The sequence below is a fragment of the Paenibacillus radicis (ex Gao et al. 2016) genome (assembly GCF_014641555.1).
GTDB classification, from domain to species: Bacteria; Bacillota; Bacilli; order Paenibacillales; family Paenibacillaceae; genus Pristimantibacillus; species Pristimantibacillus radicis.
Genome location: NZ_BMHY01000005.1, coordinates 2,011 through 59,681 on the forward strand (window position 1 = coordinate 2,011; position 57,671 = coordinate 59,681).

General features: G+C 48.5%; 54 protein-coding genes and 1 tRNA gene (1 of these 55 running past the window's edge). 39 read left to right on the forward strand and 16 right to left on the reverse strand.

Annotated elements, in window-relative coordinates:
- Positions 1-410: 410 nt before the first annotated feature.
- Together IEX98_RS14120 and gyrA are read right to left on the reverse strand one after the other, a co-directional pair.
- Positions 411-1,481 (reverse strand): HD-GYP domain-containing protein, encoded by a 1,071-nt coding sequence (locus IEX98_RS14120; RefSeq protein WP_188889869.1) that lies wholly within the window; start codon positions 1,479-1,481, stop codon positions 411-413.
- 42 nt (positions 1,482-1,523) lie between these two features.
- Positions 1,524-4,064: a DNA gyrase subunit A gene (gene gyrA, locus IEX98_RS14125; protein WP_188889870.1), complete on the reverse strand. Its 2,541-nt coding sequence runs from the start codon at positions 4,062-4,064 to the stop codon at positions 1,524-1,526.
- Positions 4,065-4,432: 368 nt separating this feature from the next.
- Between gyrA and IEX98_RS14130 the strand changes: the two genes are divergently transcribed.
- Entirely contained in the window at positions 4,433-5,209 is a 777-nt protein-coding gene (locus tag IEX98_RS14130; protein WP_188889871.1) for a YheC/YheD family protein, read from the forward strand.
- Between the two features lie 78 nt (positions 5,210-5,287).
- On the opposite strand, the gene gyrB is transcribed toward IEX98_RS14130, so the two are convergent.
- The 6 genes from gyrB to dnaA all read right to left on the reverse strand — a co-directional run bounded on the left by gyrB (position 5,288) and on the right by dnaA (position 11,867).
- Positions 5,288-7,204, reverse strand: a complete 1,917-nt coding sequence (gene gyrB / locus IEX98_RS14135) for a DNA topoisomerase (ATP-hydrolyzing) subunit B (protein WP_188889872.1) — start codon at positions 7,202-7,204, stop codon at positions 5,288-5,290.
- A 102-nt stretch (positions 7,205-7,306) separates the two neighbouring features.
- On the reverse strand, positions 7,307-7,558 hold the full coding sequence (gene remB / locus IEX98_RS14140) for an extracellular matrix regulator RemB (protein WP_042169874.1): 252 nt from the start codon (positions 7,556-7,558) through the stop codon (positions 7,307-7,309).
- Between the two features lie 26 nt (positions 7,559-7,584).
- Positions 7,585-8,697 carry a DNA replication/repair protein RecF gene (gene recF, locus IEX98_RS14145; RefSeq protein WP_188889873.1) on the reverse strand — a complete coding sequence of 371 codons (1,113 nt, stop codon included), beginning with the start codon at positions 8,695-8,697 and terminating at the stop codon, positions 7,585-7,587.
- A gap of 30 nt (positions 8,698-8,727) precedes the next feature.
- Positions 8,728-8,943: a S4 domain-containing protein YaaA gene (gene yaaA / locus IEX98_RS14150; RefSeq protein WP_042169866.1), complete on the reverse strand. Its 216-nt coding sequence runs from the start codon at positions 8,941-8,943 to the stop codon at positions 8,728-8,730.
- 50 nt (positions 8,944-8,993) lie between these two features.
- Positions 8,994-10,136, reverse strand: coding sequence for a DNA polymerase III subunit beta (dnaN, locus tag IEX98_RS14155; protein ID WP_188889874.1), 1,143 nt, complete (start codon positions 10,134-10,136; stop codon positions 8,994-8,996).
- Between the two features lie 378 nt (positions 10,137-10,514).
- A complete protein-coding gene (dnaA, locus tag IEX98_RS14160; RefSeq protein ID WP_188889875.1) occupies positions 10,515-11,867 on the reverse strand; it encodes a chromosomal replication initiator protein DnaA in 1,353 nt (450 codons plus the stop codon).
- Positions 11,868-12,436: 569 nt separating this feature from the next.
- Between dnaA and rpmH the strand changes: the two genes are divergently transcribed.
- The 12 genes from rpmH to IEX98_RS14220 all read left to right on the forward strand — a co-directional run bounded on the left by rpmH (position 12,437) and on the right by IEX98_RS14220 (position 23,710).
- Positions 12,437-12,571, forward strand: coding sequence for a 50S ribosomal protein L34 (gene rpmH / locus IEX98_RS14165; protein ID WP_081735485.1), 135 nt, complete (start codon positions 12,437-12,439; stop codon positions 12,569-12,571).
- A gap of 148 nt (positions 12,572-12,719) precedes the next feature.
- Positions 12,720-13,076 (forward strand): ribonuclease P protein component, encoded by a 357-nt coding sequence (gene rnpA, locus IEX98_RS14170; RefSeq protein ID WP_042169855.1) that lies wholly within the window; start codon positions 12,720-12,722, stop codon positions 13,074-13,076.
- A 138-nt stretch (positions 13,077-13,214) separates the two neighbouring features.
- Positions 13,215-13,994: a YidC/Oxa1 family membrane protein insertase gene (locus tag IEX98_RS14175; protein WP_188889876.1), complete on the forward strand. Its 780-nt coding sequence runs from the start codon at positions 13,215-13,217 to the stop codon at positions 13,992-13,994.
- Positions 13,991-14,638: an RNA-binding cell elongation regulator Jag/EloR gene (gene jag, locus IEX98_RS14180; protein ID WP_188889877.1), complete on the forward strand. Its 648-nt coding sequence runs from the start codon at positions 13,991-13,993 to the stop codon at positions 14,636-14,638. The genes IEX98_RS14175 and jag overlap by 4 nt, the downstream gene beginning before the upstream one ends.
- A gap of 65 nt (positions 14,639-14,703) precedes the next feature.
- Positions 14,704-16,083, forward strand: a complete 1,380-nt coding sequence (mnmE, locus tag IEX98_RS14185; protein WP_188889878.1) for a tRNA uridine-5-carboxymethylaminomethyl(34) synthesis GTPase MnmE — start codon at positions 14,704-14,706, stop codon at positions 16,081-16,083.
- 26 nt (positions 16,084-16,109) lie between these two features.
- Entirely contained in the window at positions 16,110-17,996 is a 1,887-nt protein-coding gene (gene mnmG, locus IEX98_RS14190; RefSeq protein WP_188889879.1) for a tRNA uridine-5-carboxymethylaminomethyl(34) synthesis enzyme MnmG, read from the forward strand.
- Positions 17,997-18,005: 9 nt separating this feature from the next.
- A complete protein-coding gene (gene rsmG, locus IEX98_RS14195) occupies positions 18,006-18,728 on the forward strand; it encodes a 16S rRNA (guanine(527)-N(7))-methyltransferase RsmG (RefSeq protein WP_188889880.1) in 723 nt (240 codons plus the stop codon).
- 498 nt (positions 18,729-19,226) lie between these two features.
- Positions 19,227-20,048, forward strand: a complete 822-nt coding sequence (gene noc / locus IEX98_RS14200) for a nucleoid occlusion protein (protein WP_188889881.1) — start codon at positions 19,227-19,229, stop codon at positions 20,046-20,048.
- A gap of 182 nt (positions 20,049-20,230) precedes the next feature.
- The gene (locus IEX98_RS14205; RefSeq protein ID WP_188889882.1) at positions 20,231-21,004 is read left to right on the forward strand and encodes a ParA family protein; all 774 of its coding nucleotides are present in this window, start codon (positions 20,231-20,233) and stop codon (positions 21,002-21,004) included.
- Positions 20,985-21,842 (forward strand): ParB/RepB/Spo0J family partition protein, encoded by an 858-nt coding sequence (locus tag IEX98_RS14210; RefSeq protein WP_188889883.1) that lies wholly within the window; start codon positions 20,985-20,987, stop codon positions 21,840-21,842. Before IEX98_RS14205 ends, IEX98_RS14210 begins: the two co-directional genes overlap by 20 nt.
- A 165-nt stretch (positions 21,843-22,007) precedes the next feature.
- Positions 22,008-23,186, forward strand: a complete 1,179-nt coding sequence (locus tag IEX98_RS14215; protein WP_188889884.1) for an aminotransferase class V-fold PLP-dependent enzyme — start codon at positions 22,008-22,010, stop codon at positions 23,184-23,186.
- Between the two features lie 41 nt (positions 23,187-23,227).
- Positions 23,228-23,710, forward strand: coding sequence for a DUF4446 family protein (locus tag IEX98_RS14220; RefSeq protein ID WP_188889885.1), 483 nt, complete (start codon positions 23,228-23,230; stop codon positions 23,708-23,710).
- Positions 23,711-23,717: 7 nt separating this feature from the next.
- Here IEX98_RS14220 and yyaC read toward each other — a convergent pair whose 3' ends face one another.
- On the reverse strand, positions 23,718-24,344 hold the full coding sequence (gene yyaC, locus IEX98_RS14225; RefSeq protein ID WP_188889886.1) for a spore protease YyaC: 627 nt from the start codon (positions 24,342-24,344) through the stop codon (positions 23,718-23,720).
- Positions 24,345-24,488: 144 nt separating this feature from the next.
- Between yyaC and IEX98_RS14230 the strand changes: the two genes are divergently transcribed.
- The 3 genes from IEX98_RS14230 to IEX98_RS14240 all read left to right on the forward strand — a co-directional run bounded on the left by IEX98_RS14230 (position 24,489) and on the right by IEX98_RS14240 (position 25,922).
- Positions 24,489-24,734 (forward strand): DUF3343 domain-containing protein, encoded by a 246-nt coding sequence (locus IEX98_RS14230; protein ID WP_188889887.1) that lies wholly within the window; start codon positions 24,489-24,491, stop codon positions 24,732-24,734.
- Positions 24,735-24,829: 95 nt separating this feature from the next.
- A complete protein-coding gene (locus tag IEX98_RS14235) occupies positions 24,830-25,696 on the forward strand; it encodes a mechanosensitive ion channel family protein (protein WP_229692187.1) in 867 nt (288 codons plus the stop codon).
- Position 25,697: 1 nt separating this feature from the next.
- A complete protein-coding gene (locus tag IEX98_RS14240; RefSeq protein WP_188889888.1) occupies positions 25,698-25,922 on the forward strand; it encodes a DUF951 domain-containing protein in 225 nt (74 codons plus the stop codon).
- 80 nt (positions 25,923-26,002) lie between these two features.
- Here the strand turns inward: IEX98_RS14240 and IEX98_RS14245 are convergent, their stop codons facing one another.
- The 3 genes from IEX98_RS14245 to IEX98_RS14255 are packed head-to-tail and all read right to left on the reverse strand — an operon-like array spanning position 26,003 to position 28,918.
- The gene (locus IEX98_RS14245) at positions 26,003-26,872 is read right to left on the reverse strand and encodes a glycine betaine ABC transporter substrate-binding protein (protein WP_188889889.1); all 870 of its coding nucleotides are present in this window, start codon (positions 26,870-26,872) and stop codon (positions 26,003-26,005) included.
- A gap of 13 nt (positions 26,873-26,885) precedes the next feature.
- Complete coding sequence (locus IEX98_RS14250; RefSeq protein WP_188889890.1) at positions 26,886-27,722, reverse strand: ABC transporter permease; 837 nt, start codon at positions 27,720-27,722, stop codon at positions 26,886-26,888.
- Entirely contained in the window at positions 27,719-28,918 is a 1,200-nt protein-coding gene (locus tag IEX98_RS14255) for a quaternary amine ABC transporter ATP-binding protein (protein WP_188889891.1), read from the reverse strand. Before IEX98_RS14255 ends, IEX98_RS14250 begins: the two co-directional genes overlap by 4 nt.
- 242 nt (positions 28,919-29,160) lie before the next feature.
- On the opposite strand from IEX98_RS14255, the gene IEX98_RS14260 reads away from it, so the two are divergent.
- On the forward strand, positions 29,161-29,718 hold the full coding sequence (locus IEX98_RS14260) for a GbsR/MarR family transcriptional regulator (RefSeq protein WP_188889892.1): 558 nt from the start codon (positions 29,161-29,163) through the stop codon (positions 29,716-29,718).
- Between the two features lie 66 nt (positions 29,719-29,784).
- On the opposite strand, the gene IEX98_RS14265 is transcribed toward IEX98_RS14260, so the two are convergent.
- Entirely contained in the window at positions 29,785-31,002 is a 1,218-nt protein-coding gene (locus tag IEX98_RS14265) for a DUF418 domain-containing protein (RefSeq protein WP_188889893.1), read from the reverse strand.
- Positions 31,003-31,141: 139 nt separating this feature from the next.
- On the opposite strand from IEX98_RS14265, the gene IEX98_RS14270 reads away from it, so the two are divergent.
- The 5 genes from IEX98_RS14270 (at position 31,142) to pgsA (ending at position 37,723) form a co-directional block, all read left to right on the forward strand.
- Positions 31,142-31,858 (forward strand): response regulator transcription factor, encoded by a 717-nt coding sequence (locus IEX98_RS14270; protein ID WP_188890253.1) that lies wholly within the window; start codon positions 31,142-31,144, stop codon positions 31,856-31,858.
- Positions 31,855-33,597 (forward strand): sensor histidine kinase, encoded by a 1,743-nt coding sequence (locus tag IEX98_RS14275; protein ID WP_188889894.1) that lies wholly within the window; start codon positions 31,855-31,857, stop codon positions 33,595-33,597. Before IEX98_RS14270 ends, IEX98_RS14275 begins: the two co-directional genes overlap by 4 nt.
- A 69-nt stretch (positions 33,598-33,666) precedes the next feature.
- Positions 33,667-33,757: transfer RNA gene (locus IEX98_RS14280), tRNA-Ser, on the forward strand.
- Between the two features lie 394 nt (positions 33,758-34,151).
- Positions 34,152-36,911 (forward strand): S-layer homology domain-containing protein, encoded by a 2,760-nt coding sequence (locus IEX98_RS14285; RefSeq protein ID WP_188889895.1) that lies wholly within the window; start codon positions 34,152-34,154, stop codon positions 36,909-36,911.
- A gap of 224 nt (positions 36,912-37,135) precedes the next feature.
- On the forward strand, positions 37,136-37,723 hold the full coding sequence (gene pgsA / locus IEX98_RS14290) for a CDP-diacylglycerol--glycerol-3-phosphate 3-phosphatidyltransferase (protein WP_188889896.1): 588 nt from the start codon (positions 37,136-37,138) through the stop codon (positions 37,721-37,723).
- A 403-nt stretch (positions 37,724-38,126) separates the two neighbouring features.
- Here the strand turns inward: pgsA and IEX98_RS14295 are convergent, their stop codons facing one another.
- Entirely contained in the window at positions 38,127-38,309 is a 183-nt protein-coding gene (locus tag IEX98_RS14295) for a YjzC family protein (RefSeq protein ID WP_188890254.1), read from the reverse strand.
- A 199-nt stretch (positions 38,310-38,508) separates the two neighbouring features.
- Here IEX98_RS14295 and rpsF point away from each other — a divergent pair, with 199 nt between their 5' ends.
- The 7 genes from rpsF (at position 38,509) to IEX98_RS14330 (ending at position 44,297) form a co-directional block, all read left to right on the forward strand.
- A complete protein-coding gene (gene rpsF, locus IEX98_RS14300; RefSeq protein WP_042169770.1) occupies positions 38,509-38,793 on the forward strand; it encodes a 30S ribosomal protein S6 in 285 nt (94 codons plus the stop codon).
- Between the two features lie 37 nt (positions 38,794-38,830).
- Complete coding sequence (gene ssb, locus IEX98_RS14305; protein WP_188889897.1) at positions 38,831-39,385, forward strand: single-stranded DNA-binding protein; 555 nt, start codon at positions 38,831-38,833, stop codon at positions 39,383-39,385.
- An 18-nt stretch (positions 39,386-39,403) separates the two neighbouring features.
- On the forward strand, positions 39,404-39,688 hold the full coding sequence (gene rpsR, locus IEX98_RS14310; protein ID WP_042169765.1) for a 30S ribosomal protein S18: 285 nt from the start codon (positions 39,404-39,406) through the stop codon (positions 39,686-39,688).
- A 255-nt stretch (positions 39,689-39,943) separates the two neighbouring features.
- Positions 39,944-40,381 carry a DUF1641 domain-containing protein gene (locus IEX98_RS14315; protein WP_188889898.1) on the forward strand — a complete coding sequence of 146 codons (438 nt, stop codon included), beginning with the start codon at positions 39,944-39,946 and terminating at the stop codon, positions 40,379-40,381.
- A gap of 23 nt (positions 40,382-40,404) precedes the next feature.
- Positions 40,405-41,583, forward strand: a complete 1,179-nt coding sequence (locus IEX98_RS14320; protein WP_188889899.1) for an NAD(P)/FAD-dependent oxidoreductase — start codon at positions 40,405-40,407, stop codon at positions 41,581-41,583.
- Positions 41,584-41,782: 199 nt separating this feature from the next.
- Positions 41,783-42,958, forward strand: coding sequence for an AI-2E family transporter (locus IEX98_RS14325; RefSeq protein ID WP_374705348.1), 1,176 nt, complete (start codon positions 41,783-41,785; stop codon positions 42,956-42,958).
- A gap of 184 nt (positions 42,959-43,142) precedes the next feature.
- Positions 43,143-44,297, forward strand: a complete 1,155-nt coding sequence (locus tag IEX98_RS14330; RefSeq protein WP_188889900.1) for a cation:proton antiporter — start codon at positions 43,143-43,145, stop codon at positions 44,295-44,297.
- Between the two features lie 71 nt (positions 44,298-44,368).
- Here the strand turns inward: IEX98_RS14330 and IEX98_RS14335 are convergent, their stop codons facing one another.
- Positions 44,369-45,700, reverse strand: a complete 1,332-nt coding sequence (locus IEX98_RS14335) for a hemolysin family protein (RefSeq protein WP_188889901.1) — start codon at positions 45,698-45,700, stop codon at positions 44,369-44,371.
- Positions 45,701-45,965: 265 nt separating this feature from the next.
- On the opposite strand from IEX98_RS14335, the gene IEX98_RS14340 reads away from it, so the two are divergent.
- Positions 45,966-46,691, forward strand: coding sequence for a DUF1836 domain-containing protein (locus IEX98_RS14340; RefSeq protein WP_188889902.1), 726 nt, complete (start codon positions 45,966-45,968; stop codon positions 46,689-46,691).
- 8 nt (positions 46,692-46,699) lie between these two features.
- Positions 46,700-47,065 carry an MmcQ/YjbR family DNA-binding protein gene (locus tag IEX98_RS14345; RefSeq protein WP_188889903.1) on the forward strand — a complete coding sequence of 122 codons (366 nt, stop codon included), beginning with the start codon at positions 46,700-46,702 and terminating at the stop codon, positions 47,063-47,065.
- Positions 47,066-47,116: 51 nt separating this feature from the next.
- On the opposite strand, the gene IEX98_RS14350 is transcribed toward IEX98_RS14345, so the two are convergent.
- Positions 47,117-47,470, reverse strand: a complete 354-nt coding sequence (locus IEX98_RS14350) for a DUF4870 domain-containing protein (protein WP_188889904.1) — start codon at positions 47,468-47,470, stop codon at positions 47,117-47,119.
- A 239-nt stretch (positions 47,471-47,709) separates the two neighbouring features.
- Between IEX98_RS14350 and IEX98_RS14355 the strand changes: the two genes are divergently transcribed.
- The 8 genes from IEX98_RS14355 to IEX98_RS14390 all read left to right on the forward strand — a co-directional run.
- Positions 47,710-48,777 (forward strand): LCP family protein, encoded by a 1,068-nt coding sequence (locus tag IEX98_RS14355; RefSeq protein ID WP_229692189.1) that lies wholly within the window; start codon positions 47,710-47,712, stop codon positions 48,775-48,777.
- Positions 48,778-48,811: 34 nt separating this feature from the next.
- A complete protein-coding gene (locus tag IEX98_RS14360; protein WP_188889905.1) occupies positions 48,812-49,234 on the forward strand; it encodes a CBS domain-containing protein in 423 nt (140 codons plus the stop codon).
- 94 nt (positions 49,235-49,328) lie between these two features.
- Positions 49,329-51,263, forward strand: a complete 1,935-nt coding sequence (locus tag IEX98_RS14365; RefSeq protein WP_188889906.1) for an amidohydrolase family protein — start codon at positions 49,329-49,331, stop codon at positions 51,261-51,263.
- A 268-nt stretch (positions 51,264-51,531) separates the two neighbouring features.
- Positions 51,532-52,449, forward strand: coding sequence for a DUF2232 domain-containing protein (locus IEX98_RS14370; protein WP_188890257.1), 918 nt, complete (start codon positions 51,532-51,534; stop codon positions 52,447-52,449).
- Positions 52,450-52,467: 18 nt separating this feature from the next.
- On the forward strand, positions 52,468-54,429 hold the full coding sequence (locus tag IEX98_RS14375; protein ID WP_188889907.1) for a DHH family phosphoesterase: 1,962 nt from the start codon (positions 52,468-52,470) through the stop codon (positions 54,427-54,429).
- Positions 54,426-54,872, forward strand: coding sequence for a 50S ribosomal protein L9 (rplI, locus tag IEX98_RS14380; protein WP_188889908.1), 447 nt, complete (start codon positions 54,426-54,428; stop codon positions 54,870-54,872). The genes IEX98_RS14375 and rplI overlap by 4 nt, the downstream gene beginning before the upstream one ends.
- A gap of 200 nt (positions 54,873-55,072) precedes the next feature.
- Entirely contained in the window at positions 55,073-56,437 is a 1,365-nt protein-coding gene (dnaB, locus tag IEX98_RS14385) for a replicative DNA helicase (RefSeq protein WP_188889909.1), read from the forward strand.
- A 199-nt stretch (positions 56,438-56,636) separates the two neighbouring features.
- Positions 56,637-57,671, forward strand: the 5' portion of a protein-coding gene (locus IEX98_RS14390) for an adenylosuccinate synthase (RefSeq protein ID WP_188889910.1). 255 nt of this gene lie beyond the right edge of the window; 1,035 of the gene's 1,290 nt are visible here — the first part of the coding sequence; its start codon is at positions 56,637-56,639; its stop codon lies off the right edge, out of view.

The window sequence follows — 57,671 nt, forward strand, 5'->3', positions numbered from 1 at the left end:
CATTCTTTTTTAATTCTTCTATATACACTCTCTATACTATGGAAGATCGGCCTTTCCGTCCTGTTAAAAACATAGCATTTATATGGCTTCACTCAACCATCGCTCATCTCCCAACATAGCTTCATAAAGCCCACTATACATGGCTAGCACCTTACTCGCTCCTATTCCTATTTACCCGAACCCTCTATTCATAAAACATCAGTAATCAATGGCCGCCGCAAGACTCAGGTTACCCTCCATACCAGAAAGCTCCGGATGTACAGAAGAAACGGACGGCAGCCACTGCAACATAGGACCAGCGCAGCCATTGCCAATCGGAACTCTCTCCTCATTACTCAGCTTTATATACCATAGAAGAGATGCCTTAAATAAAAAACCCGCCAGAATGAATTCTGACGGGTTGCAAGGCTCTATCGAACGACCTCTGTAATATGCAGTTGCCGTTCAATGGATAGATTAATGATTTCACCATTGATGTTAACCCATGGCCGGGTCGGATGCATCGCATCTGAAAAAACGATCTCGCCGACCCTATCATCACTTAGGCGAACGAGTGTACCATTATGGAACTGCGTAACCTTCTCAATAAATATCCGCACATAGGACGGCTCCAGCTTACCGAAGGAATCGCTTTGTATCTGCTCGAGAACAACATACGGCGAAGCTCCCTTACGGTAAGACTTGTTAAGCGTCATTGCGTGGAAGATATCTGCAATTGCAACAACCTTCGCATAGGGATGGATTAAGGAAGAATCGAGCCCCAGCGGATAGCCGCTGCCATCGACACGTTCATGATGCTGCAGAGCGGACAGCTTAACCCCATCGTTAAGCGCCGCGATATTTTTGAGAAGCTGGTTGCCTAACAACGGATGCCGCTGAATTTCTTCTTGCTCTTCCGCTGTCAGCTTGGTAGGCTTCATCAGTATCGAACGATCGATACGAATATTCCCGATATCATGCAGCAAACCGGCAAGCGCAACCTGCATCCAATCCTTTTGCGGCAGCTTCACCCATTGGGCGATTAAATACGAAGTCATCGCGCACGCGACGCTGTTATGAAGCCAGTAATCCTCCTCATTAAAGCTGCGTGGCGCAAAGGTCAGTACGTTGTAACTAGGCAATTGCTGAAGCAGCTTCTCAAGCTGTGTCCGAATATCCAAAATCGGAAAAGGAAACCCGGGGTTGAATTGGCTAAATGCCCGCTTCAACAGTACAAAAGTCTTCTCGTATTCATCCTGCAACGGCGATGATACTGCCTGTTTCGATTGATTCGACTCCGGCTGCGACTCACCCTTAGGTTTGACTGCAGCGGCTATAGGTGAATCAACGATAACTGCTGAGACAAGAAATGCCTGCATAATATCAAGCTCGCGAGACGTTACGATCTTCCCTTTATGAAACAATACTCCGCCATGCGGGGTGAGGACATCTTCGCCAAGCTTATCGCCTAACTTCACCTGTGATAATGGTACGTTCATCATACCGGTCCCCTCCCCGTAATCAATCTGTCGCTATTGGACCGTCTATTCGGCGGAATCGTTATCCGCGTCGGTAATCGTTTCAGTTCCGCCCTCAATCGAAGCTTGCTCTTGCTGTTCAGCACCTTCGATTTCGTCGATTTCCTCATCTGTCTCTTCGCTGCGGGCAACGCGAGTTACCGTCGCTACAGTATCATCCTCGCGGGTATTAATCAGCTTCACGCCTTGCGTGTTACGGCCCATCGTGGAGATACCTTCCATGCTCGTACGAATCATTGTGCCGAATGCAGTCATAATCATCAAGTCTTCATCGTTCAATACAACCTTCAGACTGACGATTGGCCCGTTCTTGTCGGTAACATTGAGCGTCTTGATCCCTTTACCACCACGATTCTGGATCCGGTATTCGCTCATCGGCGTCCGTTTGCCATAGCCTTTGGACGTAACGATCAGCACATCGTTGTCGTTCACGACAACATCCATATCGATTACAACATCGTCGTCGTCGAGCTGGATGCCCTTCACGCCAGTTGCCGAACGTCCCATCGAACGAACGTCATGCTCGGAGAAGCGGATCGACATCCCTTGCGCCGTACCCATCACGATTTCCTGATTGCCGTCGGTCAACTTCACGCCGATCAGATCATCATCCTCACGAAGCGAAATCGCGATCAAGCCAACTTTGCGAATATTTATATAATCATCGAGCGGTGTTTTCTTCACGACGCCTTGGCGGGTAGCGAAGAACAGGTAATGCTCGGCATCAAACTCCTGTACCGGAATAACGGCATTGACCGTCTCACCCTGCTCGATCTGAATCAAATTGATAATCGGCGTGCCGCGTGCGGTCCGGCTCAGATCCGGAATCTCGTACGCTTTCAGCTTGTACACCTTGCCTTTGTTCGTAAAGAACAGCAAGTAGTGATGCGTATTGGATACAAAAAGATGCTCGACGAAGTCGTTCTCCTTCGTATCCATGCCCACTACGCCTTTGCCGCCCCGTTTCTGGCTGCGGTAAGTCGTAACCGGCAGACGCTTGATGTAGCCGCTGTGCGTAACCGAAATAATAACATCCTCACGCGGTATGAGATCTTCATCCATGATCTCTTCTTCGCTAATCGTAATTTCGGTGCGGCGCTCGTCGCCGAAACGTTCTTTCAGCTCGGCAAGCTCCTCGCTAATGATGTTGAGCACGAGCTGCTCATCAGCAAGAATCGCTTTGTATTCGGCGATTTTCTTCTGAAGCTCTGCGTACTCCGCTTCGATCTTGTCGCGTTCCAAGCCTGTCAGACGTTGCAGACGCATGTCGAGAATCGCTTGCGCCTGGTCGTAGCTCAGCGCGAAACGCTCGATGAGTCCTTCGCGTGCGATATCCGCTGTTTGCGACGCCCGAATAAGCGCGATAACTTCATCCAAATGATCGAGCGCGATGCGCAAGCCTTCCAGAATGTGAGCGCGGGCTTCTGCTTTTTTCAATTCGAATTCCGTACGGCGACGGATAACTTCGATTTGATGCTGCAAATAGTGATACAGCATTTCACGCAAGTTCAGTGTTTTCGGCTCGCCGTTTACAAGCGCCAGCATGTTGATGCCGAAATTGGCCTGCATTTGCGTTTGCTTGTAAAGGTTGTTCAATACGACACTAGGCGTCACATCGCGGCGAAGCTCGATAACAACCCGCATGCCGTTGCGATCGGATTCATCACGGAGATCAGTGATCCCGTCGATCTTCTTCTCGCGCACAAGCTCAGCAATCTTCTCTACTAGACGAGCTTTATTGACTTGATAAGGCAACTCGTACACGATAATGCGCGCCTTGTTGTTGCCGTTCTCCTCAATCGTCGCCCTTGCCCGCATCGTAACAGTGCCACGGCCGGTCAAGTAAGCTTGACGAAGGCCATGACGTCCCATGACGAAACCAGCAGTCGGGAAGTCAGGTCCTTTTACATATTCAATCAGTTCAAGGGGTGTAATGTCGGGATTCTCAATCAGCGCTTGAACGCCGTCAATGACTTCTCCCAAGTTATGAGGCGGAATATTCGTCGCCATACCGACTGCTATGCCTGTTACGCCGTTTACCATCAGGTTCGGGAACCGGGCTGGCAGGACGGCAGGCTCTTTCTCTTCACCGTCGTAGTTCGGTATGAAATCAACTGTTTCTTTGTTCAGGTCACGAAGCATTTCCATCGCGATTTTGGACAGACGCGCTTCCGTGTACCGCATTGCTGCAGCCATGTCGCCGTCTACCGAACCGAAGTTGCCATGCCCGTCAACGAGCATGTACCGCATCGAGAAATCTTGCGCCATCCGTACCATTGCCTCATAAACAGAGGAATCGCCGTGCGGATGGTACTTACCGATAACTTCGCCTACGATCCTTGCCGATTTCTTAAACGGCTTGTCCGCGGCCATGCCGAGATCCGACATTGCGTACAAAATACGGCGATGCACGGGCTTCAAACCATCCCTTACATCGGGCAGAGCGCGGCTCACGATGATACTCATCGCGTAGCTCATAAAGGAATCACGCATCTCTGTTCCGATTTCACGGTCTTTTATTTGCGAACGTTGTTGTTCTTCCGCCATGTTTTACCTCCCTGACGTCATCTATCTTCCATCCTTAAATCACGATAACCATTATATTACTTTCACAAACTGGGTACTGTTAAACCCTCGCACGCCATATTTCGCATTGCGAAGCGGTCTAGCTCTCTATCAAAAACGGCCTAACTTACTAAAACCTATACTTTTTTATGAAAAAAATAGGTATATCACAGTTTTCGATAGCTTAATGCTGCCATAAAATAAACAGACCCAACTTCCATTATACCACTCAATCCAAAGTCTGTCTCTGCCTGATTCGCAATAACGTCGCATAAAACGGCCATTTGCCGTCCTCTGGCAACGTTTCGCAGTTTGCAGATCTACAGGTAATTACGAGAGGAGAAAGCCGCTTGTCCATCCAACGCGTCACTAGCAAATGGGCGAAGACGAATGCGCTGTTGAAGCTCGAACAGATGCAAGAATATATTCCAGAGACGCAGCACTATAGTCGAGAAACTCTATTCGTTATGCTGGAGCATTACCAGATGATTTATGTGAAGCCTAACAACGGCACTTACGGCAAAGGCGTCATCCGTGTGGAAAAGCTTCCCCCGCCGGAAACCGGCTACAAGTATCAACTGAATACGACGATTCGGAGCTTCTCAAATTTCGACCAGCTTTTCTGGAGCCTCAAAAGGCATACGGCTAAAAAACGTTATATCGTTCAGCGCGGCATTCATCTGCTGAAGCATCAGGAACGCCGCTTCGACATCCGGGTTATGGTACAGAAGAACTTGAGCCGCAATTGGGAAGTAACCGGCATCATCGGACGTCTCTCCCATCCAGCCAAAATCGTCACGAACTATCACAGCGGCGGGACACCCATGTCTTTTGAGAAACTGATGTCGACGCATATGGATGCAAACGAGCAGCAGCAATATAGAGAACGTCTGAATACGCTAGGCTTGACTATCGTTCGAGCGTTGCAGCAAACCTATCCTCGTATAAAAGAAATCGGCATCGACATCGCTATTGATACCGACTTCCACCCTTGGATCCTTGAGGTCAACACTTGCCCGGATCCGTTCATCTTCCGCAAGCTGGCGGATAAAACGATCTTTCGCCGCATTTATCGATATGCGGTCGGCTATGGCCGATACCGCCGTAAAAGCACCCGTAAAAAATAGCCGCCCGCTGCCAGCGGACGGCTCTGTCAGAAAGGCTGCGCATCTCTTTCGAGAATGGCGGGGCCTTTTCGGTTTGTTTTAAACATCCAGATCTTTAACGTTTTTAGCGAACTCCTGAATGAAATCGCGGCGCGGTTCAACGTTGTCGCCCATCAGCGTGTCGAAGATGACGTCTGCTTCAATCGCGTCTTCGATCGTAACCTGGAGCATCGTGCGGCTCTCCGGATCCATCGTCGTCTCCCACAGCTGGGACGCGTTCATCTCTCCAAGACCTTTATACCGTTGAATATTGATTTTCGTGCCTTCGCCGAATTCCGCCATAATATCATCGCGTTCCTTCTCGGATTGTGCGTAGCGAATCACTTTGTTGCGCTCAATCTTGAAGAGCGGCGGCTGTGCGATATAGATAAAGCCGGCCTCGATGATTTTACGCATGTAGCGGAAGAAGAAAGTCAACATAAGCGTCCGAATATGTGCGCCGTCGACGTCAGCATCGGTCATAATAATGATTTTATGGTAACGCGCCTTGGACAGATCGAAATCGTCGCCAATACCGGTGCCAAGCGCCGTAATAATCGCGCGAATCTCAGCATTGCCCAGGATGCGGTCCAGTCTGGCCCGCTCTACGTTCAATATTTTGCCTCGCAGCGGCAAGATCGCTTGGAAATGACGATCCCGGCCTTGCTTAGCCGAACCGCCGGCGGAGTCACCTTCGACAATATACAGCTCGCTGATCGCCGCATCCTTGGAGGAGCAATCGGCAAGCTTGCCTGGCAATGAGCTGACTTCAAGCGCACTCTTGCGTCTTGTCAGTTCGCGCGCTTTCCGTGCCGCTTCACGAGCTCGGGCTGCTTGCAGGCCTTTCTCCACGATTTTCCGAGATACGCCAGGATTCTCATCAAGAAATTCCTGCAGCTTCTCAGCCAAAAGCGATTCGACAATACCGCGAACCTCGCTGTTGCCGAGCTTCGTCTTCGTCTGGCCTTCGAACTGCGGCTCAGGAATTTTGACCGAGATAATCGCAGTCAAACCCTCGCGCACGTCATCGCCGGAGAAGTTGTTATCATTTTCTTTGATCAGATTCGTCTTGCGCGCATATTCGTTAATAACACGCGTCAAGGCGCTCTTAAAGCCGGATTCATGCGTACCGCCTTCATGAGTGTTGATATTATTTGCAAAGGAATGGAGGTTCTCGCTATAGCCATCGTTGTACTGGAGTGCGACCTCAACCTGTATATAGTCCTTCGCGCCTTCCACGAAGATCGGATCCTCATGCAAAGCTTCCTTGTTGCGGTTCAAATACTTAACGAACTCAATGATGCCGCCTTCGTATTTGAACGTGTTGCTGACGCCGGTACGCTCATCCGTCAGGACGAGCTCGATGCCTTTATTCAGAAATGCAAGCTCGCGGACGCGAGTCTGCAGCGTTTCATATTCGTAAATCGTCGTATCGGTAAAAATCTCAGGATCCGGCTTAAAGCGTGTTGTCGTTCCGGTGTCCGTCGCATCACCAATCACTTTCACATCGTATTGCGGCGCGCCGCGGCGGTACTCCTGCTGGTACATATGGCCGTCACGCTTGATGGTAACGGTAACATGCTCCGACAAAGCATTCACTACGGATACGCCAACACCGTGCAACCCGCCGGATACTTTGTAGCCTTCGCCGCCGAATTTGCCGCCTGCGTGCAAGACGGTCATGACAACTTCAAGCGTCGATTTCTTCAGCTTGGCGTTCTCGCCGACCGGAATGCCGCGTCCGTTATCAATAACGGTAATGCTGTTGTCATCATGTATGAAAATTTGAATTTTGTCGCAGTAACCGGCCAGTGCTTCGTCAATACTGTTATCGACGACCTCCCAGACCAGATGGTGAAGACCTTTGCCGCTTGTGGAGCCGATGTACATACCTGGACGTTTCCGTACCGCCTCTAAACCTTCCAGTACCTGTATCTGACTCTCATCGTACGAATTTTGCTGCTGATTTACTGACATTCGTGCTCTACTCTCCTCTCAACTGCTCTTCCTGTTCGCCAAGCTTACACGCGCATGCCTGCTTGAATAGCGGCAATTCCGTTCAGCGTTATTCGATAAGCGTCAGCCATTCGCCGCAAAATGATGGGCTCGTTTCTTCAATGTCGAGGATGATATCGGCGAATAATAGATTTTATTCTTCGTAACGACGATTGATTTCGGTTCTTCCTCGCCAATCGTCTCTACGTCTTTTCGTTTGCGGGCTCCGGCAACGAATTGCTTGGATAGCTTGGAGGATTGCTCTATAGATATATCGAAAATAGCTACCAGCTCGGCAGCCCTGATGATTTTCTCGCCGCCCAAATGGATGTACATATCCTCCGCCTCCCCCATGTATGCGCCTAAGTGCGCGTGGCATGACCTGCCCGCACATCATAGATGCCGGCATCCTTCAGCTTGCTAATATTGACGCTCTCCAGTCCCGTCGTTGTGATGAACGTCTGCACCTTGCTTTGAAACGTCTCAATCAACTGCGTCTGGCGATGCTGATCCAGTTCGGACAGCACATCATCCAGAAGAAGCAGCGGATATTCCCCGATTTCCTCGCAAATCAGCTCGATTTCGGCCAATTTCAACGAAAGGGCGGTTGTGCGCTGCTGTCCTTGCGAACCGTATACGGACGCTTCTTTGCCGTTGATGAAGAAGGCCAGGTCGTCCCGATGCGGTCCGACAAGGGACATGCCTCTCCGAATCTCCTGATCTTTCACTTGTGATAACTTTAACATAAATTGTTCAAATAAAACAGTTTCATCTTCCGATCCGCCGCCGTCAAAGGACGGGCGGTACTCGATAGTGAGGCGCTCGCCGCCCGCCGTAATGCCGGAATGAATCTGCTCGGCCCAACGCTGCAATTTATGAATAAAGTGTTTCCTTTTTTTCATAATTTTAACACTATGCTCAGCAAGCTGTGCATTCCACACTTCCAGCATCGTCTGCTGCTGCCCGCCAGGGGATGCGGTTTTCAAGAAATTGTTGCGCTGCACGAGCACTTTGTTGAATTGCTGCAGCGTATGCAAATAGCCGGGCTGCACTTGGCCGATTTCCATATCGAGAAACCGTCTCCGTACCCCCGGCGTTCCTTTTACAATCTCCAGATCTTCCGGTGCGAACATGACGACATTCAACGATCCGATAAAGTCGCTGAGCTTCCGCTGTTCCAATCCGTTAATCTTAGCTTTCTTCCCTTGCGCGGAATACATCAAATCCAGCTTGACGGTTCCATACCGTTTCTCGACCTCACCATGAATGCGGGCTGAATCGGCTTCCCAGCCGATCAGCTCCTTATCCTTGGAAGTCCGATGCGATTTGGTTAACGCGAGGGCGAAGATCGCCTCCAGCAAATTCGTTTTTCCTTGTGCGTTTGGCCCGACGAATAAATTGACCTGATTGTCCGTCCGAAGCTCCAACTGTCCATAATTGCGGTAATTTTGAAGCTGAATGCTGTTTAGAAACAATTTCGCTCGTCCTCCCGGTTCACTGCTGGCTTACGCTCCAATAACCGTAAAGACGCCACAGCCTTCGACTTCAACACGGTCGCCTACGTACAGCTTTCTGCCGCGCCGATTGTCGGCCTCACCGTTAATATGAACCTCGTTCTCCTGCAAAAAAAACTTTGCATGTCCGCCTGTTGCTATGCAATCCGCCAGCTTCAAAAACTGGCCGAGCGTAATATATTCCGTCCGAATGGCGACTTCCTTCATGGCCTGTCACCTTCCTTTCTGTCTCTTTCCCTGGCCTTGCCGGTAAACAATTAACCTGTCGTACGGTAAGGAAGAATCACGTACGTGTTATAAGCATGATCCGTTGGCTTGATCACGATGGGACTCATCGCCCCGTTGAAGCCAAGCGAAATATTTTCGCTGTCGATGACTTTAAGCACGTCCAGCATATATTTGGAGTTGAACGCGATGCGCAGCGGATCTCCCGTAAATTGCGAAGGCTCGAGCTGCTCCGTTACACGGCCGAGCTCTGTGGAGCTCGAAGAAATTTCGATCGTTCCATCTTCAAGCGTCGTGAGACGAACGATATTCGTTTTTTCTTCCCGTGACATCAAATACGCACGGTCAATTGCATCGGTTACTTTTTTCGTATCCAGGACGAGTTCTGTTTTGAACTGCTGCGGAATAATCTTAGAAGTATCCGGATAAGTTCCGTCCAGCATACGTGTGTAGAACAATACGTTGCCGATTTTGAACAACACTTGGTTGTCGGCTACGACGATATCAACAAGTCCGTTCTGCTCCGGAATGAGCTTGGACAATTCATTCAGCGTTTTGGCTGCAATAACGACATTGTTGAAACGATAGTCCATTGCCGTCTCGGCGTGAGCGGTACGGCTCGCCAAGCGGTGGCGGTCGGTCGCCACGAATTTTAGCTGCTGTTCATGCAATCCCCAAAGAACACCGGTCAATATTGGCGTTTGCTCATTGGTAGAAGCGGCAAGGACGGTCTGACGAATCATCGATTTCAACAAATCACCTGGCATTTGGAAAAGTTCATTCGCCTCAATGGAAGGCAGAACTGGAAATTCCTCAGGATCAAGGCCAACCATTTGAATATCGGTTGATCCAGAACGTATCGATGTTTGGAAGTGGGCGCCAACCTCAATCTCCACATTGTCGGAAGGAAGCTTCTTAACGATTTCCACAAAGAACTTAGCGGGAAGAACGACGTTTCCGGGCTTATCCACATGTGCGTTAACGATGTCATCGCGTTCTACCGGAATAAAGCTTTGGATCGAAATATCCGTATCGCTTGCTGTTAGCGTTACGCCTTGATGGGTAACTTCGATTTTGATGCCTCCGAGAATCGGAATGGTCGGTCTTGAGGACGCTGCTTTCGATACTTGTTGAATCGCTTCGTTCAGTTCATGTTTGGAAATCATTAATTTCATGTCTTCACTCCTAAATCAGGGGATAGGTTGGGCCGATCGCCGTAGGCTTCTTCTAAAAGCACAGCTTCACTGCAACGTTTGGTCCATGCTGCCATTCTTGATTTCATTTTTTGATCTCTTTCAGATCATAGTTATGGATAAAATCTGCGAAAAGTCATCCTGAACTCAAACGTTTCCGTTGTACTGTTTTTTAAGGCGAAGCCTAAGGGCGTTTTCGCCCCTTATTGATGTTCTTTTTATTAAAAAAAATAGTAGTAGAAGTAGTAGGCGGCCTGAATATGTGGATAACCGCCTGGAACACGGATAAAGCAAGCCTATCCACATGTGCATATCGTGTGCATAGGCTTGCTTGGTTTTCCCTATAGGCGTGCATAACTTTTACGTATGATTTTTGATCTTCTCCGTAAGGTTCTGCAGTATTTTGTAAAGATCCTGGTCAATCTTCAATTGCTGGGTGATTTTCTCATGTGCATGAATAACTGTCGTATGGTCCCGCCCGCCGAATGCTTCGCCGATTTTCGGAAGTGAATAGTCGGTTAGTTCACGGGAGAGATACATCGCGATTTGCCTCGGATACGCAACGGCTTTTGTCCGCTTGCGCGCTTTGAAGTCTTCCATACGCAGCCCGTAGAACTCTCCAACCTTTTGCTGGATGTCGTTCATCGTAATCATTTTCGGCCGGCTTGAGGGAATAATATCTTTAAGCGCTTCCGCGGCCAAATGCGAAGAAATATCCTGGTTGATCAGAGACGAATAGGCGACAACGCGAATGAGCGCGCCCTCCAGCTCACGGATGTTCGTATCAATCTGATTGGCAATGTAGACCATCGCTTCATTCGGAATGTCGAGGTTTTCCGCTTTCGCTTTTTTGCGCAAAATAGCGATCCGTGTCTCCAGGTCAGGCGCCTGAATATCGGTGATAAGTCCCCATTCGAAGCGGGAACGCAGCCGTTCTTCCAAGGTCGGAATTTCTTTCGGCGTCCGGTCGCTGGAGATGACGATTTGCTTTCGTTCCTCATGCAGGGCGTTGAACGTGTGGAAAAACTCTTCCTGCGTTCCGTCCTTTCCGGCCAGAAATTGAATATCATCGATGAGCAGCACGTCGATATTGCGGTATTTGTTTCGGAAGCTTTCCCCGCGGTTGTCGCGAATCGCGTTAATGAACTCGTTGGTGAATTTCTCGGACGAAATATACATGATTTTGGTGCTCGGATTATGATCCATAATATAATGTCCGATCGCGTGCATCAGATGCGTTTTGCCAAGTCCAACGCCGCCGTATAAAAACAGCGGATTGTAGGCTTTTGCCGGCGCTTCGGCGACGGCAAGCGACGCAGCGTGCGCAAAACGGTTGTTTGCGCCGATGACGAACGTATCGAACGTATATTTGGGATTGAGCATATGGGAATGGCCTTCTTCATGTACAACAGGTGATTCAACGATTTTCGGAAAAATAGGGGCTGCCGCCTCCGGACTTCTCGCTTCTTCAATAGAGAAACGGACATCGACCTGCCGGCCTAAAAATTCGAAAAGCGTCGTGCGGATTAATTTTGTGTAACGGCCTTCCAGCCATTCCGCGGCAAAGGTTGTCGGTGCCGTAACTTCCAGCAGAGAGTCATCAACAAAAGAAGCTTTAGTCGCTTTGAACCAAGTATCAAAACTTGGCTTGCTAAGCTTCGTCTGGATGATTGACAACACTTGTTGCCATAAATCATAGGTATGGCTGTCCACAGACGTCACTCCTTATCAAAAATCGCCCAGGCGGGCGCAGTTAAGCCAAAACATGTCGAAATAACCTTTATTAGAACGAATACATCCACAATATGCAGGATCATGAATGGAAGAGTTATAAATAGGGGATTGTTTTGTTCACAATCTTATCCACAGGTTGTTGATAAAAATGGGGATGGAATGATCATATCCACATCGAAAACATATTAATCATAGCAAAAGATGCCTTATATTTCAACGAATTGCGGGATTTTATCCACATATTCAATAGCTTGTGTATAGAAGTTATGTACAACACTAGATATTGTTTATATCTTGTTACCATTTCGACAAGGTTCGCCTAAATACCTAAAAAATTATGCACATGTTATTAATTTGATAAGAATTCAGACCTATGCCTATTTTTATCCACAATATTTGGCTGGGAAGCATCGGATTGACTTTTTCCCCTTCGCGTGGTTTAATAAAAAAAGCGTATTTTGTGCGAACGGTGATGTTTTCGGACTTGGACGAGGGCTGAATGCCGATCGTGATATACAGGGAATATGTTGTACGGGAGGTGCAGAATAATGAGACCTACATTTAGACCGAATGTTAGCAAACGCAGCAAAGTTCATGGCTTCCGCAAACGGATGGCTTCGAAAAACGGACGTAAAGTTTTGGCGGCGCGTCGTCAAAGAGGAAGAAAAGTTCTTAGCGCATAAGCAGAAGACCACGTCAGGTGGTCTTTTTTTTTGCCCTGATGGCGATACTGCAGAGGATTGGGACAGAAAATCGGCATTTCAAGGATAAATAATAGCGAGCAAATGGATAGGCAAGTGAACCATGCAGGCAGGCGGAGGATTGGGAGTCGTGCAAAGAAAACTGCGTCTTAAAAACAGGGCGGACTTTAACCGGATCTATCGCTGGGGCAAGTCGTTTGCGAACGGCCAATTCGTCGTTTACTGGTCCAGGCAGCCGGTGGCAGAACCGTTTCGGCTTGGGGTATCAGCCAGCAAGAAAATCGGCAATGCCGTCGTGCGCAATCGGATGCGCCGCGTTATTAAGGAAATCGTACGGTTGAATGGCGATAAAATCGTCCCTCATATCGATTTCATACTAATAGTAAGAAAACCAGCAGTGGACATGGAAACGAAGCAGCTTGAAAAGAGCATTTTGCATGTGCTGAAAAAGGCAGGTTTATTGCGTAAGGAAGAGCGGTTTCATTGAAGCCGGACAAGGAAAGAGCACTGTTTCTTTGTCCTATAAATTATGGTATAGTTTAAAAGATCAGAAAGTGTAGGCTTGGGCAAGTTGTGAGCCTGCAATTTTTTTGGTGAACGCATTGGCCTTCAGAGAGGAGATTTCATGTTGGTTCGGAAAGTTAACCGCAAATGGCTAATAGTTCTCGGCCTCGTGCTTATGGTTGTACTGCTCGCTGGATGCGGCGGTCAAATTAACCAGACGACAAGCACGGAAGATTTGCAGAACGGGAACTTCTGGCAAAAGAATGTTGTGTACTATTTTGCGCTGACCCTTGATACGTTCGCGGATTGGTTCCATGGCTCATACGGCCTGGCTATTCTGTTGATTACGATAATTGTAAGGACAGCCATCTTGCCACTAACGCTGAAGCAGTATCGCAGCTCCAAAGCGATGCAGGCCCTGCAGCCGCAAATGGCCGAAATTAAGAAAAAGTACAAGGATAATCCGCAGAAGCAGCAGGAAGAAACCATGAAGCTGTTCCAACAGCACAAGGTGAATCCGATGGCAGGCTGTTTGCCGCTTATCGTGCAGATGCCGGTGTTCATCGCGCTGTATAATGCAATTTATATGAACCAAGAGGTTCGCACGCATGAATTTTTGGGCTTGGAGCTCGGGGAGCCGGGACCATGGTACATACTTCCGCTGATTGCGGCGGCAACGACCTTTATCCAATCCAAAATGATGCAAAAACAACAAACGCAGACGATGCCAGGTATGGGTATGATGCTGGCGATATTCCCAGTGCTGATTTTTGTAATGGCACTGAATTTCCCGTCGGCGTTGCCGTTGTACTGGATTTTCTCTAACATCTACACAATTGTTCAAAACTACTTCCTGTACGTTCGTTCATCTGACAAGGGTAAGGAGGCCCTCGCGAAATGAAGAAAATCGTAGTATCAGGGAAAACGATTGAAGATGCGGTACGTAGCGGTTTGGCGCAATGGAATGTAACCGAGGAACGTGTGAAGGTATCGGTCCTGGAGCAGCCGGCAAGAGGGTTGTTCGGGTTAGGGCTGATTGGCGTGAAAGAAGCGAAAGTCGAACTGGAGCTTATACCTGATCCAACGAATGAAGCCGAACAGTTTCTTCTTGAAGTGGCAAGTGCGATGGGACTATCGGTCACCGTTGAACGGAAACAAACGAGAGAAGGAACGCAGCTGTCCATTTCGGGCGGGGGCGATCTCGGCATGCTGATTGGACGCCGCGGGCAAACGCTCGATGCGTTGCAGTACTTGGTTAATATTGTTGCAAATCGTTACTCCGATTCCCATCTGAGAATCGTACTTGATGCTGAAGATTTTCGCGAGCGGCGCCGCAAGACGCTGGAGGAATTATCGGAGAGGCTGGCCGGCAGAGTCATCCGCACGAGGAAAGAGGTCGTGCTGGAGCCGATGTCGCCGCATGAGCGGAAGGTTATCCATTCGCAATTGCAAAACCATCCGAGGGTGAAAACCTACAGCAAGGGCGATGAGCCAAACCGGCGCGTCGTCATTGCCTTGAAGGAAAAGAGCAGTATAGCTGAATGACATCGATTCGCAGCAATGGCTACTATGGTCATTGCTGTTTTTCCATTTGAGAGGTGCTGAAACACGTGATATATGATACGATAGCCGCAATTTCGACGGCAGTTGGAGAAGGCGGCATAGCCATAATACGGATTAGCGGACCGGATGCGATCGAGGCGACAGCACGAATATTCCGTTCGCGAATCGATTTGCGTGAGGCCGAATCGCATACGCTGCATTACGGGCATATAGCAGATCCAAAAACGGGGGAGCAGGTCGAGGAAGTTATTGTAACCTTGATGCGCGGTCCAAGATCGTTTACGGCAGAGGATGTTGTAGAGATCAATGCCCATGGCGGTGTCGTTGCGGTGAAGAAGGTGCTGGACGTCGTTCTGCTGCAGGATGGGCTGCGGCTTGCTGAGCCTGGGGAATTCACCAAACGGGCGTTTCTGAACGGCAGAATCGACCTCATGCAGGCTGAGGCTGTTATTGACTTAATCCGTTCCAAATCGGACCGCGCTTTTTCAGTGGCCCGCAAGCAAGCTGAAGGAACATTGTCTAAGCGGATTAAGGCGCTTCGGCAGACCGTTATTGAATTGCTGGCGCATATTGAAGTAAACATTGATTATCCTGAGCATGATGTTGAGGATTTAACAAGTGCTTATATTCGTGAGCAAAGCGATAAAGCGCTGGATGAGATCGGCAAGCTGTTAAAAACGGCAAACGAAGGCAAAATATTAAGAGAAGGTATTATGACGGCGATTGTAGGGCGGCCGAATGTGGGCAAGTCTTCGCTGCTGAACATGCTGGCACAAGAAAATAAGGCGATCGTAACCGACATTCCGGGGACGACGCGTGATGTTATAGAGGAATATGTAACGCTTGGTCCGATTCCATTGCGACTGCTTGATACGGCAGGCATTCGTGAAACGAATGATGTAGTGGAGAAGATTGGTGTTGAACGTTCCCACACGGCGCTAGAGGAAGCCGACCTGATTCTGTTCGTTCTGAATTATAATGAAGAAATGCATGAGGATGACCGGTTGCTGCTGGAGAAGATGGCGGATCGTCCGGTTATCATCATTATTAATAAAATGGATTTGAGCGGCAAGCTGGATATGGATGAAGTCGAGCGGCTGTGCAAGCCGGAATCGATCGTTCGTATGTCTGTGCTGGAGGAAGAGGGTCTCGATCTGCTGGAGAAAACGATCAGCACGATGTTTTTCGAAGGTCAGCTTGATTCAGGCGATTTGACATATGTCAGCAATGTTCGGCATATTTCTTTGCTGAAGCGGGCGCAGCAGTCGCTTGGGGATGCGATTGAAGCGACCCATTCCGGAATTCCAATCGATCTGATCCAGATTGATGTGCGATCCGCGTGGGAGTCATTGGGTGAAATTCTGGGGGATGAGGTAGGCGATTCGCTAATCGACCAAATCTTCTCGCAGTTTTGTTTGGGCAAGTAAGGCAGCTAGGAAGTGGAGGGATAGAGATGAATTACGAAGCTGGACAATATGATGTTATCGTCGTGGGCGCGGGGCATGCCGGAAGTGAAGCAGCACTAGCTGCTGCGCGAATGGGCTGTGAAACGCTGCTGCTCACGATTAATCTGGATATGGTCGCATTCATGCCGTGCAATCCTTCGATTGGCGGACCTGCAAAAGGGCATGTCGTACGTGAGGTTGATGCGCTTGGCGGTGAAATGGGACGGAACATCGATAAGACATTTATTCAAATGCGGATGCTGAATACAGGCAAAGGACCTGCGGTACATGCTCTTCGGGCGCAAGCCGATAAATTCGCCTATCAGCATGAAATGAAGAAGACGATTGAGGAAACTGACCATCTGACGCTTCGTCAGGGTATGGCGGAGGAACTCATTGTGGAAGACGGCAAGGTTGTCGGTATCGTGACGAGCACAGGCGCGATTTACCGTGCCAAAGCCGTAGTTATTACGACGGGCACTTACTTGCGCGGCAAGATCATTATGGGCGAACTGATGTACCAGAGCGGCCCGAACAATCAGCAGCCGTCCCTTAAGCTGTCGGCAAGCTTGAAGGAGCAAGGGTTCGACTTGGTCCGATTCAAGACGGGAACGCCGCCGCGCGTGCATAAGGATTCGATTGACTTTTCTAAGACGGAAATTCAACCGGGCGACGACAATCCGAAGTTTTTCTCGTATGAGACCGTTTCTTCCGATAATGAGCAGCTGCCTTGCTGGTTGACGTACACGTCGGAGAAAACGCATCAAATTATTAACGATAATTTGCACCGGGCGCCGATGTTCTCAGGAGCAATTGAGGGAACAGGTCCTCGTTATTGCCCATCCATTGAAGATAAAATCGTACGCTTTGCCGATAAACCGAAACATCAGATTTTTCTAGAGCCGGAAGGCAAAAATACGTCTGAATATTATGTACAAGGCTTATCCACAAGCATGCCGGAAGATGTACAGCTTGGGATTTTACGTTCTATCCCAGGATTGGAAAAAGTTGAGATGATGCGTAACGGTTATGCCATCGAGTATGATGCCGTGAAGCCGACGCAGCTTTGGCCATCCCTGGAGACAAAGCTCGTTGACGGGTTATTCACAGCTGGACAAATCAACGGCACCTCTGGTTATGAGGAAGCTGCTGGACAAGGTGTTATTGCCGGTATCAATGCTGCACGTAAAGTGCAAGGGAAAGAGCCTGTTATTATCGAGCGTTCCCAAGGCTATATTGGTGTGATGATCGATGATCTGGTGACAAAAGGAACTAGTGATCCATATCGCCTGCTGACATCGCGCGCTGAATACCGCTTGCTGCTTCGTCACGATAATGCAGACTTGCGTCTTACGCCAATGGGTTATGAAATTGGTCTGATTTCGAAAGAACGTTATCAAGCTTTCTTAAATAAGAAGGAGCTTGTTGCCCAAGAAGTGGAGCGGCTGCGGACGACAAAAATCCGTCCCGATGCTGCGGAAGCAATGCTGGTGGCTGCAAACTCAGCGATTACGAATAATAGCATTGATGCGATGACCTTGCTTCGCCGTCCTGAAATTACGTATGGCATGCTGGAGAAGCTGTCGCCTTCGGAATTGCCATTGACGGATGAGATGAAGGAGCAAGTCGAAATTCAAATCAAGTACGCGGGTTATATTGAGAAGCAATTGATTCAGGTAGAGCGTTTGAACAAAATGGAGAAGAAAAAGATACCGGACGACATCGACTATTCCGATGTTCATGGTCTTGCTTCTGAAGCGAAACAAAAGCTGGCATCTATTCGTCCGTTGTCGATTGGCCAGGCTTCGCGTATCGCAGGAGTAACGCCAGCGGATATCTCCATTCTGATTGTCTACTTGGAGCATTATAATCGCGTTATCGCGGCGAGAGGATAACGATAACGAATGGAAGAGACGCATAAATGGTTTACGCAGCTGATGGAGGAGAAGGGGATAACGGTATCGCCTCGTCAGCTGGAGCAATTCGATACGTATCACCGGTTACTGGCCGAGTGGAATGAACGAATGAATTTGACTGGCATTACGGAGAGAGACGCAGTATATGAGAAGCATTTCTATGATTCGATATCACTCTCCTTTTTCGTCAATATCAATGAAGCGGGCAGCTTGGCAGATATCGGATCGGGTGCAGGGTTCCCAAGCATTCCGTTGAAAATCTGTTTTCCACATTTGAAAGTGGTCATCGTAGACTCCTTGAATAAACGCATTCAGTTTTTGAGCCATCTGGTTGAACAGTTAGGGTTAACCGACGTGGAATGCGTTCATGGAAGAGCAGAGGATTTGGCTAGATTGCCGAAGCACCGCGATCAATATGATATCGTTACAGCAAGAGCTGTTGCGCGGTTGAATGTGCTGAATGAGTTTTGCCTGCCTTTTGTGCGCAAGCATGGAACGTTTGCTGCGATGAAAGGCGCGCAGAGCGGAGAAGAAGTTCGGGAGGCTGCAGTTAGTCTTCGTGAATTGAAGGGGAAGATTCGTGCAGAGCATGACTTCAAGCTTCCTTTCGAACAATCCGAACGTCATATCGTTCTGATTGAGAAGCTAGATTCGACGCCAAAGAAATATCCGCGTAAGGCGGGTACGCCCATTAAACAGCCTATTATTTAATAGATAAAAGAAGTAGAGAGAAGAGAGCGATGTTTCACGTGGAACATCGCTCTCTTTATTTTTTATAATTTGCATTATTTTCTTTAGGTGAATGATGCAGTGTGATTTCTGACTAGTTATTTGGTATGATTTCGGCGATAAATCCAGTTGTTATAGGATGTCAAGCAGGAAATGAGTGGATACAGGTCGAATTTTTAAAGAGCAGGCATGAACGGTGTTGCCGTCTACCGTAGGCGGAGTTGAGTTTACGTTGGAAATAGAAGCGAATGCATAATCGGGATTCGAAGAAACTCCCAAACACCGTCAGTTAGCTTTGTTTCTGTAAACAGGTTCTGTACATAGTTGCTGTTAGTGGGTTTTGGTCTCAGCAGTATTGATTGGATACTCTTATACGTATAAAATAGGATAAGAGCTCATTCCATTGTTGGGGCGGTATAACATCTTTGAAACGATAATCTCGAAGGGGATTCGTTTCGTGATCGGGTGATAGTAGATACGATGAAAGAACAACTTTCCCGTTTGTTTGGTCTGAATGACCAGCGCAATGGACAAGAAGAAGTTAGGCAAATTCCAGTTAATGAAATTGATACGAGTCCGTTTCAGCCAAGAACGGTTTTTGATGATGACCGTATTGAGGAATTATGTCAAACGATTAAGACACATGGCGTTATTCAACCTATAGTCGTTCGTCTTCGCAATAACCGTTATGAGATTATTGCCGGCGAGCGTCGTTGGCGTGCGGTTACGAAGCTGGGTCACGAAACAATTCCGGCTATTATTCGGGAGTTTAACGATTCACAGACCGCTTCCATTGCTTTAATCGAGAATTTGCAACGTGAGAACTTGACGGCGATTGAGGAAGCGATTGCTTATCAGAAGCTGATTGAGCTTCATCAATTGACGCAAGAGAGTCTGGCACAGCGTCTTGGCAAGAGTCAGTCGACGATTGCGAATAAACTGCGTTTGTTGGCGCTTAGCGATACGATTAAAGGTGCTTTAATGGAAAGAAAGATTACCGAGAGACATGCTAGAGCGCTGCTTTCTTTGGATACCGAACAATTGCAGCATCAGGTGCTGGAGGAAATCATTGCTAAGGACTTAAACGTCAAACAAACCGAAGTACGCATTGCTTTTTTGAAGGAATCATCTAAAATGAAGAAAGCGAAACGTATTTCCTTTACAAAGGATGTGCGTTTGGCTGTAAATACAATTCGTCAATCGATTGAAATGGTCGTTGGATCGGGATTGCCGATTAAGACGAATGAAAAAGATCATGGCGATCATTATGAAATCGTCATTCAAATTCCGAAGCGACAATAAAGAGGTTTCTCTTATATTAGCGTTGGAAAACGCTCCAAAAAGCCGTCCTCAACTAGAGGGCGGCGAATCCATTTGTACAACAATAGGTTGATAGATTGCCTGGCAGCATGGGTAATAGGCAGGCAGGGACAGCAGGGCTTCACACATCTAATAAAGTTTGCTAGGGGCAGAGGTGAAAACGCTTGACTAAGATCATTGCAATAGCCAATCAGAAGGGCGGCGTCGGCAAGACGACGACGACAGTCAACCTTGGCGCCTGCCTTGCTTCGCTCGGCAGAAGAGTGCTGCTTGTCGATATTGACCCGCAGGGCAATACAACAAGTGGAATTGGGATCAACAAAGCGGATGTCGAGAATTGCATTTATGATATTCTAATTAATGAAGTACACCCAAGTGAAGCAATGGCGGATACGGAAATTCCTGGATTGAAAATTATTCCAGCTACGATTCAACTGGCCGGCGCTGAAATTGAATTGGTTCAGCGAATTTCACGCGAGGTTCGTTTAAAGCAGATGCTGCATATGATCAAGGATCAGTTCGACTACATACTGATTGATTGTCCGCCATCGTTAGGACTGCTGACAATCAACTCTTTGACAGCGGCAGACTCGGTTATCATTCCGATTCAATGTGAATATTACGCGCTGGAGGGTCTCAGCCAGCTGCTTAATACGGTACGTCTCGTTCAGAAGCATCTGAACACGTCTCTTCAGATTGAAGGGGTATTGCTGACGATGCTGGATGCTAGAACGAATCTAGGTATCCAAGTTATCGAGGAAGTGAAGAAATACTTCCAGCAGAAAGTATATCAAACCATTATTCCGCGCAATGTACGTTTAAGCGAAGCGCCTTCCCATGGACAGGCAATTATCACCTATGACCCGCGTTCCAAAGGTGCGGAAGTGTATCTTGAACTCGCGAAGGAAGTGATTTCGTATGAGCAAGCGGCTAGGTAGAGGGCTTGATGCGCTCATTCCATCGCTGTCGGTAAATGATGATGACAAGGTCATTGAGATTAATCTTAGTCAACTAAGACCAAACCCATATCAACCGCGTAAAACGTTCGATGAGGATTCGATTCGTGAGCTCGCAGAATCCATCAAACAGCATGGTGTCATCCAGCCGATTATCGTTCGGACAGTACTTAAAGGGTATGAAATTATTGCAGGTGAACGTCGCTTTCGGGCTTCTCAGCTTTGCGGCAACACAACTGTTCCGGCTGTTGTTCGATCTTTTACAGATCAGCAAGTCATGGAAATTGCACTCATCGAAAACCTGCAGCGTGAGGATCTTAATGCAATAGAGGTTGCGATCGCGTATCAAGGGTTAATGGATAAGTTCAAGCTAACCCAAGAAGAGCTTTCGATGAAGGTGGGCAAGTCCAGATCGCATATTGCAAACTTCATTCGTCTGCTTGCGCTGCCGAGCGAAATTAAGGACAATGTTTCACGTGGAACAATTTCGATGGGACATGCTCGTGCACTGGCAGGGATTAAACAAACGGCCGTGCAGAAAGAGCTGGCGGACATGATCATTACGCATGGCTGGAGCGTACGGCAGTTAGAAGAGGCTGTACAGAAGCTAGAGGCGAAAGAGTCAGTTGATGAAACGCCTGCTAAAGCAAAATCCAAAAATCGTGATCCTTATATCGAAAGCTTGGAAGAGTCCTTGCGAGAGAAATTCAAGACGACAGTTAAGATTAAGCATCAAAAAGATAAAGGGAAAATTGAGCTGCAGTACTACAGCAAACAGGATCTGGAGAGATTGCTGGAGCTTCTGCAATCGATGGCCTAATAGAGGATAAATAGAGTAGCATACCTATGTTGTAATCTTTGATTCGAAAGATTAAACTAAGGTATGCTATTGTTATGTTTACAGGAGAAACAAGCTGTAAGTTGAGCGTTGATTATAGGTTTATAATGCGTATGAGATATCTGTATTTGAAAGAGAAGAATTCCGATGAAGGAGGTTGAAGGAGTGAGCGAGGAAACGTTTATCTATTTGGATCATGCGGCTACTTCTTGGCCGAAGCCATTGACGGTCGTGGAGGCGGTGCAGCATGCTATGCTGCATGACGCAGCCAATCCTGGCCGCGGCAGCCATCGGATGGCTGTTCGAGCAAGTCGCGTATTGTTCGATACAAGGAAGCGATTGAGCAAGCTGTTCCATATTAAAAACCCGAATGACATTGCCTTCATGCCGAATACAACGGCTGGCTTGAATCTCGCAATCAAAGGGTTGCTTAAGCCAGGGGATCATGTGATAGCTACCTCGGTCGAGCATAATTCAGTCAGGCGGCCGCTTGAATACTTGAAACATGCAGGCGATGTAGACGTAACGTATGTAGATACGGATGAAGAAGGTATCTTAAATATTGATCATGTTGCAGAAGCCATAACAAGCCAGACCAAATTGATTGTCGTTAATCATAGTTCCAATCTATTAGGCTCGATTCTTCCGATTGATAGAATTGGAGAGCTGGCAAGGGCAAAAGGGATTAAACTTCTGGTGGATGCGGCTCAAAGCGCAGGTATTCTAGAGCTGAATGTCGAGTCTATGGGTATTGATCTGCTGGCCTTTCCCGGACATAAAGGTTTGCTTGGTCCACAGGGCACAGGAGGGCTTTACATCCATCCGGATGTCGATCTGGTGCCGCAGTTGCACGGAGGCACTGGGAGTCAATCTGAGGCGCCTGAGCAGCCTAACGTCCGTCCCGATAAGTATGAAGCAGGGACGCAAAATACGCCTGGCTTGGCGGGGTTAAAAGCCGGCGTTGAATTTGTACTGAATGAGACGGTGCAGAAAATCCATACTAAGGAATGGTTGTTGACACAGCGGATGATGGAGGGTTTGCTTGCCGTTGAAGGTATCAAGCTGCTTGGTCCAAAGCTTGGTCAAGAGCGGACAGGCATGGTGTCATTTGTAGCGGAGGGGATCGATCCTTCCGAGATGTCCTACATCTTGGACCAGCATTATGGGATAGCTGTAAGGGCAGGGTTCCATTGTACGCCATTGGCTCATGGACGGGCCGGTACTTTGGGGACAGGGGCTGTAAGAGCCAGTGTAGGCTGTTTTACGACCGAGTCGGAGGCGGATGCGCTTGTGGAGGCCGTGAAGGAGATTAGAAAGCAATATTAAGCAGCGATGCTTGAAAGAACATCTGGGGGCGGAATGGAATAATGGATGAGTGGATGAACAACCCGATGAACGGGGTTACGGTCGTTTTAGCTATTATTGTGATTATCATCGGTATACGCATTATGGTAGTGGGGAGCCGCTTGAAGAAGCTGAGAAAGCAGTATGTCGAAGTGATGGGCAATACAGGGGTGACGGATCTGGAAAGTGTCATCGTCGATTTGAAGCAGACGATCGCTGCGCAAGCCGAGCATACCCAGCACATCCAGTCGCAAATGGAAATTATGCAGCGCGTGCAGATGCAAGGGAAGGGCCGGGTAGGCATTATCCGCTACAATGCGTTTGCCGATCAAGGCAGCGATCTCAGCTTCTCTATTGCGGTTGTAAATGGGGCAGACGACGGTATGGTGATCTCCGGCATTCATAGCCGCGAGAATACGTATGTGTACGCTAAGCCGTTAGATAAAGGCGAGTCCAGTTATCCGCTCACGCCCGAAGAACGTAAAGCGATCGAGCAGGCGAAGTAGAGTCAGCTTATTGTGGGAAACGTCCTCTCGCGTTCTCAAGCGAGGCAGCGTGCTCCCGTGTTCTTGAATGAATGGGAGTACTGTTCACAACGGCAGAGAATAGGCTGCAGGAGATAATATCAGCCATCTTCATCACGAGGTGCAGACGAGTGTTTTGCAGAACGAAGTATTCCATGAAACCGCCGACGTTGACGATACCGGTAATGTGGATATCCCCGACAGGGGGAAGTTCCTTATTAACGCCTGCACCAGGCCGGACAGGTCCCATGCCGACTTGGATCGAACCGATGCTCGATACTTGTCCAAGGCAAGCGTCGATGCCGATAACGAACGGCTTGTGAAAGTTGCGGTTAATATGTAGGAGGGTATCTTCCAGATTCATGGCATGGACGGGCTCTTCAAGCGTGCCGTAAATGGAAAAATGGGGACTTTGATATTTGGCAAGTGATGTGCCTATAATAGGTCCAAGCGAATCGCCGGTGGAGCGGTCGGTCCCAATGCATACGATGACGATGGGCCGATCTCCGGACATTTCATCGAGAATGGCAGATAGCCGATTCACCAATATGCCAACTACATTCAATTCGGTGTAGGGTACTTTGAGCGGTATATCCTTCGTAAAAGATAGTTTCATAGAATCCCCTCCGTAAATGCCTCGCTATATGCGCATTCCCAGCGCGGATAGCGAAATATAATACTAGTATATGGATAAGAGAGCCATTTTATACGTCAGAAACGGCGTAACTTCGTTTTGCAAACTGAGGGAGAGAGAAAATTTATGCTTATTGCCTTCGATTCCACGCAGCAAGCGCTCCGTGCGGAGATGCTGCTTGAATATGCCGAGGTAGATATTGATATTCGTCCCACACCGAAAGAAATTACGGCAGGCTGTGCATTGTCGATTGAATTTCCGGAGGATGCTTTACATACAGTTAAGGAAGTCATTGTTCAGGAAAACGTGGAAGTCCGCGGAGTGTTCAGGCTGCTCGAGGCAGGCGGCGGTTACGAGCAAGTAGACCTGTAGGCCTGAATTTGCAGGGTGGATACGAATGCTCTAATGGTCTAAGACATGAAGAGCAGCAACCTGTGCAGCGGTTCAAAATAGGGTAGGTGGTAAGTGTGGCGGGAGATGGACTTGCACTGTATGAAAGCGTAACAGCCTGGTTGTCTATCGATGGCATATGGGGACAAATCGGGGAATCCGTGCTGCGAATTGTCGCGATACTCATTGCAGGGCCGATCGTAATCTGGATTGCCAATAAAATGATTGATCGCGTCATCTTAAACCAAGCTGCCAAAAGGATGCCGAATCAGAGCCGGAGAATGACGACGGTAGGCAAGCTGATCAAAAATGTGTTTTCCTACGTCGGATACTTCATCACATTGATGATTATTTTATCCGAATTCGGCATTGAGCTTGCCCCGCTGCTTGCCGGAGCAGGCGTCATTGGCTTGGCGATCGGTTTTGGCGCACAAAGCCTGGTGAAGGACATTATTGCAGGATTCTTTATTATTCTGGAAGATCAGTTTGCCGTTGATGATATTATTCAGACGGGGCAGTTCAAAGGCAAGGTTGAAGTTGTTGGGCTGCGGACGACACGAATACTGAGCTGGACTGGTGAGGTGCATATCATCCCAAATGGGATGATCAATGAAGTAACGAATTTCTCAGTCAATAACTCTGTCGCAGTAGTCGATGTAGCGATCAGCTATGAGGAGGATGTCGAACGGGCAACTTCTATCATTCGTGATGCGATGGGAAGGCTGGAGGATCCGAATCTCGTCAAGGAGCCGGAAGTGCTTGGCGTGCAGCAGATAGGAGCTTCTAACGTGCTAATCCGGGTCACGGCAGAGTGCTTGCCGCATACGCACTTTGCTGTAGCGAGGTCGATGAACCTATTGATTAAGAAAACGATGGACGAGCACGGGATTGATATTCCTTATCCAAGAATGGTGACATATCATCGAGCTGAAGGGGGCACTTAATGTGGAACGCAAACAATTTGAGCTTGGAGACATCGTACAGATGAAGAAGCAGCACCCTTGCGGTTCCAACGAGATGGAGATCATCCGGATGGGGATGGATATTCGCATCAAATGCGTTGGTTGCAAGCATAGCGTGCTGATCCCGCGTGTGAAGTTTGAGAAAAATATGAAAAAAGTGCTGCGGTCGGCAAGCTCCGCTGAGGGCGACGATTTCCAGCAGCAATAAATAAGGATAGTTGAATCCTAATAAAACATAAAAAAGACGCCTCAATTGCAAATGCGAGGCGTCTTTTTTATGATCATATCTTAATTGGCAAGCCAGGCATCCACTTTATCAGCGTTCGCTTCTACCCATGCTTTAGCCGCTTCTTCAGGCGATTTGCCTTCCTGAATTTGAATCATGACAGCAGCCATGTCGTCCGGTGTCCAGTTGAACTTATCGAGGAATGCGTAAGCATCTGCATCGTCATCTTTAAGTCCTTGACGAACGACGGTATGAATTTGCTCAGCGCCGCCATACACATTTTTCGGATCATCCAAATACTTCAGATCCATCTTGGCGAACATCCAGTGCGGCGTCCAGCCGGTAACAACGATAGGCTCTTGGTTGTTATAAGCCTTCTGCAACTGCTGCGTCATAGCGGCAGAAGAGCTCTCAAGCAGCGTCCATTTGTCGCGGAGGCCATAATCGTCGAGTGCTTTCTCGGTCGACATCATGAGGCCTGCACCTGGTTCAATGCCGATGATTGTGTAATCGACCGCTTTGCCTGTTGTATCATTTAGTTCATCAATGCTTTTGATATCTATATAAGCCGGTACGACGAGTCCAGTTTTAGTGCCTTCCAGATTAGGACCAAGATCTTCGAATTTGCCTTCATACTTCTGTACATAAGAAGCATGGGTAGTCGGAAGCCATGCAGCTACCATCGCATCGGCGCTGCCGTCCGAGATACCTGCCCACATTGGGCCGGCATCAACCTGAAGCATTTCTACTTTGTATCCGAGCTTCTGCTCGAGAACTTCTTTGACTACATTCGTGCTGGCAATCTCTGAATCCCACGCGACGTAAGCAAGCTTGATCTTTTTGCTGTCGCCACCTGAGTTGGAAGAACATCCTGCAACGACTGCAATTAAAAGTAGAGCGGTTAGTGCGGTAAGCCAAGTCTTTTTCTTCAAACGTAACAACCCCTTAATTTGTTTTCGTTTTGTTCATGGACTGCTGAGTAAGACGGTCGAGAATAATGGCCAAAATAACGATGGCTAGCCCCGCCTCAAAGCCCACGCCGGTATTGCCCTGTGTCACAGCCCTGTAGACGTAAGCACCAACCCCTTGAGCGCCGATCATCGATGCGATGACGACCATAGAGAGGGAGAGCATAATCGTCTGATTAATACCCGCCATGATGGTTGGCATAGCTAGCGGGAGCTGCAGCTTAAACAGCTTTTGTGCCGGTGTGGAGCCAAACGCATCGGCTGCCTCCACGAGCTCGGCTGGAACCTGCCGTATACCCAAATTCGTCAGTCGGATCGTTGGCGGAATCGCAAAAATAATCGATGCGATTACACCGGGAACGACGCCGAGCGAAAAGAACGTAACGGCTGGAAGCAGGTAGACGAACGCCGGCATCGTCTGCATGAAATCGAGCAGCGGTGTCACAATGCGGAGTACAGTCTTACTTCTCGCGCATAGGATGCCAAGCGGAACGCCAATCAGGATCGAGATAAAGGCGGCTGTAATGACGAGAGCCAGCGTCTGCATCGTTTGACTCCACAAGCCAAGATTATCGATGATCGCAAGGCCGATGAAGGAAAATAGCGCCATCCTCCACTTGCCGATAAACCAGGCGATCGCAGTAAAGATCAGAATGAGCACGAGCGGCGGAAACCATTGCAAAACTGATTCCAGACCGCCTACGGTTTCGCCGACGATAAGCCGAATGAATTGGAAGAGCGGATCGAAATTCGATTCCAGCCAAGCTTCGAGCCATTCGATCCAGTCCGCTAGCGGAATTTTGGGAAGATTCATATCGCATGGCCCCCTTCCTCAAGCGTATTGCCGGATAGAGCCGCCAGAACGGCGCCCTTAACGACGACGCCTTTAAGCCGGTTGTTCTCCCCGATTACAGCGACGGGAAGCCGGATTTGGCCCATCATTTCGAATAAATCGTTTAGCACAGTATCGGGAGCCGCTGTCGGCACATCAGTCTGAATGATGGATTCAAACGGAAGGCCTTCTTTAATGGAACGGACGGCATCCTCGGCAGTAATAATGCCCAGAAGCTGCATCCGCTTGTCGACGACGTAAAGGCTGGATACGCCTTGCTCCCGCATAAATTGCAGGGAAACACGCGGTCCTTTTTCCGGTGTAATCGTCGCTGCTTTCTTCATGACATGGGAAGCGGTCAACACCTTCGACAGATCGACGTCTTCGACGAAGCGCTCAACGTATTTGTTGGCCGGCTGCATCAGAATTTCTTCCGGTGTACCGATCTGTACGATGCTGCCGTCTTTCATCAAGGCGATTTGATCGCCGATGCGCAGCGCTTCATCCAGGTCATGGGTGATGAAGACGATCGTTTTTTTCATTTTCAGCTGCAGCTCAATCAATTCATCCTGCATATCCTTGCGAATAAGCGGATCAAGTGCACTGAATGCTTCATCCATGAGCAATATCTCCGGATCGTTCGCCAAACCGCGAGCCAGCCCTACACGCTGCTGCATACCGCCGCTAAGCTGATCGGGGTAGCTGTTCTCCCAGCCTTTCAGCCCCACGAGCTCCAGTGATTCCATGGCCATTTCACGGCGTTTTTTCTTATCGATGCCTTGAATCTCAAGGCCGTATTCAATGTTCTGTACGACTGTTCGATGCGGAAACAACGCAAACTTCTGGAATACCATGCCGATATGCTTGCGTCGATATTGCCGAAGCTGCTCTGGTGACATCTTCAGCACATCCGTGCCGTTAAACAGCAGTTGGCCGGATGTCGGCTCAATTAATCGGTTTAGGAGCCGTACCAGCGTCGATTTGCCGCTGCCGGACAAGCCCATGATGACAAAGATCTGGCCAGGCTCTATCGTAAAGTCGGCTTGATTAACGCCAACCGTGTGCTTGGTTTCTGCAAAGATCTTTTCCTTGGACCACCCTTTATCTAATAAAGCAGCCGTTCTTTTGGGGTCGGACCCAAATATTTTTGTTAGCTTTTTGGCTTCTATAATCGCCATAAGTGCGCCCCCTTTGTATGTGGTCTCGCTTCTAATAGTGTATCTGGTTAACTTTGTAAGGGTCAAAACGGGTGAGAGTCCGTATAGAACGTACAGTTTAAACTTTACGTACTGTATGTACCGAATACTCTTGATAACTCCTTTTTCCTATTCAGAACTAATCTTTACATGTGGATAAGCTCTTATTACAATACAGGTGTAGGATTTATCGGGAGCAAAGCGATTCCCTCAGGAGGAAAGTCATGAATGAACTTGCAGATCTAACAGACGAGCAACGGGAACAGCTGCTGCACACACGTCGTCGCGCGATCGAGTCAATCGGTAAAAACATGGACTTATACGGCATTACGCTGTCTATTGGTCACTTATACGGCAATATGTACTTTAATCAGGAGCCTGTGACCTTGAATGAAATGAGCGAGGCGATGGGGCTCAGCAAGACGTCGATCAGCACAGGCATGCGGACGCTCCATGATTTGAAAATGATTAATAAAGTATGGGGAAAAGGCTCACGGAAGGATCTTTACGAGGTGGAGCCGGACTGGCATCAAAATTTCTCTGACTTCTTCTCGATTAAGTGGAGAAAGGCCGTTGAGCAAAACAGGAGCGCCTTGCGCAAATGTATGAAAGAAATTGAAACGCTTGAGGAACAATATAGCGAGGACGCTGTCTTTATGAAAGTGCTGGAGCACGATCGGCTAAAGATGCAGGAATCGATGAAATATTATAAATGGCTGGAGCGATTGATCGATTCCTTCGAAAACGGGGATATCTTCACGCTTATTCCTAAGGAAGAATAGCTGGGTTTTAATCGAAAAAGCGGATGATGCGAGGGGCATCATCCGCTTTTTCATGCATTTTGCTGCCTACAGATCGGCAGAAACAGGGGGATCAGGCGTTGGCTTTGGAACAGTGCGCAGCTTGAGCTTGCCGTTCAGTGAGAAGTACGTTCCGATGCGCAGCAGCATCTCGAACGGGCCATGCTTCACCCGCTTAAGCAGCAGGGTAGAGGCATAAGCTTGAAGGGCATAGATGACGATGGCGAGCAGCGTGCCGGTCATAACGCCAACTTTTCCGAACCAGCCCAAACCGTAGCCATAAAACAATGTGGTGCAAATGACGGACTGCATTAAATAATTCGTCAAGCTCAAGCGGCCGACCGATTCAAAGGCTTTGAGCAAAAAAGAAGCTTTGGACAGGTGAGAGAGCAGGAACGCGAAGGCTGAAATATAGCCTAAGGCAAGCAGGGGGCCACCGATTTGAGTAAGAACGGGGCCGATTTGCGTTTGGGAAAGCCCTACTCCAAAGCTCTTCAACAGGATGCCTAAAGGCAGAAATACAGCAGCACCATACTGATAAGCTGTTCGCTCCTGCCGGGGATTGTGGAACCAGCCTTTCTTGGCGGCGGCAATACCGAGCAAGAACATCGGCAGCAGCATGAAAGGAACCATAAAGGCGACTAGTACCAGGCCAGCCTTCGGAATATCAAGCGGGTCTTCTCCGCGGAATTTGATAATATCGGCATAGCTTCCTTCACTAAAGACGGGAATCGAGCGTTGGACGTAATCCGTTAGTTTTGGGTCGGCACCCGCAGAGGGCTCATTCATCCCGTAACTCGCGGCGGCGAACAGCACGCCTAATGTGATCGCCCAGATTAACAGCGTCTTTGGCTTGCGGTTTACGAATAACAGAAGAACGAAGCCAGTAATTCCGTAAGGCAGCAGTATATCACCGTCCCATAACAGAGTCGCATGGAGAAGACCAACTCCAAGCAATAAGGCAAAACGTCTGGTGAGCGCTCGCCAAGGCTTTAGTCCGCTCTGCTCCAATCGCTCTCTTAGCTTAAATAGACTGTAGCCGAACAGGAACATAAAGATTGGCATAAAGCTGCCCTCGGCCGCAACGAGCAGGATATTATGGGCCGCAATGTCCGTAGGGGAAGCATGGAACAGGTCGAGCATTTCTTTTCCATAAAGGCCGTATTGAAAGATTAGAATGTTGCAGATGAGTATGCCTAATAAACTAAACCCACGAATTGCATCGATTATACGAATACGATTGACTGAATCGGTTGTCTCCTTCATGTTCCCATCACCTCAACAACAGGTTATCAGCGGAGATTGAATAGGAAACAAACAGTACTGTAACGATGGCTTAATTTTTGCCAGTTTTGTTAAACTGCTGTTAAGGTTAATATGATAGCCTATTGGTGGGTGATAAATGATGAATACGAGCAAAATATTAATCGTAGATGATGAGCCTTCCATTGTGAAAATGCTGCGTATGGTTTTGATGAAGGAAGGGTTTGATCAGATATATACAGCGGGCAGCTGCCGGGAGGCGCTGGACCTAATTGAACGCTATGGGGCGGATATCATCATCTTGGATGTTATGCTTCCAGATGGCAACGGGCTTGAGCTTTGTTCCAAGCTTCGCGCTTACGGCAATCCTTATATTTTATTTCTGACGGCAAAAGTATCTGATCTCGACGTGCTTACCGGATTCGCGGTAGGGGGAGATGATTATATTCTAAAGCCATTCAATCCGCTTGAAATCGCTGCACGGATTAAAGCCCGGGTGCGGCGTATGGGAGAGACTGCAGAGCCGTTAGCCAGAGCGATAAAGCCTGTCTACAGCTTCGGGCGTTTTCAGCTCAATGAAGCAGAAGGGGAGCTGTTAGTGGATGGCAAGCCAGTCAGTTGTCCGGCTCAGGTTTATCAATTGCTGCTGCACTTCTGCAAGCATCCCGGCATCGTGTTTTCTAAAACTCAGTTGTATGAAGCGGTATGGGGACTCGATGGCCTAGGGGACGATAGCACGGTTATGGTGCATATCCGGCGTATTCGCGAGAGGATTGAGCATGACCCTGGTATGCCGACACATTTGCTGACGGTGCGAGGGCTTGGTTATAAGCTGGCGAAGGAGCCGGATATACGATGAAGCTTCAGCGGAGATTGGCCATTCATTTTACATACCAGCTGGCCGCTTATTCGATTTTGGTTGTCGGGATGATTGTTGCCATGGTATTAGTGATGGTTAACGTGGTGACTCGAGAAGAGATTAAACGAAACTTTCCGGTCAACGGGCTGGAGAGCATCGTCACTGGAACTTATTTCACCAATGGGGAGATTCAAATGTCCAAGCAATGGCAGGATGTTATAACAGAGCGCAATGCCTGGCTCCAGGTGGTCGATGTGAAAGGAAACGTCATCTTCGAAGTGAATACAAATGGGGAGCAGCCGCAAGCTTATACGCTTACCGAACTGGTCAACATGCAGGATAAGAAGCAAGGCGGCCCCTACCATATCGAGACTTTTCTGGATGATACATATTCGAGCCCTTTATTCTTTCTATTAGGGTATGAGAATTCAAGGCTGAAGGGTCTTGCCCAATTGCATGAGCAATACGGGAGCAGCGGTCTAGTCTTGGCGGCTGAAATCCCCTCAGTAGAACGAAAGCTGAAGGAGACGGGCAGCTACTTGACGATTGTGGATCCAAAGGGAGAAGAGCTCCAAGCAATCGGAGAGAAGGAAGTCGCGCCCCGGCATTACGATCCGCTTGAAGTCATTGCAATGCGGCAATCACCTGGTGCGTATGATACGACGATCACAATTTACTCATCAGAAGAGGGAGCTCCTGCTTGGATTCTACATACGCCTAATTCAGACAATAGCGGTCTCGGCAAATGGATGTATGGCACCGAGTTATGGCAATTTGCGTTACTCGTGGCGTGTATTCTGCTGTTTTCCCTGGCGTTGTCGGTTTGGCATGGCTACCGTTATGCTCGGCCGCTTCTGTTGTTCACGGGGTGGTTTGAGCGAATGGAGAAGGGGTTATATGAAGAGGTGCTTACACCGAAGGACCGCCGGAAGCTATTCCGCCGGAGGGGGCAACTAAAGCTGCGTTACCGGTTGTATAAAGAGGTGCTGCAATCCTTCTACAGTATGGCCGAGCAGCTGGCTCAGACGGAGAAAGACCGCGTGAAGCTGGAACAGATGCGCGAGGAATGGATGTCCGGCATTTCCCATGATCTTCGTACACCGCTCTCTACGATCCAAGGCTACGGCTACATACTGGAGAGCAGCTCGGCAGGATCATGGTCTGAAGACGAATTGCGCGACATGGGGACGCAAATCCGCGAGAAAGGCGAATATATGCTGGAGCTGATCACCGACTTCTCTCATATATCCGAGTTGAAGCAGCAGCATACTGCCGGTATCATTCGGAGCCGAGTCGAGCTGAGTGAGCTGCTTCGCGTATCTGTACTTGCTTATGTGAATGATGCGACGTTGTCTGCTGCACAGTTCCGTTATGAGGGCGAGGAGGCACCGCTCCTTATTTACGGCAATGAGAAATGGCTGCAGCGTCTGTTCGAGAACCTGCTGTCCAATGCGGTCAAGCATAATCCCTCCGATGTCATTGTCTCGGTATCCAGCGGGATGGTGAATGATGAAGTATATATCCGGGTGGAGGACAACGGCGTGGGGATGGATGCTGTAACGCGCCAGAAGCTGTTCGAGCGTTACTATAGAGGGACGAATACGGAGGAGTCCACAGAAGGAACGGGTCTCGGCATGAGTATCGCCAAAATGGTTGTGGAAGCCCATGATGGCCGGATTGAAGTGCATTCGGAAGCGGGAGAGGGAACTCGAATTACGGTCTATTTGCCGGCTGCTTAGAGCTTCAAAAAAAATCAAAACAAGCCCTTGCAATGGGGTCGTTGCTGTGCTATATTATTTATTACATGCGGAGAGGTACCCAAGAGGCCCAAGGGGGCTGACTCGAAATCAGCTAGGCGTGTCAAAGCGTGCGTGGGTTCGAATCCCACCTTCTCCGCCATTAACTTTTAAATGACAACCTTCTACAGTCAAATGTAGAAGGTTTTTTTGTTGTTCCCTTTTTCTATGAACCTCTTTATTCCACTGCTCATGTACGGAATGAGCTTAATGTCCTATCCTTCAATTATCCACTGTTTTTTTCTAGTCAAAATACCCCTATAAACCGTGTCAATATCACTATTCAATAGGTTATCCCCTAATAAAATCGGATAATATTGGAACATTTATCGTTGAAATAAATTCTTCTAATGGTATTATTGTACTATTGGAAAATTTACTATTTTTCAATAAATCTTAATAAAAGGAGAAATGATTATAGAATTTTACAAGGAAGTAATGGGGAAGTCAGATTATATTTTGCTAAAAAAGAAAGAAACATAAGGGAGAGAATGTATTTGTTTAGAAAACAAGCACGAAAAAGAATTTCGATGTTACTCGCTCTAGCAATGGTTCTATCTATTTTCTCTACGAATTATTTCGCTTTCGCAGCGGAGACAACAACGGCAACAACGTTGTCGGATATTGACCAATCGTATGCTAAAGCAGAGATTGCTGCACTTGTTGAAAAAGGAATTTTGGCTGGATTCACAGATGGTACCTTTAAGCCTGGCGACTCCTTAACCCGCGCACAGTTGGCTAAGGTACTCGTATTATCGTTGAATAAAGAAGAAGATTTGTCGGGCGCAGCTTCCTTCAAAGACGTAGCAAGCAGCGACTGGTTTGCCGGGTATGTTGGAGCGCTTGTTAAATCCGGCATTACGCAAGGCACTTCGGCGAGCAGCTTCTCCCCTAACCAAACGGTTACAAGAGAAGAATTGGCCGTTTTCTTCATTCGTGCTTTCGGATGGGAAGAGCAAGCCAAAGCTACAGCTTTGGAAACGAACTTGTCTGATTTAAATAAAGTATCGGTATGGGCAAAGCCTCATGTATCCTTCGCCTACAAAATCGGCTTTATTAAAGGAAGCACAAATAACGACGGTTCCATTAGCTTTAACCCGTCGGGCAAAGCAGACCGTCAAGCACTAGCTCGATTGGCCTATGAATTTGTCGTGAACAGAGCGACTTATGTGGACAAAGTAAGCGCGCTGAATATCAAGCAGCCTGAAGACGACAAAAAACCGACGTCCCCTGGCGGCAACAATGGCTCAGGAACAGGACCAACGCCTACGCCAAACCCTGAAACGACGACAACTATTTCCGAGCCTGGCACACGCAGCTTGGGTACGGTAAATGGCAATGTTGTCATCAGCGCAGCAGATGTTACGCTGAAGGATACAACAATCAATGGCAACCTTACGCTGACATCGGCAATCGGTCTTGGCGATGTTACGCTGGATAATGTTACGGTAACGGGTACGACCAACGTTCAAGGCGGCGGCCCTAATAGTATCCATGTGTCCAATTCGATTCTGGCTACTGTAGTTGTAAACAAAAGCGACGGCAGCATCCGTCTTGTTCTGGAGAACGGCACGGACGTACAACAAGTAGAATTGCGTTCCGGCGGTATTATTCAAACGAATAATGCAGGCGAGATCGGCCCGATCGGCCTTGCGAGCACGATTCCGCAAAATGCTACGGTTACGTTGAACGGATCTTTTGATACGGTAAACGTGAACGCTCAACAAATTAACATTAGCTTGGCAGACGGCACTTCGGTCGGCGATCTGAATGTATTCGCAGGCGCAGTTAACAACGCATTCCAATTGTATGCGGGCTCGTCCGTTACACATTTGATCGTTAATGCCATCACATCGTTCGCAGGAGCAGGTATCATTTCTTCTGCTCAAGTGAATGTTGACGATGTTGATTTTAGCGGTCTGACTACACCTCCAGTAATGGCAGCAGACCCTTCGGTAACTGAGGTTGTATATTCTCCTAAATCGTTTACGTTGTCTGCAGTAGGGGCGACTCGTCAAATCGTATTGACTGGCGTTCGGGAGCAAGGCAATATCGATCTTACTCAAATTGCTGCTTGGAGCAGCTCCACACCATCTGTAGCTGAGGTTGTTTATGGTGTTGTTAAAGCTGTAGGTGACGGTACAACAACCATTTCTGCTAACTACGGTTCGTACAATATTGAAGTGCCTGTAACGGTATCGGTCTATCAGCCGGTTACACATCCTACCATTACGGGCATCGTAGTGACAAATGGCCAAATCGATGTTCAATTTGATCAAACGGTTGAGGAATTGTCGTTGGAACATTTCAAAGTGACAGCATCGTTAAACGGTGTTGAAACTCAGCTGCGCGGCTTAAATTATTCGAATGGCCAAATCAGCTTCCAGCCTATTAGCACTTACGGCAAAACGTTGTATGTGACAGTTCAGCATGATGAGAACTTTACGAAATTCGCTGGCAGCCAAAGCGGCTCTATTAAGCTCACAGGCTTCGGCGGTAAAATTACTAATGTTCTCAACCAAGCTGTTTCTAATCTTACGATTAAATTCCGCAAAGGTTTGAACGCTACGACAGGCGATGTTGTTGCAACCGTAACAACAGATGCATATGGAAAGTACTTCGTGAATCTTCCTGCCGGCATTTATACAGGTGAGATTGGCGGCGAGGGTACAGACTATATTAAATCGTATTTAATTGGCGTAGCGGCAAGCAATGTGTCGAATACGAATGAGAATTTCACGGCGATCAAAATTCCGCTTGCTTCCGAAACCCGCATTGTACTGACATGGGGAAAAGCGCCTAGAGATTTGGACTCTCATTTAATTGGTCCTGCTGTTGATGGGGAAGGACAATTCCATACTTGGTACTGGTATAAAAAATATACGGTAAACGGTGAACTTATTGTTGATCTCGACTGGGACGATGTAGACTCATACGGTCCGGAAACAACAACGCTTCGCAAAAACGTTCCCGGCACGTATCTGTTCTATGTTCATAACTACTCGAACGAATCTCCAATGACTGCTTCGGGAGCAAAGGTTCAAGTTATTCAAGGAACAGACTGGGAGAATCCAATTGAATTCACAATTCCTACAGGTGCTGACGAACGGTACTGGCTGGTATTCGAATTTACAATCGATGAGAACGGAGTCATTACGTTTAATCCAATCAATAAATTGACTAATGATAATCCGGCTTCAGGACGATACGTTAACGAGACTAGCTTTGAAGACGACCTAGAAGAAGAAGAGTTGTAAGTAACATTCTATAATCTAATAGCTAAAAAAAGGGACTGGCTCTCAGATGTTTATATCTGAAAGTCAGTCCCTTTTTTATTTTGCAATATGAAGTGAAGCAAACACAATTATATGATCATTAACGGTGAATACCTGGATGATCTGATAAATCCTTTTAACACAGTTACATAAAAATGGTAAAATATAAAATGAAGCAGTTGACCAAATAAATTGGAGGTTAACATATGAACCTGGCTAATAAAATCACAATAGTACGGATAGGTTTAATCCCGCTTTTTATGGCAGCATTTTCGCAATACCCTGTAGGGTCAATTGAAAATTTGGGGTTTGTTAATCATCTGGAGCAATACGGTGTTTATTGGGCTGTTGCAATATTTATCCTTGCAGCTGCTACTGATAAATTGGACGGTTATATAGCTCGTAAATATAATCAAGTGACCAATTTAGGGAAGCTGCTGGACCCTCTGGCGGACAAACTTTTAGTTACATGTGCACTTATATTGATGGTTCAACATCAGATGATACCTTCGTGGATTGCCGTTGTTATTATTGGCAGGGAAGTAATGGTGTCTTACATACGGATTCTTGCTGCTGCAAAAGGAGTTGCACTTGCAGCAGATAAACATGGAAAAATTAAACTCGTTCTGCAAGTTGTTGCAATAGTAGCTGTTTTATTAGGGAACTTCCCATTTACACTGATTACGAGTTTTCCTGTAGATTTTACTATTATGATCGCTGCTGTTGTTATGACTGTTTATTCAGGCTATAAGTATGTGAAAAATAATCATCGGGCATTGCAATTGGAAATCTGACCTTTATTAAATCGAATAACACAAAGAAGAGAGCTCTCGCGAGCTCTCTTCCTGTGACGGGCGCTTGATCGTTGAGTCATGAATTCACACTTCGTAAAGAAATAAGGAGCAACCATTCTTCGATACGGCAATCTCAATTCCACAAAAGCTTCATCGTTTATGCCGTATGAATGATCAGGATCTTAAGCGGCTGTATCTAACAGCTTGTATTAAGTCTGATCGTGAATGCGCGTGTGTTACAGATAAGTGTCTTTGGCACAACCCTCCGCTTCTATGCTGAGTGGACCAATTCCTCTTGCAGCCATTGCACCATTTGGTTCAACGGAACCACACCTCTCTTCGCGCCGTCGTTTAGTATGATGTCCGAAGCTTCAATTCCTTATGCATCACTTATGCAAAAAAATCAGTGGCCCATCTTTTTCCACTTACGCTCGTGGTTAGTTGTATCCGGGAACCGATCGCCTTTGCGCAGCTGTACTTTTTTCGGATTGTTAATGCCCATATGAAAGGAATTAACTCCGTCTTCAATATAAGTGCCGTCATTCGGAGCCTTGTCACCAGGGGAAAATTGCGTCCATTCGCCCATCATGTTCACCTCCTTGAAAGCCGTATTGCTCTATTATTCGCCGGCCAGGGGAGGAACATGAACGGCATAAAACGCCAATACGAAGCGACTTGTCAGACGATGGGCGATTTGGTATAGTATAAAGATGCGAGTATGATCTAATCATAACCGCTCCTTGCTCCTTAGTGGAGCCGCTTAGTCCAAAAGGAGGTGAAACAATATGCGCAAATATGAAGTGATGTACATCATTCGTCCAGACGTTGAGCAAGAGCAAGTTCAAGCCCTCGTTGACAAATTCAATGGCATCATCAACAACGGCGGTGAAGTCACGAAATCTGACTTGATCGGTAAACGTCGTCTTGCGTATGAGATCAATAAGATTCGTGATGGTTACTACGTTCTGGTTCATTTCAATGCAACGACTGAAGTTGTGAACGAACTCGACCGCATCATGAAGATTACGGATGAAGTTATCCGTACTTTGATCGTCAGAGACGTTGCCTAAGCCACGCCAGGATTGATCGATTGGGAGGTCTGTAACGATGTTGAACCGTGTAATACTGATTGGCAGATTAACGAGAGACCCCGAGTTGCGTTATACGCCGGCTGGCGTAGCCGTCACTCAATTTACGATTGCAGTAGACCGTCCGTTTACGAGCGGACAGGGCGAGCGCGAAGCGGATTTCATTCCGGTCGTAACTTGGAGACAGCTGGCTGAGACTTGCGCCAATTACTTGCGTAAAGGCCGTTTAACAGCGGTTGAGGGACGTATTCAAGTGCGGAATTATGAGAACAACGAAGGCAAACGCGTCTATGTGACGGAAGTTATTGCCGATAACGTTCGTTTCTTGGAATCCAACCGTGAAGGCGGAGCTCCACGCGAAGACAATGGCAATAGCTATGGCGGCGGAAATAACAGCAACACCGGATCTTTTGGCGGCGGTGGTGGCGGCAGCGCTTCTTACAGCGGTGGCGGCAACAGCAGCGGCGGAAGCCGGTCCGGTAACTCCGGCAACTCACGTAACAACGACAGCCGTGATCCGTTCTCGGATGATGGTCGACCGATCGATATATCAGAAGATGATTTGCCATTTTAATTGAAAGGATGGGTTCGAATGAGCTTTAAGCAAAGAGAAGGCGGAGACGGAGAGCGTCCAGAACGCAAATTCGGCGGTCGCAAAGGCGGACGCAACAAACGCCGTAAAGTTTGTTACTTCACTGTTAACAAAATCACTCACATTGACTATAAAGATACGGATTTGCTTCGCAAATTCATCAGCGAGCGCGGCAAAATTTTGCCACGTCGTGTAACTGGAACAAGCGCGAAATACCAACGCTTGCTGACTGTTGCGATTAAACGTTCGCGTACAGTAGCTTTGTTGCCATACACAACTGAGTAGTTATCTGCTCAGAAAGGCCTGTTAGAGATCATTCTCGGCAGGCCTTTTTCTTGAGAAAAATGTACGATTCCTGAAAATAGGAATTGAACATTTTGTGAAAGAGGAATACAATGAACATATTGAGGAGCAACGAGCCGTCATAGTTTGTCGGGATTGTGAATGTTTTCACAAGAAATTGACACATTATTAAAGGATGGTTCGTGAAAGCAACACAGCTCATAATACACAGCATGCATAGAGGAGGCTGCAATTCGTATGTCCGAAACAGTAACGAAACAACTCGAGAGCGGTGAAGAAGCCGTATCTGTACGTGAACTGGATGTGCTTGAACAATTGTTGAAGCCGGAGGTTCAAGCGTCGCTTACCGTATTGGTTGAGAACCTGCCGAAATTGGCTGAAATGGTGACACTGCTTACGAAAGCGTATGACGTAGCATCGACAGTTGCGAATGACAAAGTATTGGTTAACGACATGATTCATGGAGCAGGAGACTTTATTAAACCAATCGCCGACAAAGCAAAAGGTTTGGCTTCCGCTGCAGTAGAAGCAAATGATCGCGCACAGGCTGACGCTTCGGCGACTATTGGTCTGTTTGGATTGTTGAAAATGCTGAAAGATCCGCAAGTGCAATCGTCTTTCCGTTTTGCACAAGCATTTCTAACGGTATTGTCCGAGCGTAAAGGCGCTAACTAACATACTAAGGACGGAGGATTAGCATGGCTAAACAAATTTTAATTCTGGGTGGCGGCTACGGCGGCTTGCTGAGCGCTTTGACTGCCCGCAAACATTTCTCAGCTGAAGAAGCTGCGATTACGGTCGTTAACCGTGTGCCTTACCACCAAATCGTAACCGAGCTTCACCGTCTGGCTGTAAGTGGTCTGGATGAGAAGAACGTTGCTTTGCCTTTGAGCAAATTGCTGAAAGACAAATCGATCGAACTGATCATCGACAACGTGGAAAACATCGATCCGGAGAAAAAACAAGTTCGCCTGTTGGCAAGCGGCAACCTCGGCTACGATAAACTCGTTGTAGCGCTTGGCGGCGAAACGGCATTCTTTGGCATTCCAGGTCTGGAAGAGAACAGCATGACGCTGAAATCGGTTGAAGAAGCGAAAAAAGTATCCGCACACATTCAAGCTCGTCTGGATGCTTACGCAAAATCGAAAGACGCGAAGGACGCTACAATCGTTGTTGGCGGCGGCGGCCTTACTGGCATCGAGCTGATCGGCGAAATCGCGGACATGCTTCCTAAATGGTGTGAAGCTAAAGGCGTTGACCGCAATGAAATCAAACTGTACAACATCGAAGCAGGCCCGTCGATTCTGGCTGGTTTCCCTGCTGAGCTGGTTGAACGTGCGAAAGCTAGCCTTCAAAACCGCGGCGTAACGCTCATTATGGGTGTTGCTGTTACGGAAGTACAAGGTACGAAAGTATTGCTGAAAGACGGCAACGCAATCGATACGAATACATTCGTATGGACTGGCGGCGTAACAGGCAATCCTGTTGTAGCTAACTGCGGCATCGAAGTTAACCGCGGCCGCGCTACGGTTAACGAATTCTTGCAATCCACTTCGCATGCTGACGTATTCCTTGCAGGCGACAATGCGGTTGTATTCGGACCGGAAGGCCGTCCATTCCCGCCAAGCGCGCAAATCGCATGGCAAATGGGCGAGGCAATCGGTTACAACTTGTATGCAAACCATAAAGGTCTGCCAATGAAATCGTTCGAGTTCGTGAACTCCGGCGTATTGGCAAGCTTGGGCCGCAAAGATGCGATCGGTACGGTTGGTGCTAGCCAGCTTCGTCTGAGAGGCCTTACGGCTTCCTTGATGAAAGAAGCGAGCAACGTGCGTTATCTGTCGCATGTGAACGGTCTGTTCTCCCTGCTTCACTAATAACGACGAACAAGAAGTCCTCTCCTTTAGAGCAATGTCATTATGTTTTCATCATGACATTGCTCCCTGGGGAGGGCTTTTTTTATACATATAACCACCTGCTGCAAATTCGCAATCGGCATAGCCCGAATGCTATAATATCCCTTATAGCTCAAGCATAACTTCCGTTATGGACTATATAAATCAGGGAGGAAACGATATGGAACCGATGCAAACGGGCCCAAGCCGGTTCAAGCAATTTTTTCTGAACAATAAGTTCGTCGTCTTTCTGTTAGTACTGCTGCTTATCGGGCTGAATATTATGGTATTTACGAAAATATCGTATATCTTTACGCCGTTGGCCGTACTGCTGAAGACGATATTACTACCCGTCATATTAGCGGGAGTGGTTTATTATTTATTGAATCCAATCGTCGACTATCTGGAACGATGGAAAGTGAAGCGGGCCTATTCGATCCTGCTGCTATTCGTCATCATTATTGGTTTGATTACGATTTTACTCGTATCAGTCATTCCGCTCATTACCGATCAAATTACCGGTTTTATTAATAACTTCCCGGGATATGCGGAGCAAATCCAAGAGCAGTTCGATACCCTAATGGGCAGCTCGCTTTCCAGTCAGGTTCAGGACTGGCTTAATATCAATACAGCCGAAATGACCAGCAATTTGACGGAAAAGGTTACCTCCATATTAAACAATGTATGGTCCAGCGTCGGCTCGTTCTTCAGCACGCTGAAGGAAGTCGTTCTCGCGATCATTACGCTTCCGTTCATTTTGTTCTACTTGCTGTACGAAGGCAAGAAGCTGCCGCGTACGATTGTTGGCTTTCTCCCGACTAAAGTTCGCGGTTCATCGCTGCGTGTGTTTGGCGAGATGAATTCGCAGATCAGCAGCTACATTCGCGGACAGATTATCGTGAGCTTCTGCATCGGCGCCTTGCTGTATCTGGGCTATATCATTATCGGCCTCAAATATTCGCTTGTGCTGGCTCTGATTGCGGCTTGTACAGCCGTTATTCCTTACTTGGGACCGGCTATCGCGATTACACCTGCGCTTATCGTCGCGCTCGTAACGTCGCCGATTATGCTGTTGAAAATGATCATTATATGGACGGTAGTCCAGCTCATCGAAGGGAAATTTATTTCCCCGCAAATTATGGGCAAAAGCTTGCGAATACATCCCATTACGATCATTTTCGTTATTCTGACCGCAGGCAATTTATTTGGCATAGTTGGGATCGTATTAGCTGTTCCAGGCTACGCGGTGTTGAAGGTTGCTTTTATGAATCTGTTCAACTATATCAAGGGAAAATCTACGCTTTATAACGAGGATGAGCCCGCAGATCCATCGGTTTTCATTGAACCTAAAGCGTAATTCCTGTATAATAATGAATAACAAATGAATAAGCACGGACTGGAGGAGCCTGTCAACGACGGGCTTTTTCTGTCTTTATGACGCAAAGGAGCCTGTATATACGCAGGCTCCTTTGCGTCATAATATAAGCCATTTACGGTTGGGTTGGATTTCGACGTGCTTAGGTTGGAGGGGAAAGGGAATTATGACTTTCATTTTGTATTTGGCACTAATTATTGTATTTACAAAGGCCGCAGGAGCGATCTCAGTCAAGCTGGGGCAGCCGTCGGTGCTAGGCAAGCTGCTCGCCGGTATTTTACTTGGGCCGGCTATATTGGGCTGGGTGCAGCCTGACGCGTTTATCGGTCACTTCTCGGAGATCGGCGTGCTGCTGCTGATGTTTATCGCGGGACTTGAGACAGATGTCGATCAGCTTCGCAAGAACTGGAAGGCGAGTTTTGCGGTTGCTGTAGGGGGCATTATTTTACCGTTTATCGGGGGATATGCTTTGGCAGCTGGCTTTGGCTTAACGAACAATGAAGCGCTATTCCTCGGCTTGCTGCTATGCGCAACCTCGGTCAGCATTTCTGTACAAACATTGAAGGAGATGGACCGTCTTGGGTCTAGAGAGGGGACAACGATACTTGGGGCGGCCGTAGTAGATGACGTTATCGTCGTCATTCTGCTGGCAGTTATGATGAGTTTCCTCGGCACGGCAGGAGATGTCTCAATCGGTTTGTTGATTGGCAAGAAGGTATTATTTTTTATTGTTGTCATCGCTGCCGGATGGTTTATCGTACCGTGGTTCATGAAGCTGTTTGCGCCGTTCAAGGTGACGGAAGCCGTGATGAGTGCGGGGCTAATTGTCTGTCTCGCGTTCTCCTACTTCGCTGAAATGATGGGCATCGCAGGTATTATCGGTGCATTCGCGGCGGGGATTGCGATTTCGCAGACGTCCTTCAAGCATCAAGTGGAGACGAAAATCGAGCCCATTGCCTATACGCTGTTCGTGCCGGTCTTTTTCGTCAGCATCGGCTTGAACATCACCTTTGACGGCGTCGGCAGTCAGTGGCTGTTCATTGTACTGTTAACGATTGTGGCCGTTATAACGAAGCTCATAGGCGGTGGTGCGGGGGCGAGGCTTACGGGCTTTGATAACCGGTCCTCCATCATCATTGGCTCTGGTATGGTATCGAGGGGAGAGGTGGCACTTATTATCGCGTCTACGGGCTTGCAGGCAGGCCTGCTGCTGCCTGACTACTTTACCTCCGTTGTACTCGTCGTTATCCTAACGACACTCATTACCCCGCCGCTGTTGAAAGCTGTGTTCAAAGAAGATCGTCAGCTAGCTTCGAACTAACGAAAGAATAAGAAGACAAAAAAGAACCCGCTGCCAGCAGCGGGTTCTTGCCTTTATTGCTTTTATAGAAATTAGGCCGTTTCAACTGCGGCCGTCACTTCAGTCGATTCGTTCTCGATGATCAGCTCAACTTTCTTGATACGATGCTTGCCGACCTCGCGAATAATGAATCGCATATTGTCATGACGCAGCTCTTTGCCAGGCTTCGGATCTTGAATGACGCTGTACAGCCATCCGCCGACGGTATCTACTTCATCATTGTCCAGATTCGCGCCCGTCATGTCGCTGATTTCATCCAGCGATACTTTGCCGTCGAGCAGGTAGCAATTATCGGCGAGCTTCTCGATTTCGCGGCGCTCGTCGCCATCGAATTCATCACGGATTTCGCCGACGATCTCTTCCAATATGTCTTCGATCGTAATGAGGCCCGATGTACCGCCATATTCGTCCATCAAGATGGCGATATGAACGCGTTCCTGCTGCATCCGTTTGAGCAACGTTTTAACCGGAAGCACTTCAGATACGGTCAGAACCGGATGAACAAGCTTTTTGAAATCAAACTCACGATTGTCTTGAAATTCCAGGAAAAGCTGCTTCGTATTGATCATGCCGACGATATTGTCTTTGCTGTCGGTTGCAACAGGGAAGCGTGTATATTGTTCCTTGCGGATTATGTCCATGTTTTCGATTAAAGAATTGTTCGTATATAAGCAAATCATGTCGGTGCGGGGCACCATTATTTCTTTGGCAAGCATTTCGTCAAAAGCGAAAATCCGGCTCACATAACCGTATTCGGTATTGTTGATTTTACCGCTTTGAAAGCTATCATTCAGAATGATCTGAATTTCTTCCTCGGAATGCGCCTCTTCATGCTCTTTGGCCGGTTTTAGTCCGAACAAACGGGTTACGGCATTGGCGGAGCCATTCAGCGCCCAGATGAACGGGTACATAATGGTGTGGAATAAAATAATCGGCCTTGCAACTTGAAAGCTGATGAACTCGGCTTTTTGAATGGCCCAAGTTTTCGGAGCCAGCTCGCCTACCACGACGTGAAGAAATGTAACTGAAGCAAATGCAATGATAAAGGATAAAATATGGCTGATTTCATTGTTGACACGCAATCCTTCAAATAGCGGAAGCATAATTTTCTCTACCGTAGGTTCGCCGAGCCAACCTAAGCCGAGAGCTGTAATCGTAATACCCAACTGGCAGGCGGACAGATAAGCGTCCAGATTACTTGTTACCCGCTGTACGAACTTCGCATTCTTCTTGCCCTCAAGGACCAATTGATCCACACGGCTTGTGCGAAGTCTGATAATTGCGAACTCTGTCGCCACAAAAAAGGCGGTTAATACAATCAACAACGCAATCAAAAATAAATTTAATCCTATACTACTGTCCATTTCGGTTCTTCACAATCCTTCGTATTGTAGATTTTTGTAATATATATATGCTCTACTATACTGAATATTATAGCCGCTATGCAAATTCGCTATATTGCTCTGCAAGTCGTTGACAGTGAGTTTAAGGTTGGAAACCGGAATCAGCAGGGTATTATCTGCGATTATCTCGTCTTTACAAGGCCTTGTTCATGGGCGTATGATAAGTTCAAATGAACTCTAAATGAGAAAGTTGATCTTTTATTTACGTCTGAGGAGGAAAGCGACCATGGAGACCTTCACGCTTACTCGCAAAGAAATGGCAGGTTTGCTGCTTGCGCTGCAAGGCAGCAGTCAGGACAATCCGCTGCAAGTGCTGCAGCAGGCATGGAAGAAAGCGCATTGCGAAGCATACGCCGCAGGATCGCCGCTGCCGGCTTTTTTGTCGACTGCATTGCCCCCTGTGCTGGATAAGCTTATTAAAGGAAATAAGGTGAGAGGCTTCTCGCTGCAGGAAATATCCGCGTTGGGCCAGCTTATCGAATATTCCCAAATCTCGATGACTTCGATGCAGAATTGGGTGAAACGAGACTTTAAAGCGTATTTCGAATGCCCGCAGGTTGGCAAGAAATATTCGCTTAATCAAGCGGCGCTTCTTTATATAATCGATGATCTGAAAGCGAATCTCGACTTCGATTCGATCCGTAAGCTGTTTGATCTATTATTCTGCAAGCCGCAGGGTGAAGGCGCGCAAGGCGATTTAATCAATCCGCTTTCGTTGTACGCGGCCTACTCGACACTGTTCGCTGAGCTTGAAAGAACCAAGCATCCGATGCTGGAGCAAGCGATTCGCACGGCCGCCGACAAGTTCGCGGGTTCGTTCACGCATTTAACGGATGAGCAGAGCGAGGCGCTGCGCAATATTTTATTCATTGCCGCGCTTTCCATCCAGACCGCGTACTTTCATTCGCTTGCCAAGCGCTATTGCAACGCAACGTTGTTTCTAAAAGGCTGATTAGGGGTATGAAGGAGAGAACCTTAGTGACAGATCAGGTTACAAGCAGCATTGAATATTGTGATAACAAGCCCGGTGCGGTTCAAGATTATCCGTTTGGACCACAGCCGCTTGTTATGAAGGTAGGCGGTAAAATGTTCGCCTTCTTCTCGGCGGATTCCATTACGCTGAAATGCGACCCGGTCATAGCGGAAAATTTGCGCGAGCAATATGCCGCCGTGAAGCCCGGCTATCATATGAATAAGAAGCACTGGAACACGGTGATGCTGGACGGTTCCCTTACGGAGGAGGAGCTGCAAAGTATGATTGATCATTCCTACGATCTCGTAGCTGCTGCTTTGTCTAAGGCGGTCAGGCAAGCTTTGCAGACATAGCAAAGAAGCAGGCCGGATCATCTATCCGGCACTGCCTCTTTGGGTTGCACTCTAGAACTTGTTGGCTTGCTGCTCGGCCCAGTCTCCGATATACGGCACTTTGAACTGCTTGCCTTGCAGAGCAAGGAGCATAAGTGCGATCCAGAGAATGAAGCTGACTGGCGCCAGAATGACACCCAGTATCCAGCCGATAATTGGAAGGATGCCGAACACAATGTTCAAAACGATCAGTATGACGGATACGGCTATCGATTGCATCGCGTGAAATTTCACAAATCGGCTCTGCTTCTCAATGGCAAGAAATATAATTCCGGTCACAAACCAACCCAAGTATACCAGCAAGCCGGCGATTTTGGGGTCGAGCCCGGTTGAGGAGCGATCCGGTTCGATGCCAGGCGTGTTCATCCGAAGATTCACCCTTTCCTAATGGTAATCCTGCCTTGATTGTATTCGTAGCCGATGATGAATATTCCTCCTAAATCTTGCAACTTTACTAAAAATAAAAGAAGATTTCGGCGAGAGTTGTATAAATTGGTAGAGTGATGTTGTAAAAGTTTTGTAACTCTTCAACGAATCGTCTCGTTTACAATGGAGAAGGTGCACGAATGTGTTCATTAGACTATAGTTAGGGGTAGACATCTCCAATGAAAAAGAACATGAAAAAACGCTGGACTTATACAATAACGATAGCCGTTGCTCTGCTTGTGCTTGGTACGACCGCTTATGCAAACCGGACTTCGCTAGCTTTGCTTGGCTTCAACTTGTTTCTATCCGATTCGGTAGAGAAGAGTTTGGAGAACAGCTATAAACCGTTGGAAGGCCGAGAGCCTGTAAATGTCTCGAAGACGAATGAATTGCAGAAGCCTTTCTCTGTCCTGCTGCTGGGCGTTGACCAGCGCGGCAAGGAAACGGGACGTTCTGATACGATGATCTATACGGTCGTTCGTCCGAAAGACGGAGCGATTCTGATGGTGTCGATACCACGGGACGCGTACGTCGACATTGTAGGCAAGGACAAGGAAGATAAAATCACTCATGCCTATGCGTTCGGCGGTGCGAAAATGGCGGTGGAGACGGTCGAGAAGCTGTTCGATGCTCCAGTCACCCATTACGCAGCCATTAATTTTGCCGGATTTCGGGATGTGATTGACGCTATGGGAGGAATTTCGCTCCCGATTGAGAAAGATTTAGTGAACAAAGATCCTGATCATGAGCATTTTATTGTGAAGGCTGGCCAGGACTCCTATAACGGAGTCGACGCACTGAATTATGTTCGCTACCGTGAGGATGCAGGCGGCGATATGAGCCGGACTGAGCGTCATCAGACGTTTCTGAACGCGATGATGGAAAAAGCATCTTCAATCGGGCAATGGACGAAAATTCCGGAACTCATGGAAATTATGGGCGGAAACTTCAATACGGATATGCCGCCGAGCCAAATGATTGATCTGGCAAAAGCCATGCTGCAATCCAATAACCGCACGATTTACAGCCATACGCTAAAAGGCGAAGGACACCGGTTGAAGCCGGGCGGTACGTGGTACTTTTTTAACGATGAAGAAGATTTAAGCCAAACCAAGACGATGATTCAAAGCTGGTTGAACGAGGATACAGCGAAGAGCTCGCTAACGCTGCCGGACAAATACGTCTCTAAGACAACAAAGCCGGTACAATCGCTCTCGGCCAATCAAGGGACGGAATCGTCCAGATAAAGAGAGAGAACTAAGAAACGGAGTTGAATGACGGATGAATATTGCGTTTTTTCTGCTGCCCAAGCAGGAGGTAGTCACCGTAACGCAAGAAGCAACGCTCAGACAAACCCTTGAGAAGATGGAGCATCACCGCTATACCGCTGTACCGATTATTGATCATAACGGCGGCTATGCGGGGACGGTGACGGAAGGTGATTTGCTCTGGTTTATGAAGAACCGGCCGGGCATTACGTTCGAGACCGCCAATCGGGTGAGCCTCTCTGAGGTGCCGCTGCGGCTTAATAACCGCTCCGTGCGCATTGATGCCAATATGGAAGATTTGATTAGTCTGGCCAAGCTTCAGAACTTTGTGCCGGTCGTGGATGATATGGAACGATTCATTGGGATCGTAAGAAGAAGCGAAATTATCGATTATTGCCAGACGATTATGCAGGGCGCCGCTGCAGTAGAGGCGTAGCCGTGAAATGTTGATCGGACCGCTGGTCTATTTTTCCAAACATTGGGGGACAATAGGGCCATACCATACGGTTTGAACTTCAGGAGGGGCTTGCATGTCGGATAAAAAGCGCCAAAGAGACGGAAACCGCAGACGGTTCCGTCTCTTTGGCTTATTGGCGGTTATTGTAGTCGCACTGTATCCAGGCTGGTACGGCCATGGCCTTGGAAAAGAGAGCAAGGACGGAGGCCGGGCTGTAGAGAAGATAAGCAAGCCGGCTTCGGTCGTTCAGCAGCAATGGACGGAGGAGGAGCTTGCGAGGGAGTATGATATCGTCATCGCGGGCGGCCGTGTCATTAATCCGGAGACGGAGCTCGATGAGAAGGGCTGGAATGTCGGCATTAAGGGCGTGGAAATCGCGATCGTAACGCCTAAGCCGCTTAAAGGGAAGCGGGTAATCGATGCGAAAGGGATGGTCGTAGCACCGGGGTTCATCGACAATCTGTCGTATGATCCCAATCCGCTTGGTGTGTGGCAAAAGATTGCGGACGGCGTAACGACTAACATTGCTATGCACGGCGGCACTTCGACGCCTGCGAAATGGTATGACTACTATGAGCGCAATGAGACACCGCTTCATTACGGCGCCTCATTCTTCTATACGCAGGCGCGTAATCAGTTCAGGCTGGGGCGTTATGACAGCGCGCAGCCGGATCAGATCGGCGAATTGGCGCTGCAAGCCGAGAAGGCGCTCAATGACGGCGCATTAGGCATTTCGTTCAGCCTGGAATATGTGCCGGGCATATCCGCCGCGGAAATTATTCCGCTCATGGAGCTGGCGCATGAATATAACGTTCCGGTCTATTTCCATGCCCGTTATTCGGATATGGAGCAGCCGGGTACGAATATCGATGCGATTGAGGAATTGATCGGCTATGCCGAGAAGACCGGCGCAGCCGTCCATATTGATCATATCAACAGCACAGGCGGCACATTCTCGATGAAGCAGTCGCTGGCTCTGATCGACCAGGCTCGCGCCAAAGGGCTGGACATTACTTCTTGTGTCTATCCCTACGATTACTGGGGGACGTATCTCAATTCGGCACGATTCGATGAAGGGTGGCAGTCCAGATTTCGGATTTCCTTCACCGATCTGCAAATCGCAGGCACGATGGAGCGGCTGACGGAGCAATCCTTCGCCCGGTACCGGTCGGAAGGCAAGCTTGCTGTCGCCTACGCGATACCGGAGCAGGATGTCGTCGATGCATTGAAGGCCCCCTATGTGATGATTGGCAGCGATGCGATATTGGAGCCTGGCTTGAACAATCATCCCCGGGCTTCCGGTACGTTTGCAAGAACCGTGGGGCTGTATGTCCGGGAGCGGGAAGCTATATCGCTAATGGATGCGATAGCGAAGATGAGTCTGCTACCTGCGCAAAGGCTTGAGAAACAAGCACCGGCACTTCACCGGAAGGGCAGGTTGGCGAAGGGAATGGACGCGGATATCGTAATCTTTGATTACAACACGATCATCGACCGCTCCACGGTTGAGAGCCCAGACCGTTTGTCCGGAGGCATCCGTGATGTGCTCATTGACGGGAAGCTTGTCATGGAGAACGGGAAGCTGAACAAGCGGACCCGGGTCGGCGAGCCGATTCGCAGCCAGTTTGTCCGGCTTAAGGGTACTGCCGGACAATTGCAATGGTCGGGCCAGCAATACCCGGTCATTTCATTCTACGGCCAGCCTTATGCGGACATCGGCATGCTGAGCAAGCATGGTTATAGCGTGACTTGGAATGAGGTCCAGCATAGGTATACGATTAGTTCAGCTAAAGGCGCGTTCTCTGGCCGCGGAGCAGACAAGTCAGCAATCGAAAAGCTCCCTGTCGGTGAGTTGATGTTAGAGCGGGGCTACGAAGCGGAGTTAAACGGCGGAGAACGGGTGCAGCTGCTATCGGTTGGGAAGCGGGATTATATGCCGTTATCGACATTTAAGCAGCTTGGCTATACCGTAACGAATGATAATGAGAAGTGGATCGTAGGAAGTTAAGTGAAAGCGGCGGTGCAGTTAGGGCATAGTGTGGCTCGGCAGCGCCGCTGTTTTATTTGTATGGCCGCGGGTCTGGAGGGGATTTCTTCGGCTGCTATGGAGCAAAACCTGAATCCCGTTCGCGGGGAACGGTAAAAATAAAGGCATAAGGCGATGGAAGAACGAACCGTTTGCGGATGGGGATGCGGGGCGGAGCTTTTGTGTTATAATGGAATGTGCAGGTAGGCTTGACTATTAATTGATAATGCTGATGATTATGCGTGCAGAGGTGAAAGGTTTGAAACCCGGATTGAAATCGGTTTTATGGAGCGGAGCGGCATTGCTCCTTATTTTGTTGCTGGCAGTGCCTGGTCTTAATTTATTGTCTGTTCTGCTATTGATGGTGCCTTATGTCGTGTTGTTCAGCACGCTGTCGGCAAGATCCTTCTTGCTGCATCTGGTCCCGGTGTGGGTTATAGCGGCCATTGTTATGGGGCCGGGCATTTTGATCGTAGCGTTGTTTTTCCTAATCCCATCTATCGTGATGGGGCAGCTGTACAAGCGGAAGGAACCGGCCTCTAGAGTACTCAGGATGACCTTTGTGGCCGTACTGGCTTTATTGCTGCTGGAACTAATCGTATTTGAGTATATTTTGAATTTGTCGATATTCGATCAGATGCGTACGGTCGTACGTGACATGGTGTCGGATTTGCGCAGCAACAATTTGTTGCCGGCTGTATGGACGGATGATTATACCGATCTTATGATCCGCATGATGATCAACTCGATTCCGGTCGCTTTCATGATGATCGCATTCATGTACTCGGTGGTTACGCACTTTATTGCCCGCCGGATCTTGAATGCCAAGGCATACGGTATGGAGCTGCCGGGCACTCCGGAGGCGAAGGACTGGAAGCTGCCGCGCTCGCTTGTCGTATTCTACTTAATCGTCTACGTGCTGGATCTGTTTGTGTCCGTAGAGAGCAGCTCGTTTCTCCCTATCGCGTTAATCAACCTGATGCCGCTGCTGCGGCTCGCGTTTGCGATTCAGGCTGTCGGATTTTTCTTCTTCATTGCCCATGAACGGGGTTGGCATAAAGTGGTTCCCGTACTGATTGCGATACCGGTACTGTTGTTCCCGCCGCTAAGCATTATTGGCGTGCTGGACGCCGCTTTCCCAATCCGCAAGTCGTTTAAGAAAACATAGCACGGGAGCGAAAAGGAAATGCCGAAGTTTCTTGTCACGCGATGGCACGGAATGCATCAGGTCTGGGCTTTCGCATTAATGGTATTGATGACGGTGGCGCTTGCCTGGTATCAGTGGATACTGGGCCTGATCGCCCTGCTGCTGACGATTGCCGCAGGCGTCTACACGGTGCTTGCGGAACGGGCGTTCCGCAAAGATTTGAAGACTTATTTGGGGACGTTGTCCTACCGGGTGAAAAAGGCGAGCAACGACGTCATCACCGAGCTGCCCATAGGCATCATTCTGTATAACGAAGAGAAGACGGTCGAATGGCATAATCCTTATATCTCGCAAATGATGTTTCAGGATTCGGTCGTTGGGCTGCCGCTGGGGGAATTGTTTCCTACGCTGCAGCAGGCCAAGGACCGCGAGGGAACGGTAGAGGCTACTTTCGGGGGCCGGATTTACCAGCTGTTGTTCAAGCAGAAAGAACGGATTCTGTATGTAACCGATATTACGGACAACTGGCAGTTGAACAAAAAGTATGATGATGAGAAGCTGGCGCTTGGTGTTGTGATGATTGACAGCCTGGAAGAAGTAACTCAAGGCATGGATGATCACCAGCGAAGCTCGCTGCAAGCGAAGGTGACGACAGAAATTACGGAATGGGCCCAGCGCTTCCATATTTACTTGAAGCGGCTGACGTCGGACCGGTTCCTGCTCATTACCGATCAGAAAACGCTGCGTCAGTTGGAGCAGTCCCGATTCGTCGTGCTGGATGAAGTTCGCGAGATGACCGGTGATCAGAAGATTCCGATTACACTCAGCATCGGCTTCGCCGCTGGAGCGGAGAGCATTGTGGAGCTTGGGCAATGGGCCCAATCCAGTCTCGACATCGCGCTTGGCCGCGGCGGTGACCAGGCTTCCGTCAAGTTTGGCGGAAGACAGTCTTTCTATGGCGGCAAATCCAACGCCGTGGAGAAGCGGACCCGCGTTCGGGCCCGCGTCGTAGCCCATGCGCTGCGCGATTTGATTCGCGAGAGCAGCAACGTCATCATTATGGGTCATAAGATGCCGGACATGGATGCCGTCGGGGCCGCCATTGGTGTACTTAAGGCAGCACAGATCGGCGGCAAGGAAGCTTATATCGTATTGGAGGGCATCAATCCCGCCATTCAGAAAATGATGGAGCTGCTGCGCGAGGATGATAAGTTCGCCAAACGTTTCGTCACGCCAGAGCAAGCGCAAGGGCTAATGGATTCGGGAACGCTGGCCGTCGTCGTCGACACGCATAAAGCTTCAATGGTGAAAGAGCCGAAGCTGCTTGGCTTGACGAATAAAATCGTCGTCATCGATCATCATCGGCGGGGCGAGGAATTCATCTCCAATGCGATACTCGTCTACATGGAGCCGTATGCTTCATCCACCTGCGAGTTGGTGACGGAACTGCTGCAATACATTCATGACCGCATCACGCTGGACGTGCGCGAGTCAACGGCGCTGCTAGCCGGCATAACCGTTGATACGAAAAGCTTCTCGCTGCGAACTGGCGCGAGGACGTTCGAGGCCGCGTCATTTCTGCGCCGTAATGGCGCAGACTCGATGATGATTCAGCGCATGCTGAAGGAAGATCTCGAGGAGTATGTGAAGAAAGCCGAGATCATTAAGCATGCCGGCGTCTATTATGAGCACATCGCAATCGCGGTGGCGGAGCCCGGACGCAAGGTATCGCAGCTGCTGATCGCGCAGTCGGCAGATACACTGCTCAATATGACCGACATCTTAGCCTCATTCGTTATTGGCGAAAGGCAAGACGGCTTGATCGGCATTAGCGCCCGTTCGCTGGGCGCAATGAACGTGCAGGTCGTGATGGAGCGAATGGGCGGCGGCGGGCATTTGACCAATGCTGCTTCCCAACTGGAAGGTACAGTAGTAGAAGTAGCCGATAAGTTAAAGCAAGTATTAGAAGAAATCGAAGCGGAAGAGGGGTTATTTGAATGAAAGTGATCTTTTTGAAAGATGTGAAGGGTCAAGGCAAAAAAGGCGATATTAAGGATCTGTCGGAAGGTTATGTGCGCAATTTTCTGCTGCCGCAAGGGCTTGCCAAGCTGGCATCCGATGGCAACCTGAAGACGCTGGAGGTTCAGAACGCCTCCGAAGCGAAACGCAAGGCACAAGAGAAAGCCGATGCTCAGGAGCTGGGCAAGAAGCTGGAAGAGGTCACGATCGTCATTAAAGCGAAAGCGGGCGAAGGCGGCCGTCTGTTCGGTGCCATTACAAGCAAGCAAATCGCTGAAGCTCTTGCGGACCAACAAGGGATTAAGGTCGACAAGCGCAAGATTGAGCTGGACGAACCGATTCGTACGCTGGGCGTAACGCAAGTGCCGTTGAAGCTGCATGTTGACGTGAAGGCAAAGCTGAACGTTCAAACCTCTGAGGAATAAATTCGTACCTATTGAATAGAACTCAACAGCAAAGGTGCAGTTGAAAGCGACTGAAAGTTGGGCTTTAGAGCTTTTTGAGCGATCAGCCTGCACTTTTGCTTTTTTACTAGACGATAGAGTTGGAAACAACCTGCACGATGACAGGCAGGTCATGATCCTGTAAACTTTATAAGTTGCATGACAACCTTTAGGAGGGAACCATGAGTACAGAGCTGATGTTTGATCGTGTTCCGCCGCAAAATTTGGAGGCGGAGCAGGCCGTTATCGGCGCTATTTTGCTGCAGTCCGAGGCGCTTATTACATCGATGGAACGGGTACGCAGCGAAGACTTCTACGGCGTTCCTCATCAACGCATCTATGAAGCGATGGTCGAGCTGGCAGAGAGCAACCAGCCGGTTGACCTCGTCACGCTGACCGCGCATTTGCAGGATCAGCAGCTGCTGGAAGAGATCGGCGGCGTATCGTACCTCGCCAAGCTGGCGAATGCGGTGCCGACGGCAGCCAATGTTGACTATTATGCGCAAATCGTCGAAGAGAAATCGATGCTTCGCCGCTTGATTCGTACCGCAACGAATATCGTCTCCGATGGTTATGCCAATTCCGATGAAGTGAGCGTACTGCTCAGCGATGCGGAACGCAAAATTCTTGAAATCTCGAACCGCCGCTCCAGCAGCGGCTTCATCTCCATTCGCGACGTGCTGATGGAAGTATTCGAGAAGGTCGAGACGCTTTATAATACGAAGGGCCAAGGGATGACTGGTATCCCTTCGGGCTTCACCGATTTGGATAAAATGACGTCAGGCTTCCAGCGAAGCGACTTGATCATCGTGGCTGCCCGTCCTTCCGTAGGTAAAACGGCGTTCGCGCTCAACATCGCGCAAAACGTCGGTGTCCGCGCCCGCGAGACCGTGGCAATCTTCAGTCTCGAGATGTCCGCGGCACAGCTCGTCCAGCGGATGATCTGCGCAGAAGCGAATGTCGACGCCGGACGGATGCGGACTGGTTATCTTGAAGGCGATGACTGGGAGAAGCTGACGATGGCGATTGGCGCATTGTCTGAGGCGCAGGTCTATATCGATGACACGCCAGGCATCACCGTCGCGGATATCCGCGCGAAGTGCCGCCGTTTGAAGAAGGAACGCGGTCTGGGCATGATTCTGATCGACTACCTTCAGCTCATTCAAGGGCGCGGCAAAGCCGGCGAGAACCGGCAGCAGGAAGTATCGGAAATTTCCCGTACGCTGAAGCAGATTGCCAGGGAGCTTGAAGTGCCGGTTATTGCCTTGTCTCAGCTTAGCCGGGGTGTAGAGCAGCGGCAGGACAAGCGTCCGATGATGTCTGACCTTCGGGAATCCGGTTCGATCGAGCAAGATGCCGATATCGTCTCCTTCTTATACCGGGACGATTACTACGATAAAGAATCCGAGAAAAAAAATATTATCGAGATTATTATTGCCAAACAGCGTAACGGTCCGGTCGGAACGGTAGAGCTTGTTTTCCTGAAAAACTTCAATAAATTCGTAAGCCTTGATCGATCGCATGATGATCCTTCGCAAGCTTCCTAGAATGCTAGAGTATATCCGAACAATTGCATGGGTCTCTGTGCAATTGTTCGTTTTTTGTTTGACTTCTTTCCAGTAGACTGCTACACTAATATTGCTGTCTTTCTGACAATTGACGGGCTGCTCCTCAGTCGAGCATCGCGTACTATGTTCACAGACGGTAAATTTCGATGTGTTCAAACATCGGACGGGGGTATGTTTTATGTCTACGGTAGTTGTTGTCGGTACGCAATGGGGAGACGAAGGGAAAGGCAAAATTACCGACTATTTGGCGGACGGAGCAGACGTAGTTGCTCGTTACCAAGGCGGTAACAATGCCGGACACACCATTCTCATCGACAATAAAAAGTACAAATTAACGATGATTCCATCAGGTATTTTCAATCACAATAAAATATCCGTAATCGGCAACGGCATGGTTATTAACCCGCAAGCGCTGATCGACGAAATTAACTATATTCATGACAATGGTTTTTCGACCGACAACCTGAAAATCAGCGATCGCGCGCATGTCATCATGCCGTATCACCTCGTATTGGACGGTTTGGAAGAAGAGCGTAAAGGCGATAATAAAATCGGTACGACCCGTAAAGGTATCGGCCCTTGTTATATGGACAAAGCGGCGCGCAACGGCATCCGTATTGCCGATCTGATGGACGCTGAAGAATTCGAATCGAAGGTTCGCCGTCTCGTTATTGAGAAAAACCAAGTGATTCAGCAAGTATACGGCGGTGAGCCGCTGGAAGCCGACACTATCGTTACGGAATACTTGGGCTATGCCGAAGTGCTTCGCAAATACGTAACGGATACTTCCGTTGTATTGAATGATGCGATCGATGCTAACAAAAAAGTGCTGTTCGAAGGCGCGCAAGGCGTTATGCTTGATATCGACCAAGGTACTTATCCGTTCGTTACTTCGTCAAACCCGTCTGCGGGCGGCGTATGTATCGGATCGGGCGTTGGCCCATCGAAAATCCAGCAGGTTATCGGGGTAGCCAAAGCTTACACAACTCGCGTAGGCGACGGCCCGTTCCCTACGGAACAAATCAATGAGATTGGCGACCTGATTCGCGATAAAGGCCATGAGTACGGTACCGTTACTGGCCGTCCGCGCCGTGTAGGCTGGTTCGACAGCGTTGTTGTCCGCCATGCACGCCGTGTTAGCGGCATCACAGGCTTGTCGCTCAACTCGCTTGACGTAATGAGCGGCCTTGAAACCGTTAAAATTTGCACAGCT

Excerpts from the sequence above, each read along its gene's own strand:
- IEX98_RS14260 (WP_188889892.1), top strand. The coding sequence starts at position 29,161 with ATGAATGAACTTGCAGATCTAACAGACGAGCAACGGGAACAGCTGCTG.
- IEX98_RS14325 (WP_374705348.1), top strand. The coding sequence starts at position 41,783 with ATGGAACCGATGCAAACGGGCCCAAGCCGGTTCAAGCAATTTTTTCTG.
- IEX98_RS14215 (WP_188889884.1), top strand. The coding sequence starts at position 22,008 with ATGAAGGAGGTTGAAGGAGTGAGCGAGGAAACGTTTATCTATTTGGAT.
- IEX98_RS14265 (WP_188889893.1), bottom strand. The coding sequence starts at position 31,002 with ATGAAGGAGACAACCGATTCAGTCAATCGTATTCGTATAATCGATGCA.
- IEX98_RS14365 (WP_188889906.1), top strand. The coding sequence starts at position 49,329 with ATGTCGGATAAAAAGCGCCAAAGAGACGGAAACCGCAGACGGTTCCGT.
- IEX98_RS14220 (WP_188889885.1), top strand. The coding sequence starts at position 23,228 with ATGGATGAGTGGATGAACAACCCGATGAACGGGGTTACGGTCGTTTTA.
- IEX98_RS14295 (WP_188890254.1), bottom strand. The coding sequence starts at position 38,309 with ATGGGCGAATGGACGCAATTTTCCCCTGGTGACAAGGCTCCGAATGAC.
- IEX98_RS14270 (WP_188890253.1), top strand. The coding sequence starts at position 31,142 with ATGAATACGAGCAAAATATTAATCGTAGATGATGAGCCTTCCATTGTG.
- IEX98_RS14315 (WP_188889898.1), top strand. The coding sequence starts at position 39,944 with ATGTCCGAAACAGTAACGAAACAACTCGAGAGCGGTGAAGAAGCCGTA.
- noc (WP_188889881.1), top strand. The coding sequence starts at position 19,227 with ATGAAAGAACAACTTTCCCGTTTGTTTGGTCTGAATGACCAGCGCAAT.
- IEX98_RS14355 (WP_229692189.1), top strand. The coding sequence starts at position 47,710 with ATGAAAAAGAACATGAAAAAACGCTGGACTTATACAATAACGATAGCC.
- gyrA (WP_188889870.1), bottom strand. The coding sequence starts at position 4,064 with ATGGCGGAAGAACAACAACGTTCGCAAATAAAAGACCGTGAAATCGGA.
- IEX98_RS14330 (WP_188889900.1), top strand. The coding sequence starts at position 43,143 with ATGACTTTCATTTTGTATTTGGCACTAATTATTGTATTTACAAAGGCC.
- IEX98_RS14275 (WP_188889894.1), top strand. The coding sequence starts at position 31,855 with ATGAAGCTTCAGCGGAGATTGGCCATTCATTTTACATACCAGCTGGCC.
- IEX98_RS14250 (WP_188889890.1), bottom strand. The coding sequence starts at position 27,722 with ATGAATCTTCCCAAAATTCCGCTAGCGGACTGGATCGAATGGCTCGAA.
- pgsA (WP_188889896.1), top strand. The coding sequence starts at position 37,136 with ATGAACCTGGCTAATAAAATCACAATAGTACGGATAGGTTTAATCCCG.
- IEX98_RS14210 (WP_188889883.1), top strand. The coding sequence starts at position 20,985 with ATGAGCAAGCGGCTAGGTAGAGGGCTTGATGCGCTCATTCCATCGCTG.
- IEX98_RS14230 (WP_188889887.1), top strand. The coding sequence starts at position 24,489 with ATGCTTATTGCCTTCGATTCCACGCAGCAAGCGCTCCGTGCGGAGATG.
- rpsR (WP_042169765.1), top strand. The coding sequence starts at position 39,404 with ATGAGCTTTAAGCAAAGAGAAGGCGGAGACGGAGAGCGTCCAGAACGC.
- remB (WP_042169874.1), bottom strand. The coding sequence starts at position 7,558 with ATGTACATCCATTTGGGCGGCGAGAAAATCATCAGGGCTGCCGAGCTG.
- IEX98_RS14345 (WP_188889903.1), top strand. The coding sequence starts at position 46,700 with ATGAAGGAGAGAACCTTAGTGACAGATCAGGTTACAAGCAGCATTGAA.
- yaaA (WP_042169866.1), bottom strand. The coding sequence starts at position 8,943 with ATGAAGGAAGTCGCCATTCGGACGGAATATATTACGCTCGGCCAGTTT.
- IEX98_RS14340 (WP_188889902.1), top strand. The coding sequence starts at position 45,966 with ATGGAGACCTTCACGCTTACTCGCAAAGAAATGGCAGGTTTGCTGCTT.
- IEX98_RS14335 (WP_188889901.1), bottom strand. The coding sequence starts at position 45,700 with ATGGACAGTAGTATAGGATTAAATTTATTTTTGATTGCGTTGTTGATT.
- dnaN (WP_188889874.1), bottom strand. The coding sequence starts at position 10,136 with ATGAAATTAATGATTTCCAAACATGAACTGAACGAAGCGATTCAACAA.
- IEX98_RS14175 (WP_188889876.1), top strand. The coding sequence starts at position 13,215 with ATGTTGGTTCGGAAAGTTAACCGCAAATGGCTAATAGTTCTCGGCCTC.
- IEX98_RS14255 (WP_188889891.1), bottom strand. The coding sequence starts at position 28,918 with ATGGCGATTATAGAAGCCAAAAAGCTAACAAAAATATTTGGGTCCGAC.
- mnmG (WP_188889879.1), top strand. The coding sequence starts at position 16,110 with ATGAATTACGAAGCTGGACAATATGATGTTATCGTCGTGGGCGCGGGG.
- dnaB (WP_188889909.1), top strand. The coding sequence starts at position 55,073 with ATGAGTACAGAGCTGATGTTTGATCGTGTTCCGCCGCAAAATTTGGAG.
- rpmH (WP_081735485.1), top strand. The coding sequence starts at position 12,437 with ATGAGACCTACATTTAGACCGAATGTTAGCAAACGCAGCAAAGTTCAT.
- ssb (WP_188889897.1), top strand. The coding sequence starts at position 38,831 with ATGTTGAACCGTGTAATACTGATTGGCAGATTAACGAGAGACCCCGAG.
- IEX98_RS14360 (WP_188889905.1), top strand. The coding sequence starts at position 48,812 with ATGAATATTGCGTTTTTTCTGCTGCCCAAGCAGGAGGTAGTCACCGTA.
- IEX98_RS14350 (WP_188889904.1), bottom strand. The coding sequence starts at position 47,470 with ATGAACACGCCTGGCATCGAACCGGATCGCTCCTCAACCGGGCTCGAC.
- rplI (WP_188889908.1), top strand. The coding sequence starts at position 54,426 with ATGAAAGTGATCTTTTTGAAAGATGTGAAGGGTCAAGGCAAAAAAGGC.
- IEX98_RS14375 (WP_188889907.1), top strand. The coding sequence starts at position 52,468 with ATGCCGAAGTTTCTTGTCACGCGATGGCACGGAATGCATCAGGTCTGG.
- rpsF (WP_042169770.1), top strand. The coding sequence starts at position 38,509 with ATGCGCAAATATGAAGTGATGTACATCATTCGTCCAGACGTTGAGCAA.
- IEX98_RS14120 (WP_188889869.1), bottom strand. The coding sequence starts at position 1,481 with ATGATGAACGTACCATTATCACAGGTGAAGTTAGGCGATAAGCTTGGC.
- rsmG (WP_188889880.1), top strand. The coding sequence starts at position 18,006 with ATGGAAGAGACGCATAAATGGTTTACGCAGCTGATGGAGGAGAAGGGG.
- jag (WP_188889877.1), top strand. The coding sequence starts at position 13,991 with ATGAAGAAAATCGTAGTATCAGGGAAAACGATTGAAGATGCGGTACGT.
- gyrB (WP_188889872.1), bottom strand. The coding sequence starts at position 7,204 with ATGTCAGTAAATCAGCAGCAAAATTCGTACGATGAGAGTCAGATACAG.
- yyaC (WP_188889886.1), bottom strand. The coding sequence starts at position 24,344 with ATGAAACTATCTTTTACGAAGGATATACCGCTCAAAGTACCCTACACC.
- IEX98_RS14320 (WP_188889899.1), top strand. The coding sequence starts at position 40,405 with ATGGCTAAACAAATTTTAATTCTGGGTGGCGGCTACGGCGGCTTGCTG.